Source organism: Kitasatospora sp. NPDC114501 (genome assembly GCF_055633695.1).
Map to the genome: position 1 here is coordinate 1 of NZ_JBVKDS010000010.1, position 55744 is coordinate 55744.

Annotated in this window: 47 protein-coding genes, 1 tRNA gene and 1 rRNA gene (1 of these 49 cut by a window edge); 22 read left to right on the top strand and 27 right to left on the bottom strand. The window is 73.8% G+C overall.

Annotation, left to right across the window (positions count from 1 at the left end):
* Positions 1–173: 173 nt before the first annotated feature.
* Positions 174–290, top strand: a 5S ribosomal RNA gene (gene rrf / locus ACZ7RU_RS19585).
* A 64-nt stretch (positions 291–354) separates the two neighbouring features.
* Here rrf and ACZ7RU_RS19590 read toward each other — a convergent pair.
* Positions 355–816, bottom strand: a complete 462-nt coding sequence (locus ACZ7RU_RS19590; RefSeq protein WP_470342187.1) for a GNAT family N-acetyltransferase — start codon at positions 814–816, stop codon at positions 355–357.
* Between the two features lie 112 nt (positions 817–928).
* Positions 929–1720: a VOC family protein gene (locus ACZ7RU_RS19595; protein ID WP_470342188.1), complete on the bottom strand. Its 792-nt coding sequence runs from the start codon at positions 1718–1720 to the stop codon at positions 929–931.
* Positions 1721–1914: 194 nt separating this feature from the next.
* Between ACZ7RU_RS19595 and recD2 the strand changes: the two genes are divergently transcribed.
* From recD2 to ACZ7RU_RS19610, 3 genes are all read left to right on the top strand, one after another.
* A complete protein-coding gene (recD2, locus tag ACZ7RU_RS19600) occupies positions 1915–4152 on the top strand; it encodes an SF1B family DNA helicase RecD2 (protein WP_470342189.1) in 2238 nt (745 codons plus the stop codon).
* 225 nt (positions 4153–4377) lie between these two features.
* Positions 4378–5667 carry a citrate synthase gene (locus ACZ7RU_RS19605; protein WP_387757796.1) on the top strand — a complete coding sequence of 430 codons (1290 nt, stop codon included), beginning with the start codon at positions 4378–4380 and terminating at the stop codon, positions 5665–5667.
* Positions 5668–6227: 560 nt separating this feature from the next.
* Entirely contained in the window at positions 6228–6947 is a 720-nt protein-coding gene (locus tag ACZ7RU_RS19610) for an SDR family NAD(P)-dependent oxidoreductase (protein ID WP_470342190.1), read from the top strand.
* Between the two features lie 87 nt (positions 6948–7034).
* Here ACZ7RU_RS19610 and ACZ7RU_RS19615 read toward each other — a convergent pair whose 3' ends face one another.
* Positions 7035–9308 (bottom strand): heavy metal translocating P-type ATPase, encoded by a 2274-nt coding sequence (locus tag ACZ7RU_RS19615; RefSeq protein ID WP_470342191.1) that lies wholly within the window; start codon positions 9306–9308, stop codon positions 7035–7037.
* 67 nt (positions 9309–9375) lie between these two features.
* A complete protein-coding gene (locus ACZ7RU_RS19620) occupies positions 9376–9594 on the bottom strand; it encodes a heavy-metal-associated domain-containing protein (RefSeq protein WP_470342192.1) in 219 nt (72 codons plus the stop codon).
* Between the two features lie 176 nt (positions 9595–9770).
* Here ACZ7RU_RS19620 and ACZ7RU_RS19625 point away from each other — a divergent pair, with 176 nt between their 5' ends.
* Positions 9771–10943 (top strand): PP2C family protein-serine/threonine phosphatase, encoded by a 1173-nt coding sequence (locus ACZ7RU_RS19625; RefSeq protein ID WP_470342193.1) that lies wholly within the window; start codon positions 9771–9773, stop codon positions 10941–10943.
* 311 nt (positions 10944–11254) lie between these two features.
* On the opposite strand, the gene dhaL is transcribed toward ACZ7RU_RS19625, so the two are convergent.
* Complete coding sequence (dhaL, locus tag ACZ7RU_RS19630) at positions 11255–11881, bottom strand: dihydroxyacetone kinase subunit DhaL (protein ID WP_470342194.1); 627 nt, start codon at positions 11879–11881, stop codon at positions 11255–11257.
* A gap of 12 nt (positions 11882–11893) precedes the next feature.
* Positions 11894–12889: a dihydroxyacetone kinase subunit DhaK gene (dhaK, locus tag ACZ7RU_RS19635; RefSeq protein WP_470342195.1), complete on the bottom strand. Its 996-nt coding sequence runs from the start codon at positions 12887–12889 to the stop codon at positions 11894–11896.
* A gap of 137 nt (positions 12890–13026) precedes the next feature.
* On the opposite strand from dhaK, the gene dhaM reads away from it, so the two are divergent.
* Complete coding sequence (dhaM, locus tag ACZ7RU_RS19640) at positions 13027–13419, top strand: dihydroxyacetone kinase phosphoryl donor subunit DhaM (RefSeq protein ID WP_470342196.1); 393 nt, start codon at positions 13027–13029, stop codon at positions 13417–13419.
* 30 nt (positions 13420–13449) lie between these two features.
* Here the strand turns inward: dhaM and ACZ7RU_RS19645 are convergent, their stop codons facing one another.
* On the bottom strand, positions 13450–15162 hold the full coding sequence (locus tag ACZ7RU_RS19645; RefSeq protein ID WP_470342197.1) for a bifunctional 3'-5' exonuclease/DNA polymerase: 1713 nt from the start codon (positions 15160–15162) through the stop codon (positions 13450–13452).
* A 225-nt stretch (positions 15163–15387) separates the two neighbouring features.
* On the opposite strand from ACZ7RU_RS19645, the gene ACZ7RU_RS19650 reads away from it, so the two are divergent.
* Positions 15388–17412 (top strand): M3 family metallopeptidase, encoded by a 2025-nt coding sequence (locus ACZ7RU_RS19650; RefSeq protein WP_470342198.1) that lies wholly within the window; start codon positions 15388–15390, stop codon positions 17410–17412.
* A gap of 54 nt (positions 17413–17466) precedes the next feature.
* Here the strand turns inward: ACZ7RU_RS19650 and ACZ7RU_RS19655 are convergent, their stop codons facing one another.
* Together ACZ7RU_RS19655 and ACZ7RU_RS19660 are read right to left on the bottom strand one after the other, a co-directional pair.
* The gene (locus ACZ7RU_RS19655; protein WP_470342199.1) at positions 17467–18927 is read right to left on the bottom strand and encodes a cellulase family glycosylhydrolase; all 1461 of its coding nucleotides are present in this window, start codon (positions 18925–18927) and stop codon (positions 17467–17469) included.
* Positions 18928–19059: 132 nt separating this feature from the next.
* The gene (locus tag ACZ7RU_RS19660; RefSeq protein WP_470342200.1) at positions 19060–19683 is read right to left on the bottom strand and encodes a TetR/AcrR family transcriptional regulator; all 624 of its coding nucleotides are present in this window, start codon (positions 19681–19683) and stop codon (positions 19060–19062) included.
* A 145-nt stretch (positions 19684–19828) separates the two neighbouring features.
* On the opposite strand from ACZ7RU_RS19660, the gene ACZ7RU_RS19665 reads away from it, so the two are divergent.
* Positions 19829–21055 (top strand): acyl-CoA dehydrogenase family protein, encoded by a 1227-nt coding sequence (locus ACZ7RU_RS19665; protein WP_470342201.1) that lies wholly within the window; start codon positions 19829–19831, stop codon positions 21053–21055.
* 184 nt (positions 21056–21239) lie between these two features.
* Here the strand turns inward: ACZ7RU_RS19665 and ACZ7RU_RS19670 are convergent, their stop codons facing one another.
* A complete protein-coding gene (locus tag ACZ7RU_RS19670; RefSeq protein WP_470342202.1) occupies positions 21240–22049 on the bottom strand; it encodes an enoyl-CoA hydratase/isomerase family protein in 810 nt (269 codons plus the stop codon).
* A gap of 35 nt (positions 22050–22084) precedes the next feature.
* A complete protein-coding gene (locus ACZ7RU_RS19675) occupies positions 22085–22768 on the bottom strand; it encodes a TetR family transcriptional regulator (protein ID WP_470342203.1) in 684 nt (227 codons plus the stop codon).
* 153 nt (positions 22769–22921) lie between these two features.
* Here ACZ7RU_RS19675 and ACZ7RU_RS19680 point away from each other — a divergent pair, with 153 nt between their 5' ends.
* Positions 22922–24424: an MFS transporter gene (locus ACZ7RU_RS19680; RefSeq protein WP_470342204.1), complete on the top strand. Its 1503-nt coding sequence runs from the start codon at positions 22922–22924 to the stop codon at positions 24422–24424.
* A 78-nt stretch (positions 24425–24502) separates the two neighbouring features.
* On the opposite strand, the gene ACZ7RU_RS19685 is transcribed toward ACZ7RU_RS19680, so the two are convergent.
* A complete protein-coding gene (locus ACZ7RU_RS19685; protein WP_470342205.1) occupies positions 24503–25051 on the bottom strand; it encodes a GNAT family N-acetyltransferase in 549 nt (182 codons plus the stop codon).
* Between the two features lie 75 nt (positions 25052–25126).
* Between ACZ7RU_RS19685 and ACZ7RU_RS19690 the strand changes: the two genes are divergently transcribed.
* Complete coding sequence (locus ACZ7RU_RS19690; protein ID WP_470342206.1) at positions 25127–25735, top strand: TetR/AcrR family transcriptional regulator; 609 nt, start codon at positions 25127–25129, stop codon at positions 25733–25735.
* A gap of 185 nt (positions 25736–25920) precedes the next feature.
* On the opposite strand, the gene ACZ7RU_RS19695 is transcribed toward ACZ7RU_RS19690, so the two are convergent.
* Positions 25921–25996, bottom strand: a tRNA-Arg gene (locus tag ACZ7RU_RS19695).
* A 666-nt stretch (positions 25997–26662) separates the two neighbouring features.
* Here ACZ7RU_RS19695 and ACZ7RU_RS19700 point away from each other — a divergent pair.
* From ACZ7RU_RS19700 to ACZ7RU_RS19720, 5 genes are all read left to right on the top strand, one after another.
* Positions 26663–27235 carry a single-stranded DNA-binding protein gene (locus ACZ7RU_RS19700; RefSeq protein ID WP_470342207.1) on the top strand — a complete coding sequence of 191 codons (573 nt, stop codon included), beginning with the start codon at positions 26663–26665 and terminating at the stop codon, positions 27233–27235.
* A 354-nt stretch (positions 27236–27589) separates the two neighbouring features.
* Positions 27590–29023 (top strand): Cys-Gln thioester bond-forming surface protein, encoded by a 1434-nt coding sequence (locus ACZ7RU_RS19705; RefSeq protein ID WP_470342208.1) that lies wholly within the window; start codon positions 27590–27592, stop codon positions 29021–29023.
* 264 nt (positions 29024–29287) lie between these two features.
* Positions 29288–30952, top strand: coding sequence for an energy-dependent translational throttle protein EttA (gene ettA / locus ACZ7RU_RS19710; RefSeq protein ID WP_470342209.1), 1665 nt, complete (start codon positions 29288–29290; stop codon positions 30950–30952).
* Positions 30953–31079: 127 nt separating this feature from the next.
* Entirely contained in the window at positions 31080–31523 is a 444-nt protein-coding gene (locus ACZ7RU_RS19715) for an acyl-CoA thioesterase (RefSeq protein WP_470342210.1), read from the top strand.
* Between the two features lie 29 nt (positions 31524–31552).
* Positions 31553–32245, top strand: coding sequence for a DUF8010 domain-containing protein (locus ACZ7RU_RS19720; RefSeq protein WP_470342211.1), 693 nt, complete (start codon positions 31553–31555; stop codon positions 32243–32245).
* A 24-nt stretch (positions 32246–32269) separates the two neighbouring features.
* On the opposite strand, the gene ACZ7RU_RS19725 is transcribed toward ACZ7RU_RS19720, so the two are convergent.
* The 10 genes from ACZ7RU_RS19725 to ACZ7RU_RS19770 all read right to left on the bottom strand — a co-directional run bounded on the left by ACZ7RU_RS19725 (position 32270) and on the right by ACZ7RU_RS19770 (position 45826).
* Positions 32270–32674 carry a globin gene (locus ACZ7RU_RS19725; RefSeq protein ID WP_470342212.1) on the bottom strand — a complete coding sequence of 135 codons (405 nt, stop codon included), beginning with the start codon at positions 32672–32674 and terminating at the stop codon, positions 32270–32272.
* Between the two features lie 96 nt (positions 32675–32770).
* Entirely contained in the window at positions 32771–33910 is a 1140-nt protein-coding gene (locus ACZ7RU_RS19730; RefSeq protein WP_470342213.1) for an ABC transporter permease, read from the bottom strand.
* Complete coding sequence (locus tag ACZ7RU_RS19735) at positions 33907–34824, bottom strand: ABC transporter ATP-binding protein (protein ID WP_470342214.1); 918 nt, start codon at positions 34822–34824, stop codon at positions 33907–33909. The genes ACZ7RU_RS19730 and ACZ7RU_RS19735 overlap by 4 nt, the downstream gene beginning before the upstream one ends.
* A gap of 198 nt (positions 34825–35022) precedes the next feature.
* A complete protein-coding gene (locus tag ACZ7RU_RS19740; protein ID WP_470342215.1) occupies positions 35023–36303 on the bottom strand; it encodes an FHA domain-containing protein in 1281 nt (426 codons plus the stop codon).
* 73 nt (positions 36304–36376) lie between these two features.
* A complete protein-coding gene (locus ACZ7RU_RS19745; protein ID WP_470342216.1) occupies positions 36377–37732 on the bottom strand; it encodes a vWA domain-containing protein in 1356 nt (451 codons plus the stop codon).
* A gap of 119 nt (positions 37733–37851) precedes the next feature.
* Positions 37852–39171, bottom strand: a complete 1320-nt coding sequence (locus ACZ7RU_RS19750; RefSeq protein ID WP_470342217.1) for a protein phosphatase 2C domain-containing protein — start codon at positions 39169–39171, stop codon at positions 37852–37854.
* 3 nt (positions 39172–39174) lie between these two features.
* The gene (locus tag ACZ7RU_RS19755) at positions 39175–41883 is read right to left on the bottom strand and encodes a serine/threonine-protein kinase (RefSeq protein ID WP_470342218.1); all 2709 of its coding nucleotides are present in this window, start codon (positions 41881–41883) and stop codon (positions 39175–39177) included.
* 5 nt (positions 41884–41888) lie between these two features.
* Positions 41889–43256 (bottom strand): hypothetical protein, encoded by a 1368-nt coding sequence (locus ACZ7RU_RS19760; RefSeq protein ID WP_470342219.1) that lies wholly within the window; start codon positions 43254–43256, stop codon positions 41889–41891.
* 268 nt (positions 43257–43524) lie between these two features.
* The gene (locus ACZ7RU_RS19765; RefSeq protein ID WP_470342220.1) at positions 43525–44478 is read right to left on the bottom strand and encodes a glutamate ABC transporter substrate-binding protein; all 954 of its coding nucleotides are present in this window, start codon (positions 44476–44478) and stop codon (positions 43525–43527) included.
* 22 nt (positions 44479–44500) lie between these two features.
* Positions 44501–45826 (bottom strand): hypothetical protein, encoded by a 1326-nt coding sequence (locus ACZ7RU_RS19770; protein WP_470342221.1) that lies wholly within the window; start codon positions 45824–45826, stop codon positions 44501–44503.
* Between the two features lie 504 nt (positions 45827–46330).
* On the opposite strand from ACZ7RU_RS19770, the gene ACZ7RU_RS19775 reads away from it, so the two are divergent.
* A complete protein-coding gene (locus ACZ7RU_RS19775; RefSeq protein WP_387757848.1) occupies positions 46331–46906 on the top strand; it encodes a nucleosidase in 576 nt (191 codons plus the stop codon).
* 85 nt (positions 46907–46991) lie between these two features.
* On the opposite strand, the gene ACZ7RU_RS19780 is transcribed toward ACZ7RU_RS19775, so the two are convergent.
* Complete coding sequence (locus ACZ7RU_RS19780) at positions 46992–47924, bottom strand: sigma-70 family RNA polymerase sigma factor (RefSeq protein ID WP_470342222.1); 933 nt, start codon at positions 47922–47924, stop codon at positions 46992–46994.
* A gap of 103 nt (positions 47925–48027) precedes the next feature.
* On the opposite strand from ACZ7RU_RS19780, the gene ACZ7RU_RS19785 reads away from it, so the two are divergent.
* Together ACZ7RU_RS19785 and ACZ7RU_RS19790 are read left to right on the top strand one after the other, a co-directional pair.
* Positions 48028–48810, top strand: coding sequence for an SDR family oxidoreductase (locus ACZ7RU_RS19785; protein WP_470342223.1), 783 nt, complete (start codon positions 48028–48030; stop codon positions 48808–48810).
* Positions 48811–48845: 35 nt separating this feature from the next.
* A complete protein-coding gene (locus ACZ7RU_RS19790; protein WP_470342224.1) occupies positions 48846–49370 on the top strand; it encodes a hypothetical protein in 525 nt (174 codons plus the stop codon).
* Between the two features lie 12 nt (positions 49371–49382).
* On the opposite strand, the gene ACZ7RU_RS19795 is transcribed toward ACZ7RU_RS19790, so the two are convergent.
* Entirely contained in the window at positions 49383–49979 is a 597-nt protein-coding gene (locus tag ACZ7RU_RS19795; RefSeq protein ID WP_470342225.1) for a cysteine hydrolase family protein, read from the bottom strand.
* Positions 49980–50080: 101 nt separating this feature from the next.
* On the opposite strand from ACZ7RU_RS19795, the gene ACZ7RU_RS19800 reads away from it, so the two are divergent.
* Positions 50081–51043: a GlxA family transcriptional regulator gene (locus ACZ7RU_RS19800; RefSeq protein ID WP_470342226.1), complete on the top strand. Its 963-nt coding sequence runs from the start codon at positions 50081–50083 to the stop codon at positions 51041–51043.
* Positions 51044–51149: 106 nt separating this feature from the next.
* On the top strand, positions 51150–51932 hold the full coding sequence (locus ACZ7RU_RS19805; RefSeq protein ID WP_470342227.1) for an alpha/beta fold hydrolase: 783 nt from the start codon (positions 51150–51152) through the stop codon (positions 51930–51932).
* A 107-nt stretch (positions 51933–52039) separates the two neighbouring features.
* Here the strand turns inward: ACZ7RU_RS19805 and ACZ7RU_RS19810 are convergent, their stop codons facing one another.
* Together ACZ7RU_RS19810 and ACZ7RU_RS19815 are read right to left on the bottom strand one after the other, a co-directional pair.
* A complete protein-coding gene (locus ACZ7RU_RS19810; RefSeq protein ID WP_470342228.1) occupies positions 52040–53593 on the bottom strand; it encodes an AMP-binding protein in 1554 nt (517 codons plus the stop codon).
* Positions 53594–53782: 189 nt separating this feature from the next.
* Positions 53783–54298: a hypothetical protein gene (locus ACZ7RU_RS19815; RefSeq protein WP_470342229.1), complete on the bottom strand. Its 516-nt coding sequence runs from the start codon at positions 54296–54298 to the stop codon at positions 53783–53785.
* A 136-nt stretch (positions 54299–54434) separates the two neighbouring features.
* Here ACZ7RU_RS19815 and ACZ7RU_RS19820 point away from each other — a divergent pair, with 136 nt between their 5' ends.
* Together ACZ7RU_RS19820 and ACZ7RU_RS19825 are read left to right on the top strand one after the other, a co-directional pair.
* A complete protein-coding gene (locus tag ACZ7RU_RS19820) occupies positions 54435–55142 on the top strand; it encodes an alpha/beta fold hydrolase (RefSeq protein WP_470342230.1) in 708 nt (235 codons plus the stop codon).
* 180 nt (positions 55143–55322) lie between these two features.
* A protein-coding gene (locus ACZ7RU_RS19825; RefSeq protein ID WP_470342231.1) for a ribosome-inactivating family protein crosses the window boundary here: on the top strand, positions 55323–55744 show its start. Its footprint extends 490 nt past the window's final position; 422 of the gene's 912 nt are visible here — the first part of the coding sequence; it begins with the start codon at positions 55323–55325; its stop codon lies beyond the right edge, outside the window.

Sequence of the window (55744 nt, forward strand, 5' to 3'; positions counted from 1 at the left end):
GGCTCCCAGTAGACGACTGGGTTGATAGGCCGGATATGGAAGCCCTGTGAGGGGTGGAGTTGACCGGTACTAATAGGCCGAGGGCTTGTCCTCAGTTGCTCGCGTCCACTGTGTTGTTCTGAAACAACGACCCGCCCGATTCTTCGGGTGTGCGGTTGACAGTTTCATAGTGTTTCGGTGGTCATAGCGTGAGGGAAACGCCCGGTTACATTCCGAACCCGGAAGCTAAGCCTTACAGCGCCGATGGTACTGCAGGGGGGACCCTGTGGGAGAGTAGGACGCCGCCGAACAATCATTGCTGAAGAACCCCCATCCGGTTTCCGGATGGGGGTTCTTCGCGTTTCCGGGGCGATGTCAGAGCTTGAGCTTGAACCCGACGTGCGAGGCCGCGAAGCCGAGCCGCTCGTAGAAGCGGTGGGCGTCCGTACGCGTCGCGTCGGAGGTGAGCTGGACGAGGTCGGCGCCGAGTTCGCGGGAGCGTTCGACGGCCCACTCGATCAGTTCGGTGCCCAGTCCGCTGCCGCGTTCGTCGGCGTGGATGCGGACGCCTTCGATGATCGTGCGGGTGGCGCCGGCCCGGGAGAGGCCCGGGACGACGGTGAGCTGTAGGGTGCCGACGGTGCGGCCGGCCCGGTCGGCGACGATCAGGTGCTGGTGGGGGTCGCCGTCGATCCGGGCGAAGGCGGCGCGGTAGGGCGAGAGGTCGTCGGGGCGCTCGCGGGTGGCGCCCAGCGGGTCGTCGGCGAGCATGGCCACGATCGCCGGAAGGTCGTCGGGGGTGGCCCGTCGGATCGTCAGAACAGCCGTTTCAGTCATGATCAGAGACTAGAAGCAGGACTTACGGCCACCAACCCCTGTCTACGCCCGTAGCACCCCTTCAGAGCCCTTCTGAAGGGGCGTGGGACCCACTGGGACTCCGTACGGCCCGTCACTCCCCGGGCTCGGCGCTGGTGATGACGGCGAAGACCGCGCCGTGCGGGTCGACCAGCTGGGCCAGGCGGCCGACGCCGTGCACGTCCGTGGCCGGAATCCGTACGGTCGCGCCGAGGGTGGCGGCGATGGCGAGGCTCGCGTCGGTGTTGGGGACCTCGAAGTAGGGGAGCCAGTGCGAGCCGGTGCCGCGCGCGGTCTGCTCGGGGCCGAGCTGCGTGATGCCGCCGTGGGCGTCGTCGGTGCCGCCGCCGGCCGGGGTGAGGACGGTGTACCTCCCCTCGCCGAGCGGGACGTCCTGCTCCTGCCAGTCGAAGACGGCGCGGTAGAAGGACTTGGCGGCTTCGGCGTCGATGCTGTGGCACTCGGCCCAGCAGAGGCTGCCCTCCTCGGTGACGAGGTCCAGACCGCGGTTGTCGTGCGGCTGCCAGACCGCGAAGTCGGCGCCGGTCGGGTCGGTGTAGCCGGCCATCCGGCCCGCGGTGAAGACGTCGAAGGGGGCGAAGCGGACGCGGCCGCCGGCCTGTTCGACCAGGGCGGTGGTGCGGTCGGCGTCCTCGGTGGCGAAGTAGAGCGTCCAGCCGGGAGGGCTGCCGTCCTCGGCGAGCGGGCCGAGCGCGGCGACCGTTCGGCCGTCGAGCTGGAAGAAGCCGTAGCCGCCGGCCTCGGGACCGGCCGAGTCGAAAGTCCACCCGAACAGCGCGGTGTAGAAGTCGACGGACGCGTGGATGTCGGGGCTGCTCAGGTCGAGCCAGACGGGGGAGCCGGGGCGGAAGTCGGTGTTGAGCACGGCGGCACTGCTCCTCGGACGGGGCCCGGGCGGGCGCGGTCGACGGCGGGCCCCCCTCGGTCCCCTCCCAGCCTGGCACCCCGGCCGGAGAGGTGCACGGCAGCGCTGCGCGCCCGGAGGGGGCGGGCCTGTCGGGCCGGGGCGGTACGGTGCGTAGCGGAATCGATCCACCCGTACCGGTCGAAGGGGGTCCGGTGAGCAAGCAGGCGGCGCAGTCCGGGCAGCAGGTGCCGCGCCAGCTGGCGCAGGTCGAGGGCGTGCTGGAGCGGATCACCTACGCCAATGAGGAGACCGGGTACACGGTGGCCCGGGTGGACACCGGCCGGGGCGGGAACGACCTGCTGACGGTGGTGGGCGCGCTGCTGGGGGCGCAGGTCGGGGAGTCGCTGCGGCTGCACGGGCGGTGGGGCTCGCACCCGCAGTACGGGCGGCAGTTCACGGTGGAGAACTACACCACGGTGCTGCCCGCCACGATCCAGGGGATCCAGCGCTACCTGGGCTCGGGGCTGATCAAGGGGATCGGGCCGCGGTTCGCCGAGCGGATCGTGGAGCGCTTCGGGGTGGACACCCTGGAGGTGATCGAGAACGAGCCGGGCCGGCTGATCGAGGTGCCGGGCCTGGGACCGAAGCGGACGAAGAAGATCGCGGCGGCCTGGGAGGAGCAGAAGGCGATCAAGGAGGTGATGGTCTTCCTCCAGGGGGTCGGGGTGTCCACCTCGCTGGCTGTGCGAATCTACAAGCAGTACGGCGACGGCTCGATCGGGGTGGTGCGGAACGAGCCCTACCGGCTGGCCTCGGACGTGTGGGGCATCGGCTTCCTGACGGCGGACCGGATCGCCCAGGCGGTGGGCATCCCGCACGACAGTCCGGAGCGGGTGAAGGCCGGTCTGCAGTACGCCCTGTCGCAGAGCACCGATCAGGGGCACTGCTTCCTGCCGGAGGAGCGGCTGATCGCGGACGGCGTGAAGCTGCTCCAGGTGGACGTCGGGCTGGTGATCGACTGCCTGGCGGAGCTGGTGGCGGCCGAGGGAGTGGTGCGCGAGGCGGTCCCGGGGGAGGGCGGCGAGCCGGTCACCGCGGTGTACCTGGTGCCGTTCCACCGGGCGGAGATCTCGCTGGCCAACCAGCTGCGGCGGCTGCTGGGTTCGGACGCGGACCGGATGCCGTGGTTCGGCAACGTGGACTGGCCGGTGGCGCTGGACTGGCTGGCGAAGCGGACCGGGGCGGAGCTGGCCCCGGAGCAGGAGCAGTCGGTGCGGCTGGCGTTGACCGAGAAGGTCGCGGTGCTGACGGGCGGGCCGGGCTGCGGCAAGTCGTTCACGGTGAAGTCGATCGTGACGCTGGCGCTGGCGAAGCGGGCGAAGGTGGTGCTGGCGGCGCCGACCGGCCGGGCGGCGAAGCGGCTGGCGGAGCTGACCGGGGTGGAGGCCTCGACGGTGCACCGGCTGCTGGAGCTGAAGCCGGGCGGGGACGCCGCGTACGACCGGGACCGGCCGCTGGACGCCGACCTGGTGGTGGTCGACGAGGCCTCGATGCTGGACCTGATCCTGGCGAACAAGCTGGTCAAGGCGGTGCCGCCGGGCGCTCACCTGCTGTTCGTGGGGGACGTGGACCAGCTGCCCTCGGTGGGCGCCGGAGAGGTGCTGCGGGACCTGCTGGCCGAAGGCGGGCCGATCCCGTCGGTGCGGCTGACCAGGATCTTCCGGCAGGCGCAGCAGTCCGGCGTGGTGACCAACGCGCACCGGATCAACGAGGGCAGGCCGCCGCTGACGGAGGGGCTGGCCGACTTCTTCCTGTTCGCCGAGGACGACGCGGAGCGGGCGGCCGGGCTGACGGTGGACGTGGTGGCGCGCCGGATCCCGCAGAAGTTCGGCTTCGACCCGCGCCGGGACGTGCAGGTGCTGGCGCCGATGCACCGCGGTCCGGCCGGCGCGGGGACGCTGAACACCCTGCTCCAGGCGGCGGTGACGCCGGCCCGGGAGGGGCTGGCCGAACGCCGGTTCGGCGGTCGGACGTTCCGGGTGGGGGACAAGGTCACCCAGGTCCGCAACAACTACGACAAGGGGCGGAACGGCGTCTTCAACGGCACAGTGGGAGTGGTGACCGCCCTCAGCGTGGACGACCAGCGGCTGACGGTGCTCACCGACGAGGACGAGGAGGTGGCGTACGACTTCGACGAGCTGGACGAGCTGGCCCACGCGTACGCGGTGACGATCCACCGCTCGCAGGGGAGTGAGTACCCGGTGGTGGTGATTCCGGTCACCATGTCCGCTTGGACGATGCTCCAGCGAAACCTGCTCTACACCGCTGTGACCAGGGCTCGGAAACTGGTGGTGCTGGTGGGGTCACGCAAGGCGATCGGACAGGCCGTTCGGGCCGTCAGCGCAGGTCGCAGGCATACCGCACTCGACTACCGGCTCGCAGCTGGATGATTATCCAACGGGATGGTTGCCTCTAATGTTCTCTTGACGTGAAGAGATTTACGGCAGAGCCTAGGGTGGTGCCGATCTTGTCCGGTTCGTACCGGCTGCGGCGGCAGGTTTTGTAGGGGCGGGCCCTTTCGGGCCACCCCGGGTGCGCGGCTGTCCTCCGGATGGGGGATCGTGGAGACAGTCAGGGCACCTTGGAAGAGGATTCATTTCGTCGGTGAGGAAGACGTGAGCGACAACTCGGTAGTACTGCGGTACCAGGACGGCGAGTACGAATACCCCGTCGTCGAGAGCACTGCGGGCAACTCCGGCTTCGACATCTCGAAGCTGCTCCCGCAGACCGGCCTGGTCACCCTGGACAACGGCTTCGGTAACACCGCCGCGTACAAGTCCGCGATCACCTTCGTGGACGGCGACAACGGCATCCTGCGGTACCGCGGCTACCCGATCGAGCAGCTCGCCTCCGATGGCGGCTTCATCGAGACCGCGTACCTCCTGATCAACGGCGAGCTGCCGAACGCGGACCAGCTGGCGGAGTTCAACCGCGAGATCACCCAGCACACCCTGCTGCACGAGGACGTCAAGCGCTTCTTCCAGGGCTTCCCGCGGGACGCCCACCCGATGGCGATGCTGTCCTCGGTCGTCGGCGCGCTGTCCACGTTCTACCCGGAGAGCCACAACCCGTTCGACGCGGCCCAGCGCCACCTGTCGACCGTCCGCCTGCTCGCCAAGCTGCCGACGATCGCCGCGTACGCGTACAAGAAGGCGATGGGCCAGCCCTTCGTCTACCCGCGCAACGACCTCAGCTACGTCGAGAACCTCCTGCGGATGACCTTCGCCGTCCCCGCCGAGGACTACGAGCTGAACCCGGTCGTCGTCAACGCGCTGGACAAGCTGCTCATCCTGCACGCGGACCACGAGCAGAACTGCTCGACCTCCACCGTGCGCCTGGTCGGCTCCAGCCACGCCAACCTGTTCGCCTCGATCTCGGCCGGCATCTCGGCCCTGTGGGGCCCGCTGCACGGCGGCGCCAACCAGGCCGTGCTGGAGATGCTGGAGAGCATCCAGAAGGACGGCGGCGACGTCGACTCCTTCATCACGAAGGTGAAGAACAAGGAAGCCGGCGTCAAGCTGATGGGCTTCGGCCACCGGGTCTACAAGGCGTTCGACCCGCGTGCCGCCCAGGTCAAGCTGCTCGCCCACGAGGTCCTCGGCCAGCTCGGCAAGAGCGACGAGCTGCTGGAGATCGCGCTCAAGCTGGAGGAGCACGCCCTCAAGGACGACTTCTTCATCTCGCGCAAGCTGTACCCGAACGTGGACTTCTACACCGGCCTGATCTACCGCGCCATGGGCTTCCCGACCAGCATGTTCACCGTGCTGTTCGCGCTCGGCCGGCTGCCGGGCTGGATCGCCCACTGGCACGAGATGATCAACGACCCGACGAGCCGGATCGGCCGTCCGCGCCAGATCTACACGGGTACCGCGATCCGCGACTACGTCCCGCTGGACGCCCGCTGACCGGAGCGGAGCCGACCACCGGCCCGCGCGGAAGCTGAGAGGGGCCCGACCGCTGCTGAGCGGCCGGGCCCCTTCGCGTCCCGGTGGCGCGCCCGAGGGCCCGCGTGCGGGACGGAACCGTACGGCGCACGACTCCGGGGCCGGCCGCAGCCGGGGACGGCCGCTCAAAGCGTCCCAGGCCCGCCAGAACCCCGGCGTCGTGCGCGAAGGCCGTCGAGGTCGACGACCGTTCCCGGGGCCCGCCGGAGCCCCGTCGGCGGCAGCCCGACGGAAGCGCGGGGACACGTTGCCGTTCAGCGTGTCCCCGCCCGTCGGAAAAACTGCCGCACTACCAACCTAAGACGTATCAGGGTGCGAGAAGTTACGCCCGGGGGGTGTGAGCTGCCTCTCGCCACGCTCCGTGTGCGCTTCGTATCGCGCTCATATCACACCTTCACGCGCGCGGGACGTCACCCTCCCCGCAGTCACGGCAACCGAGCGTGATAGGAATCGTGGCATTCCGGTACGGACCGTCGCGCACATTCGCCGCGCGACGGCGGAACTGGGGAGGGAGTGCGCAGATGGCCAGGAACGTCGTCGTCACCGGCGGTGGCACGGGAATCGGGTACGAGGTCACGCGGCGGTTCGTCGAGGCCGGCGACCGCGTGGTGATCGTGGGCCGCCGCCGGGCGGTCCTGGAGAAGGCCGCGGCCGATCACGGGCCGAACGTGACCCCGCTGGTGTGCGACCTCGCCGACCCGGACGCCGTCGAGGCCGCGCTCGCCGAACTGCCCGAGCGGATCGACGTCCTGGTGAACAACGCCGGCAGCCGGGAGACGGTGGCGGGCGGCGGGCCGCACGCCCTGCTGGCGCGCTGGCGCGGGGACTTCGAGCGCAACGTGCTGACCGTGGTGATGCTCACCGAGTCGGTCCGTGACCGGCTCACCCCGGGCTCCGGCCGGGTGGTCACCATCAGCTCCATCGCCGCCCTGCGCGGGGCCGGCTCGTACGGCGCGGCGAAGGCCTCGCTGCACGCCTGGAACCACTTCCTGGCCGCCCAGTTGGGCACCTCGGGCATCACCGCCAACATCGTCGCGCCGGGTACCGTCGCGGGCACCGAGTTCTTCGGGCCGCGGCTGGACGAGGCCGAGGTCGCCCGCCGGGCCGCCCGCACCCTGCTCGGGCGGATCGGCGAGACCGGCGAGGTCGCGGCGGCGGTGCAGTTCCTGGCGTCGCCCGAGGCCGGGTTCATCACCGGCGAGATCCTGCACTGCAACGGTGGGGAGCTGCTGGGGCGTTGAGACGCCCCGGAACGCCCCGCGACGCCCTGGAGGGCCCCGGAAGGTCTCGGACCGGTTTCGCGGTCCGGGGCCTTCACGCGTACCGGCTCAGGTGGGCCGGAAGCGGCGCAGCCGCAGGCTGTTGGTGACCACGAAGAGCGAGGAGAAGGCCATCGCGGCCCCCGCGATCACCGGGTTGAGCAGGCCGGCGGCGGCCAGCGGGATCGCCGCCGCGTTGTAGCCGAAGGCCCAGAACAGGTTGCTCTTGATGGTGCTCAGCGTCTTGCGGGAGAGCCGGATGGCGTCGGCGGCCGCACGGAGGTCGCCGCGGACCAGGGTGAGGTCGCCGGCCTCGATCGCGGCGTCGGTGCCGGTGCCCATCGCCAGGCCCAGGTCGGCCTGGGCGAGCGCGGCCGCGTCGTTGACGCCGTCGCCCACCATCGCCACGACCCTGCCCTCGGCCTGCAACCGCTTGACGGTGGAGACCTTGTCCTCGGGGAGCACCCCGGCGAGCACGTGCTCCGGCGCGATGCCGACCTCGGCGGCGACCGCCTCGGCCACCGCCCGGTTGTCGCCGGTCAGCAGCACCGGGGTCAGGCCCAGGGCGCGCAGCTTGCCGACGGCCTCGGCGCTGGTCGGCCTGACCGCGTCGGCGACCTCCAGCACGGCCCGGGCCTCGCCGTCCCAGCCGACCGTGATCGCGGTGCGGCCGGCCGCCTCGGCCGTCGCCCTGGCGCGGGCCAGGGAGGGCGACAGGTGCTGCGCGCGGTCGGCGAGCAGGGCCGGGTGGCCGGCGACGACCGTGCGGCCCGCCACGACCCCCTCCACGCCCCGTCCGGGCGCGCTGCGGAAGTCCGTGACGGCGGGCAGTTCGCCGTCGCCCTCGGCCTCGGCGGCCGCCTCGGCGATCGCCCGGGCGATCGGGTGCTCGGAGGCGTGCTCGACGGCGCCGGCCAGGCGCAGCGCCTCGGCCCTGTCCACCCCCTCGGCGGTGTGCACGGCGACCAGGGTCATCCGGCCGGTGGTGACGGTGCCGGTCTTGTCCAGGACGACGGTGTCCACCGTCCGGGTGGTCGCCAGCACCTCGGGGCCCTTGATCAGGACGCCGAGCTGGGCGCCGCGGCCGGTGCCGACCAGCAGGGCGGTCGGGGTGGCCAGCCCGAGGGCGCACGGGCAGGCGATGATCAGCACGGCGACGGCGGCGGTGAAGGCCTCGGTGGGGCTGTCGGTGGCCAGCAGCCAGGCCACCAGGGTGGCCAGGGCGATCAGCACGACGGCCGGGACGAAGACGGCGGAGATCCGGTCGGCCAGCCGCTGGGCGGCGGCCTTGCCGTTCTGGGCCTCCTCGACCAGCCTGGCCATCCGGGCGAGTCGGGTGTCGGCGCCGATCCGGGTGGCCTCGACCACCAGCCGTCCGCCCGCGTTGACGGTGGCGCCGGTGACGGTGTCGCCGGCGGTGACCTCGACCGGGACGGACTCGCCGGTCAGCATCGAGGCGTCCACGGCGGAGGCTCCCTCGACCACGACGCCGTCGGTGGCGATCTTCTCGCCGGGGCGGACCACGAAGCGGGTGCCGACGGTCAGCCGGTCCACCGGCAGCCGGACCTCCCGGCCTCCCTGGAGGACGGCGACCTCCTTGGCGGCGAGGTCGAGCAGGGCGTGCAGCGCGGCCCCGGCCCGGCGCTTGGAGCGGGCCTCCAGGTGGCGGCCGAGCAGGATCAGCACGGTGACGGCGGCGGCGGTCTCCAGGTAGAGCGTGGCGGAGGCGTCGGTGTCGCCGACGGACGGCGAGAAGTCGTGGCGCATGCCGGGCAGGCCGGCGCGGCCCAGGAAGAGCGCCCAGCAGGACCAGCCGAAGGCGGCCAGGGTGCCGAGCGAGACCAGGGTGTCCATGGTGGCGGCGCCGTGCCGCAGGTTGGTCCAGGCGGCGCGGTGGAAGGGCAGGCCGCCGTACACCACGACCGGGCCGGTGAGTGCGAAGGCCAGCCACTGCCAGTTCGTGAACTGGAGGGCGGGGACCATCGACAGCAGGACCACCGGGACGCTGAGGGCGGCGCTGGTCAGCAGCCGGTCGCGTCGGGGGTCGCGCAGGGGGCCGGGGGGTTCCGGCCGGGCGGGCCGCTCGGGCTCGGGGGCGGCCGGGGGCGGGGGGAGCCGGGCGGTGTAGCCGGTGCGTTCGACGGTGGCGACCAGGTCCTCGACCGTGGTGCCGGGGCCGAAGTCGACCCGGGCCTTCTCGGTGGCGAAGTTGACGGTGGCCTCGACGCCGTCCATCCGGTTGAGCTTCTTCTCGATCCGGGCCGCGCAGGACGCGCAGGTCATCCCGCCGATCGACAGCTCGACCCGGTCCCGGGCCCCGAGGCCCGGCGCGGACGTGCTCATGCGTTCAGCTCCTCGGTGCGGGCGGACGGCGGGGGACACCGTGGCGGCCCCCGCCGTCCCGGGTGGTTCAGGCGCTGCGGCCGACCAGCTCGTAACCGGCCTCGTCGATCGCGGCGCGCACCTGCTCGTCGTCCAACGGGGCGGCGGAGGAGATCGTCACGGTGCCGGCCGTGGCGTCGGCGGCGACCTCGGTGACCCCGGCCAGGGCGGAGACCTCCTCGTTGATCGCCTTCTCGCAGTGGCCGCAGCTCATGCCGGACACGGTGTAGGTGATGGTGCTGGACATCGGAGGCCTCCGGGAGGTCTGGGCGGCCCGGGTGTTCGCCCGGGTGCGGTGCTGGCAACGACTCTTTCCCCACCATACCCCTGCGGGGTATTTCGGGGGGCGGTGGGGCGGGTCGCCCGCATCGGGGGCCCGGGGCCGATAGGGCCTCCGCCGTGATCGTCCCTTATGTTCGGTATGTGTTTCCGCTCCGCCGCGCCCAGTCACCCTCGGCTCCCACGGCAGCCGGACTGCCGCCGGACCGGCAGCGCGGCGCGCTGCTCGCCGCCGACCTCCAGGACGTGCCGTTCTGGTGGCGCGCCACCCCGGCGCTGGTCGCCGTCCTGCTGGTCGGACTCGCGGACTTCTTCTCCGGCAAGGACCGCTACCTGGCCCCGCTGATGACCGTGGTGCCGACCATCGCGGCGCTGACCCTGAAGCCCGGCGAGCTGCTCCTGGTCTGCTCGCTCGGGCTGCTCGCGGTGTTCGGGCTCAGCCACCACGACCAGGTCGACAACATCAACGACGCCCGCTTCCTGTACGGGGCGATGGTCAGCTACGTCGTCCTGACGCTGTTCTCGGCCTGGGTCGCCAAGATCCGGATGCGGCGCGCGGCGGCCTTCGCGGCCGTCAGCTCCGTCGCCGAGGCCGCCCAGCGGGCCCTGCTGCAACTGCCGGGGCCGGCCGTCGGGCCGCTGCTGCTCGCGGTGCGGTACGTGTCGGCGGCGGACGCCTCACGGATCGGCGGCGACCTGTACTCCGTCCTGGAGACGCCGCACGGCACCAGGGTCGCGGTCGGGGACGTCCGGGGCAAGGGACTGGGGGCGGTGCAGACCGCGGCCGTGGTGCTCGGCGCGTTCCGCGAGGCGGCGTACGACGAGGCCGGGCTGCGGGGCGTCGCGGCGCGGATCGAGGCCAGCGTCGAACGCCACGTGCCCGACGGAGAGTTCACCACGGCGCTGTTCGCGGAGTTCCGGACGCCGGGGACGATGGAACTGCTCCAGTACGGGCACGTGCCGCCGATCCGGGTGGACGGCGAAGGCCGGGCGCACGTGCTGCACGCGCCCGACCCGTGGGTGCCGCTGGGGCTCGGCCGGCTGGCGGCGGGGGAGCCGACCACCTGGGGGCAGCCGTTCGGGGCGGACGACGTGCTGGTGCTCTGCACGGACGGGGTGATCGAGGCGCGGCACCGCACGAGTGGGGAGTTCTACCCGCTGGCGGAGCGGGTCGGGCCGCTGGTGCGGGGCGCCGCGCGCTCGGCGGGGGAGCTGGAGGCGGCGGTGGGGCGGGTGTACGCGGACCTGCTGGAGCACACGGGCGGGGAGTTGCGGGACGACGCGTTGCTGTTGCTGATCGCGTGGACGGACGGGTGAAGGGGCCCTGCGGGGCGTGCTGGGTGGGGGGTGGCTCTCGGGAGGGTGGGGGCGGGGCGGCTCCGGGGGTGGCCGCTCCGGGGGCTGGATGATTTTCAGACTGCCGACTCTGGGGGGTGGGGCTGGTCGCCGTTGGCAGTCTGAAAATCACCCGCAACGCCCCTCTCCGGGCCACCCCCTGCGCCGCCCCTTCCGCGGCACGTCCCTCTCGCTGGGTGGGGGGAGGGGAGCGTCCCTCTCGCTGGGTGGGGAGGTGGGTGGGGTGTCCCTTTCGCCGGGGTGGGTGGGGTGGTTGCTCTGGGTGATGGGGCTCAGGTGGTGGTGACGTCGGCGAGGGTGCGGAACAGGAGGGCGGTGGAGGTGGCGCCCGGGTCCTGGTGGCCGATGCTGCGTTCGCCGAGGTAGGAGGCGCGGCCCTTGCGGGCCTGGAGCGGGACGGTGTCGCGCGCGCCCTGTTCGGCGGCGTCGGCGGCCGCGGCCGCCGACGCGGGGAGGTCCGCGCCGCCGGCGGCGGCCGCGCGGAAGGCGGCGACGGCCGGGGTCCAGGCGTCCACGATGGTCTTGTCGCCGGGTTCGGCCTTGCCGAGCAGGCGGACGGCGTCCAGGCCGGCCGACAGGGCCTCGGCGACGGCGGCCGGGGCGGCCGGCCCGGGGAGGGCGGCGCCGACGGCGCGGAAGGCCTTGCCGTAGAGCGGGCCGGAGGCGCCGCCGACCTTGGAGATGAGCGTGGTGCCGGTCTTGGTGAGGACGGCGCCGGGGCCGTCCGGATCGAGGCCGTCCAGCGCGGTCAGGGCGGCGGTGAAGCCGCGGCGGAGGTTGCTGCCGTGGTCGCCGTCGCCGATCGCGGAGTCCAGCTCGGTGAGCCGGGCCTGCTCCTTCTCGACGGCCGCGGCGATCGCGCGGATCCAGGCCTCGGCCAGCGGGGTGTCGAAGTCCATCGCGAATCCTCCTCAGGCCCGCTTGAGGGCCGGGGTGTCGGCCGGGGCGTCCCACAGTTCCACCAGCTGGGCGTCGGCCTTGGTGAGGGTCAGCGAGAAGCCCGCCATGTCGAGGCTGGTGACGTAGTTGCCGACCAGGCTGCGGGCGACCGTGATGCCGTGCTCGGCGAGCCGGGCGGCGACCTCGCCGTAGACCACGTACAGCTCCAGCAGCGGGGTCCCGCCGAGGCCGTTGAGCAGGGCGATCACCTCGTCCCCGGGGGTCAGGTGGTGGTCGGTCAGGATGGTCTCGACCACCTCGGCGGCCAGTTCGCGGGCCGGGCGGAGCTTCTCGCGCCGGCGGCCGGGCTCGCCGTGGATGCCGACGCCGACCTCGATCTCGTCCTCGGGCAGGTCGAAGCCGGGCTTGCCGGCGGCCGGGACGGTGGCTGCGGTGAGCGCGACGGCGAAGGAGCGGGAGGCGGCGTTGACCCGCTCGCCCAGGGCGGCCACCTCGTCCAGCGGGGCGCCGCGCTCGGCCAGCGCGCCGGCGGTCTTCTCGACCAGCACGGTCGCGCCGGTGCCCCGGCGTCCGGCCGTCCAGGTGGAGTCCTCGACCGCGACGTCGTCGTTGACCAGGACGGTGCGGACCTCCAGGCCCTCCTCGGCGGCGAGTTCGGCGGCGAGCTCGAAGTTCATCACGTCGCCGGTGTAGTTCTTCACGACGAAGACCACGCCGGCGCCGTTCTCCACGGCCTTCGCGGCGGCCAGCATCTGGTCCGGGACGGGCGAGGTGAACACCTCGCCGGGGCAGGCGGCGTCGAGCATGCCGGGGCCGACGAAGCCGCCGTGCAGCGGCTCGTGGCCGGAGCCGCCGCCGGAGATCAGCGCGACCTTGGGTGCGGCCGGGCGGACGGCCCGGGTGATCACCCGGTTGGGGACGTCCACCGTCAGCTCCGGATGGGCGGCGGCGACACCGGCCAGCGCGTCCTCCAGGACGCCCTCCGGGGTGTTGATCAGCTTCTTCAACGCTCTTCGCTCCCTCTACGGCGGCGGACGCTGCTGACCCGACGCTACGCCAGACGGGGGTGGTGGGCACGGGGTGCGACACGCGGTGGTCCGATCACTCTCCCGGAGCAGTCGGTTCCGGCCGTAGGGTCGGCCGCATGAGTGGGAACGTGGGCATTGTTCTGGTCTCGCACAGCGCCCGGCTGGCGGAGGGGCTGCGCGAGCTGCTCGGCGAACTCGCCTCGGACGGCGTGCGGGTGGTCGTCGCGGGCGGCACCGAGGACGGCGGGCTCGGCACCAGCTACGAGCTGATCGCCGGGGCGATCGCGCGGGCCGACGCGGGGGCGGGCGTGGTCGTGCTGCCGGACCTCGGCAGCTCGGTGCTCACCGCCGTCACGGTGCTGGAGGACGAGCCGCGGCCGGGCGTGCAGCTGGTGGACGCGCCGTTCGTGGAGGGCGCGGTGGCCGCCGCCGTCACCGCCTCGACCGGGGCCGGGCTGGCCGAGGTGGTCGCGGCGGCCGAGGACGCGCGCGGGTTCAGGAAACTCTGACCGTCCGGTGCCGGCTCGCTCGGCGCCCGCTCACTTGGCGTCCGCGTAGCAGTCCACCACCGCCGTGCTGAGCGGGAAGCGCACCGGGGTGTCGCCGAACACCAGCCGGCGGGCCTCGTCGCCCGCCTCGGCGACGGCGGCGGCCACCTCGTCGGCGAGGTTCGCCGGGGTGTGCACGATCACCTCGTCGTGCTGGAAGAACACCAGGTGCGGGCGGTCCGCCGGGCCGGCCGCCGGCAGGTCGTTCAGCCGACGGCGCAGCGCGGCGAGCAGGGCCAGCGCCCAGTCGGCGGCGCTGGCCTGGATGACGAAGTTGCGGGTGAAGCGGCCGCGGGCCCGGGCGGTGCGGCCGCCGGCCTCGCCCGCGGTGTCGCCCTCGGTGAGGTCGAGGAAGTCGGCCGAGGCCGGCGGGCAGACCCGGCCGAGCCGGGAGGCGACCACGCCGCCGTCCTCGCCGGTGCGGGCGGCGGCCTCCACGTAGCCCATCGCGGCCGGGTAGCGGCGGTGCAGGGTGTTCAGCAGCGGGCCGATGTCGCCGCTGGTCTGCCCGTACATGGCGCCGAGCAGGCCGAGCTTGGCCTTGTCGCGGTCGCCCTGGAAGGCGTGGGCGGCGAGCGCCTCGTACAGGTCGCCGCCGGCGGCGGTGCGGGCCAGTCCGGCGTCCTGGGAGAGCGCGGCGAGCACCCGGGGCTCCAGCTGGGCGGCGTCGGCGACCACCAGCAGCCAGCCCGGGTCGGCGACCACGGCGCGGCGCAGGATGCGCGGGATCTGCAGGGCGCCGCCGCCGCGGCTGGCCCAGCGGCCGGACACCACGCCGCCGACCACGTACTCGGGCCGGAACCGGCCGCCGCGGGCCCAGGCGTCCTGCCAGGCCCAGCCGTGCGCGACGTGGATCCGGGACAGCTCCTTGTAGCGGACCAGCAGCTGGGCGGCCGGGTGGCCGATGCCCTTGAGCTCCCAGGAGCGGGTGGAGCCGAGCTGGATGCCCGCCTCGGCGAAGGCGCGCAGCACCTGGGTGTGCGAGTCGGGGTTGAACGGCTTGGCGCCGAGGGCCTGGTGGAGGTCGGCGGCGAGTTCGGCGAGGACGCGGGGCTGGGCACCGGGGACGGCCGGGCGGGGGCCGAGCAGCTCGGTCAGCAGCCGGTCGTGGACGTCGGCCCGCCAGGGCAGGCCGTCGTGCGCCGTCTCCGCGGCCACCAGGGCCCCGGCCGACTCGGCGGCGACCAGCAGCCGGAACCGCTGCCGGGCGCCCGGGTCGGCGATGGCGGCGATCCGGCGCTGCTGTTCGGCGTGGACGGCGACCACGGCCGCCAGCGGGTCGGCGCCGGGCGGCAGTTGCAGCCGGTCGGGGGCGAACAGGGTGTCCTGGCCGTCGTCCGCGTCGGCCGGGCCCGGCTCGGGCAGGTCCTCCGGGACGGGCAGGCCGCGCAGCCGGGACCAGGCGGCGCCGAGCGAACGCGGCGCGCCGAACCGGCCCTCGTGCGCCAGCAGCAGCGCCTCGACCAGCCGCAGGTCGTGGCAGCGGGCGAGCCGGTCGGGCAGACGCGGCAGCAGCGGGGCGTACCCGGAGTCGGCGGCGGCCCAGACCCAGCGCGGACGGTCGGCGGCCTCCCGGGCGGCGACGGCGGCGGCGAGGTCGCGCACCGCCTCCGGCGGGCCGAGCGGGGCGCCCGCGTCGTCCAGCGGCTGGAGCCGGCCGCCGGGGCCGTGCGGATCGGGCGCGAGGGCGGTCCTGGGTGCCACGGGGGCTGCTCCTCTCCGGCGCGCGGTCGGGCGTGCGGGTACGGGTACGGGTACGGGCGCGGGCCGCGGGCGGGCGCGCCGCGGCCCGTGACCGACGGGTCCGCGGGGTCGACGTTAACGGGTGGGTACGACAACGGGCGGCAGGCAGGCGGCCGCGACGGTACCGGCGGACGGGCCCGCGAAAGCACGTGGGCAGGGCGGGGGACACGGCGTAGGGTTCGCGGAATGACCGAGAACCCGTTCTTCCAGGCCAGTTCGCTGGTCTACGAACTCCCGCCGTTCGCCGAGATCCGCGAGGAGCACTACCTGCCCGCGTACGAGCGGGGGATGGCCGAGCAGCTGGCCGAGATCGCGGCGATCACCGCGGACCGGAGCCTGCCGACCTTCGAGAACACCCTGGTGGCCCTGGAGCGTTCCGGGGAGCTGCTGCGCCGGGTCGACGCGGTGTTCCGCAACCAGTCCGCCTCGGACACCACCGACGTGCTGGACGAGGTGGAGGCGAAGGTGAGCCCGCTGCTCGCCGCCCACCACGACGCGATCCACCTGGACCTCGCGCTGTTCGCCCGGATCGAGGCCCTGTACGAGGACCGCGCCGCTCTCGGCCTGGACCCGGAGTCGCTGCGCCTGCTGGAGCGCCGGTACACCGCCTTCGTGCGCTCCGGCGCCCGGCTGGGCGCGGCCGAGCAGGCCCGGCTGCGCGAGCTGAACGCCGAACTCGCCGCGCTCGGCACCACGTTCCAGCAGAACGTGAACGCCGACAACCGGGCCGCCGCGCTGGTCCTGGACTCCGCCGAGGAGCTGGCCGGGCTGTCCGAGGGCGCGATCGCCGGGGCGGCGGAGAACGCCCGGGTGCTCGGCCACCCGGGCAAGTACGTGCTGAGCGTGCGGAACACCTCCGCCCAGGCCGAGCTGGCCCAGCTGACCGACCGCTCGGTGCGCGAGCGGCTGCTGGCCGCCTCGCTCGGCCGGGGCGTCGAGGTCAACGGCCCGCTGGCGATCCGGATGGTCGAGCTGCGCGCCGAGCGCGCCGCGCTGCTGGGGTACCCGAGCCACGCCGCGTACGTGGTGGCGGACGAGACGGCCGGCACCGTCGAGGCGGTCTCCGCGCTGCTGTCCCGGCTGGTCGGCCCGGCCGTGGCGATGGCCCGCCGGGAGGCCGAGGAGCTGGCCCGGGCGGCCGCCGCCGACGGGATCGGGCAGATCGCCGCGCACGACTGGGCGTACTACTCGGAGAAGGTCCGGCAGAGTTCCTACCAGGTGGACGCGGCGGTGCTGCGCCCGTACTTCGAGCTGGAGCGGGTGCTGCGGGACGGCGTGTTCTTCGCCGCGAACCTGGCGTACGGGGTGACCTTCACCGAGCGGCCCGACCTGACGGCCCACCACCCGGACGCGCGGGTCTTCGAGGTGTTCGAGGAGGACGGCCGCCCGCTGGGCCTGTTCATCGGCGACTTCCACGCCCGGGCGTCCAAGCGCGGCGGTGCCTGGATGGACGCGATGGTGGAGCAGTCCGGGCTGACCGGGAAGCGGCCGGTGGTGCTGAACAACCTCAACATCCCGCGCCCGGCGCCCGGCGAGCCGGCGCTGATGGGCTGGGACGAGGTGCGCACGCTCTTCCACGAGTTCGGGCACGCGCTGCACGGGCTGTTCTCGGACGTGCGCTACCCGCTGTTCTCGGGCACCTCGGTGCCCCGGGACTTCGTCGAGTTCCCCTCGCAGGTCAACGAGATGTGGATGGTCCGGCCGGAGGTGCTGGCCAACTACGCCCGCCACCACGCGACCGGGGAGCCGCTGCCGGCCGGACTGGTCGAGCGGATGACGGCGGCCGAGGGCTTCGGGCAGGGCTTCCGAACGGTGGAGTACCTGGCGGCCTCGCTGCTGGACTGGGCGTGGCACACCGTGCCGCAGGGCGAGCGGATCGCGGACGCCGAGGAGTTCGAGGCGCGGGCGCTGGCCGCGGCCGGGGTCGCGGTGGAGGCGATCCCGCCGCGCTACCGGACGGCGTACTTCCAGCACATCTTCGCCAGCGGCTACAGCGCGGCGTACTACGCGTACATCTGGTCGGAGGTGCTGGACGCCGACACCGTGCGGTGGTTCGAGGAGAACGGCCGCAGCGTGCGGGAGAGCGGCGAGCTGTTCCGGCGCGAGCTGCTGGCGCGCGGGTTCAGCCGGGACCCGCTGGAGTCCTTCCGCGCGGTCGTCGGCCGGGCGCCGGAGACCGGGCCGCTGCTGGCCCGCCGGGGCCTGGCGTGACCGTCGTGCCCGGCTCCCACCGAGCGCACACCCCGCCCGGCGCGCCCTGCGTGCTCATCGTGCGCTGAGCGAGACCGTCACGGTCGTGCCCGGGCGGGCGTGCGGGAGCCGGACGCGTACGGTTCCCGCGCGCCCGCCCGTCGGCTGTTCGACCTCGACCCGGGCGCCGGCGGGGGAGACGGCCACCCGGGCGCCGCGCGGGAACGCGGCCGGGGGGAGCAGGAGTTCGCCGCCACGGCCGGTGCCGTCGGCGCGCCAGCGCACGGTGGTGCCGCCGGCGCCGGAGTCGGTGCGGACCTCCGTGCCAGCAACGGCCACCGGGTACGGGCCGAAGGCGGGCTCGTCGCCGGGGGCGGGGCGGCCGGCCGGGTCGAGCGCGCAGTAGCCGCCGTTGCCCCGGCACCAGTACCACATCGTCCAGCCCTCGGCGAAGCCGTCCATCGCGGCGACCTGACGGCGGACCAGCTCGGTGTTGCCCGGGGTGCGGGAGTTCGGCGGGCCCCACTCGCCGACCAGCACGGGCAGGCGGTGGGCGGCCGGGTAGCCGGCGACCGCGGCGGTGTACCGCTCCACGAAGCCGCCGGCGGGGTCCCAGTCGGCGCCGCCCTCGACCGCGGTGTCGTAGAAGTGCGGCGCGTAGCCGAGCCGGGGCGCCCCGGGGCGCGGGTCGGCGAGGCCGGGCAGGTGGGTGGGCACGCCTTGGCCGACCAGCACGGTCGGCTCGACGAACAGCCAGGAGCGGGAGTCGGCCCGGCGCACGGCGGCGATCAGGCGGCGGTACATGTCGGGGAGCCGGCCCTCCTCCAGGGCGGCGGAGGCGGCGGCCAGCACGGCCGGGTCGCTCGGGTCGCCGTCCACCGGGCCGAACGGCTCGTTGAACAGGTCGTAGCCCAGCAGCGAGCGGTGGCCGCGCAGTTCGCGGGCGAGCCGGGTGTAGAAGTCGGCCTGCCAGGCGCGCAGGTCCGGGTCGTCGTAGAGGTGCCGGAAGGCGGCCTGGACGGCGGGCTGGAAGTAGCCGGCGAACCAGTCGTCCGGGTCCGGGGTGAACGGCAGCCCGTCGTCCCGGGTGGCCCAGACCGGGATGCCGTTGGTGCCGCCGCCGAACTTCGGCCCGTAGACGTCCTGGTGGAAGTCGACCAGGACCAGCAGGCCCAGCCGGTCGGCCCGGTCGAGGAGCCGTTGGAGGCGGTGCAGCTCGGTGGGGTCGAGCCGGCCGCGTTCGGGTTCCAGCCTGGTCCAGGAGACCGGCAGCCGGACCAGGGTGAAGCCCTGGGCGGCGACGGAGTCGAGGTCGGCCGGGGTGGCCTCGGCGTACTTGTCGAGGTTGAAGCCGCGCAGCCGCAGGCGGCGGCCCTGGGCGTCGGTGAGGGCGGTGCGGCCGTCGGCGGCGGTGGCGGTGCCGGTGGGGAAGCGGTCCGGTGGCCCGCCGTGGGCCGAGGCCGGGGCGGCGGGGGCGGCGGTGAGGGTGGCGGTGGCGGCGAGCAGCAGGGCGACGGCGGTGCGGCGCAGGCGCATCGGGGACCTCGCACGGCGGGGGTGGGGTGGGGCCCGATGATGCCCGGACTGCCGTGCGCGGCACAAGAGTTCGGTCGGCGAACGGTTCGGCCGGCGGGCGGTCGGCGGTTCGGCCGACGGCGGGCCGGCGGCTCAGTCGGTGGACGGTTCGGGTGCGGTCGGCAGGACGGCGGTCGGCAGCTCCGCGGCGGCGGCCAGTCGGCCCCAGAGCAGGTCGGCCAGCGCCTGCACCATCCGGGTGCGCGAGCAGGGCCTGGCCTCCAGCCACCAGTCCCCGGCGGCCAGCACCATGCCGGTGATGCCCCGGCCCCAGGCCTCGGCGAGCAGGTCGCGGTCGGCGCCGAGGTCGACCTGGCTCTGCACGGCCCGGGTGATCTCCTCGGCGATCTGCCTGAGCGCGGGGGCGAGCGCGTTGCCCGCGCCGCTCGGGTCGCCCGGCTCCGGGTGGGTGAGCAGCCGGTAGACCTGGGGGCGGGCCTCGATCCCGGCGAGGTAGGTGTCCAGCACGTGCTCGACCCGGTCGCGGCGCTCCAGCGGTTCGGCGAGGGCGGCCCGGACGGCGGCCAGCAGTCCGCCGGTGTGGCGCTCGGTCAGGGCTCTGATCAGGCCGTTCCGGTCGCCGAAGTGGCGGTAGAGGATCGGCTTGGTGATGCCGGCCTCGGCGGCGATGGCGTTCATGCTGGCGCCCGGCCCCTCGCGCTGGATGACCCGGTCGGCGGCGTTGAGCAGTTGCTCGCGGCGGGGCTCTCGGGACATGCGCTGCTCCTCGGGATCGGGTTCGACGGGGTCTGCCTGGGCGTTGACACCGGTTACCAATCAGTAGCAGACTCCGACGATGTTACCCGAGGTAACACCCCGGTCGGCCGCGGGTCGGACGCACACGTCTTCGGAGGCAAGCACCATGAGCAGCACGTTCTCACTGGACCCGGGCGCGGACCAGCTCGCCGTACGCGACTGGCTGCACGGCTTCGCCGCCGACGTGATGCGGCCCGCAGCGGCCGAGTGGGACGAGCGCGAGGAGACCCCCTGGCCGGTCATCCAGGAGGCCGCCAAGCTCGGCATCTACTCGCTGGACTTCTACGCCCAGCAGTACTTCGACCCCTCCGGCGTCGGCATCCCGATCGCCATGGAGGAGCTCTTCTGGGGCGACGCGGGCATCGGACTGTCCATCGTCGGCACCACCCTGGCCGCCGTCGCGGTGCTGGCCAACGGCACCGACGAGCAGATCGGCACCTGGACCCCGCAGATGTTCGGCACCCCCGAGGACGTCAAGGTGGCCGCCTTCTGCTCCTCCGAGCCGGACGCCGGCTCCGACGTCTCGGCGCTGCGCACCCGGGCGGTCTACGACCAGGCCAAGGACGAGTGGGTGCTCGACGGCACCAAGACCTGGGCCACCAACGGCGGGATCGCCGCCGTCCACGTGGTGGTCGCCACCGTCGACCCGGAGCTCGGCGCCAAGGGCCAGGCCTCCTTCGTCGTCCCGCCCGGCACCCCGGGGCTGAGCCAGGGCCAGAAGTTCAAGAAGCACGGCATCCGCGCCTCGCACACCGCCGAGGTGGTGCTGGACGGCGTCCGGGTGCCGGGCAGCTGCCTGCTCGGCGGCAAGGAGAAGTTGGACGAGCGCCTCGCCCGGGCCCGCGAGGGCGTCAAGCGCCCGGGCGGCCGGGGCAACGCGGCGATGGCCACCTTCGAGGCCTCCCGCCCGGCCGTCGGCGCGCAGGCGATCGGCATCGCCCGGGCCGCGTACGAGGTGGCGCTGGACTACGCCAGGACCAGGGAGCAGTTCGGCCGGCCGATCATCGACAACCAGGGCGTGGCCTTCCAGCTCGCCGACATGAGGACCCGGATCGACGCGGCCCGGCTGCTGGTGTGGCGGGCCTCCTGGATGGCGGTCAACAACCAGCCGTTCACCGCGGCCGAGGGCTCGATGTCCAAGCTGTACGCGGGCGAGACGGCCAAGTACGTGACCGCGCAGGCGATGCAGATCCTCGGCGGCAACGGCTTCACCCGGGAGTACCCGGTGGAGCGGATGCACCGGGACAGCGCCATCTACTCGATCTTCGAGGGGACCAGCGAGATCCAGCGGCTGGTGATCGCCCGGGCGATCTCGGGGGTGCCGATCCGCTGACCGCTACCAGGCAGGCCGGAAGGTGAGCCCGGCGGTGAGCGCGCCCACCACCGCGCCGGCGGCCACCGCGGTGTGCGGGAGGCGGGGGGCGGGCGCGGCCGCGGCCTCGGTGGTCATCGGGGCGGGTGCTCCGGGGGCGTGAAGGGGTGGACGGGTTTCGGGCGGACAGGTTTCGGGCGGGCGCTCAGAAGCGGGCGGGGCGGCCCTCCAGGAAGGCGGCCAGGCCCTCGCGGACGTCGGAGCCCTCCCGGGAGCGGAGCAGCCAGGGCGCCAGGACCTCGCCGGCCCGCTCGGCCGGAGCGTCCAGCACGGCCTTGGCCGCGCCGATGGTGTGGGTGGAGCGCCGGGTCAGCAGCCGGGCGAAGTCGAGCGCGGCGGCGTCCAGTTCGGCGTCCGGCAGGACCCGTTCGGCCAGGCCCAGCGGTAGGGCGTCCCGGCCGGTCACCAACTCGCCGGAGAACAGCAGGTACTTGGCCCGGGCCGGGCCGACCAGCCGGGCCAGCCGTACGGTCGGCACGGCCGAGTAGACCACGCCGAGCTTGGCCGGGGTGATCCCGAGCCGGGCGTCCTCGGCGACGAACCGCAGGTCGCAGGCGACGGCCAGTTGGCAGCCGCCGCCGACGCAGGCGCCGTGCACCACGGCGAGGGTCGGGTGCGGGAAGGCGGCCAGCGCCTCCTCGGCGGCGACGTTGGTCGCGTGGTAGGCCTCCGCGCGGTCCGGATCGCCGTACACCTCGGAGAGTTCGGCGATGTCCGCACCCGCGCTGAAGGTGTTGCCGGCGCCGGTGAGCAGCAGGACGCGCACGCCCTCGTGGCCGGCCAGCTGCTTCAGCACCTCGGGCAGCGCCTGCCAGATCGCCAGGGTCACCGCGTTGCGGCGGTGCGGGCGGGCGAACTCCAGGACCGCGACGCCGTCCTCGCCGACGTACGCGTGGAGGCCCTCGGCCTGCGCGGGCAGGGCTGAGCGGTCCCGCGTGAGCAGCGGCTGGTCCATGCGCACCTCCGGTCGGTCGTGGTGCGGCAACTCTCTCAGGCGGCTCGGGTGCAGTAGCCGCCGAGTCCGTGTTCGACCAGGGTGAAGGCGCGGCGGGCCTCCTCCAGTGCGGCGGGCAGGGCGTCGGCGGCGCGTTCGCCGGCGAGCATCCGGCGCTGGTTCTCGCCGGTCAGGGCCAGCTGGGCGGCCAGCAGTTGGGCGGCGGCGATCCTGGCGGTGAGTTCGTCGTGGGCCGGGTCCTGCGCGAGCAGTTCGGCGGTCAGCAGGGTCTGTGCCTTCTGGTCGAAGCCGGCGGAGGCGCGCATCAGCAGCACCGGGGTCTCGTGGATCACCCGGACCACGTCGAGGACGACCTGGTCGTCGCTCAGCCCGGTGGAGGGGTCGAAGCGCTCCAGGGCGGCCAGGAAGTGCTCGCGCAGCGCGCCCACCGCCGACGTGCCCGGGGCGCGCTCGCGCACCACCCGGGCCGGCTCGTCGAGGTGCTGCTCCATCGGGCCCAGGACCAGGTCTTCCTTGGTGGGGAAGTAGTTGAAGACGGTCATCTTGGACACCTCGGCGGCGGCCGCGATCTCGGCCACCGAGACCTCGTTGAAGCCCCGCTCCGCGAACAGTCCGACGGCGGTGCGCCAGAGCCGGATGCCGGTCTGGATCTTCTTGCGCTCGCGAAGCGGAAGCGCGTCGAGGTCGAAGCCGTGGTCCAAGCCGGAGTGGGTCGCCATAGGGGTACTGTACCAGGCTCAAATATTGACTTGGCGGAAACATTGGCTCGGATGAAGGATTGACCGAGTCCAAAAAGCCTGTCATGGTGGTGCCGTTCCCGCCGGACCGCCCCGGTCCGGACCGAACTCCACCGATCCCGGGGGTACTTGACGATGGCACTCGCTGCCCTGATGACACCGGCCCAGCGCAAGCTGGGCATGCTGATCTGCCTGGTCACGATCGTGCTGGCGGTGCTCGACATGAACATCGTGTCGGCGGCCAGCGTGCCGATCGTCCGTGAGCTCGACCCCGTCCACGGCGTCGACCGGCTGCCCTGGCTGGTCAGCGCCTTCGCCCTGGCAGCCACCGCGTTGCTCCCGCTGTACGGCAAGCTCTGCGACCTGTACGGAGCCAAGCGCGTGCTGCTCGGGGCCGTCGGCACCTTCCTGCTCGGCTCGGGGCTGTGCGGGGCCGCCCAGTCGATGGACCAGCTGATCGCCTTCCGGGCCGTCCAGGGCATCGGCGGCGGCGGGCTGATGAGCGTCACCATGGTGGTGATGGCCCACCTCAAGGGCCCGGAGGAGGAGGGCGGCGGCAAGGGCGGGGCGGTCGGCGGCATCGTCGCCGGGCTCGGCATGGCGATCGGCCCGCTGATCGGAGCGCTGTTCACCGACCACCTCAGCTGGCGCTGGATCTTCTACGTCAACCTGCCGCTCGGCCTGCTGGTCGTCGTCGGTGCCGCCCTGGTGCTGAAGCTGCCGGCCTCGGCCGGTCGGCGCGGCCTTGACTTCCTCGGCGCGGCGCTCGCCGCCGCCTTCGCCACCACGCTGCTGCTGGTCACCGAGTGGGGAGGCAAGGACTACGCCTGGACCTCCCCGGAGATCCTCGGGCTCGCCGCCGCCGCCCTGCTGTCGCTCGCCCTCTTCCTGTGGCGCCAGGCCACCGCCGCCGAGCCGGTGCTGCCGCTGTCGCTGTTCCGGATCCGCGCGGTGCGACTGGGCTTCGCGATCCAGGGCCTGGTCGGGGTCGCCATGACCGGCTCGATCATGTACGTGATGATGTACCTGCAGATCGCCCGGGGCGTCGCGCCGACCTCGGCGAGCCTGTACCTGATCCCGATGGCGGCCGGGATGACCGCGGTCGGCCTGCTGGTCGGCAAGCTGACCGCCCGCGGCCACGCGCCGCAGACCTTCCTGGTGACCGGCGCCGGTGTCGCGGCGCTCGCCCTCCTGCTGCTCGGCCTCGGCGGGCCGGCCACCGCGCTCTGGCTGGTGATGGCCGAACTCGCCCTGCTGGGCTGCGGTCTCGGCCAGCTGATCGGCCAGCTGATCATGCTGGTGCAGGACGCGGCGCCCGCCCACCAGCTCGGCGTCGCGACCACCGGGGTGCGCTTCTTCCAGACCCTCGGCAGCGCTCTCGGCGCGGCGGTGTTCGGCACCGTGCTGGCCCGGGTCTACGCGGCGGGCGAGCCCGGGCGGACGCTCGGGGCGGTCCGGACGCTCACCGGCGCGGCCCGCGAGCACGCGCTGGGCAGCTTCACGGACGCGGTGGACGTGGTGTTCCTGTCGGCCGGCGGGGTGCTGGGGCTGGCGCTGCTGCTCGCGCTGCGGCTGCGGACGGCCGGGGGCGCGGCGGAGCAGCGCTCCGAGGAGGAGCGGCCGGTGCTCGCGGCCTGAGCCGCGGCACGGGATGCGGAACGGCGGGGCCCGGTGGACCACAGGGGAGTCCACCGGGCCCCGCCGTTCCGTACGGGTTCAGGCCTGGCCGGTCCACTCGGAGGCCAGGATGGCCCAGATCTCCTTGTCGTAGCGGACCCCGTTGTACGGGTACCACTCGCGCAGCACGCCGTCGCGGGTCATGCCGAGCCGCTCGGCGACCGCCCGGCTGCGGGCGTTGACGGAGGAGCACCACCACTCGGCGCGGTGCATGCCGCGGGTGACGAAGGCGTAGTCGAGCAGCTGCCTGACGGCGCGGGTGATCAGCCCGTGGCCCTCGCCGGCGGGTTCGGTCCAGGCGCCGATCTCGCAGACACCGGTCCGGGCGTCGAAGCTGACGAACATCACGCCGCCGACCGGCGTGCCGTCCAGCCAGATGCCGTAGATCCGCTTCTGGTCGGCGGCCAGGCCGTCGGCGTAGCGCTGGAGGGTGGCGCGGGCGGAGTCCAGGTCGACCGAGAAGGTGGCCCAGGGGATCCACGGGTCGGTGTGGGCGCGGGCGCGGTCGAGGTGGGTCAGGAACTCGGGGGCCTGCCAGGGCTCCAGCGGGCGCAGTTCGGCGTTCTCGGTGAGCGGTACGGCAAACACGGGCGGCCTTTCACGGGGGGTGCTGAGGTTGGCTGGACCATTCATAACAAACGTTTGGTATGTACGATAGCCCCCATGACACCGGCCCGTGGAGACCATGACGCCCGCCGCTCGGAGGTTTCCGAGGGGGTGTGGCGGGTGCTCTCCACCCGGGGCTTCGAGGGGCTGACCCTGCGCGCGGTGGCCGCCGAACTGGGCGCCTCGACCGGGATGTTGACGCACTACTTCCCGAACAAGCGGGCGCTGCTCAGCCATGCCCTGGAGGAGCTGGACCGGCGCTCGCTGGCCCGGCCCCGGCGCACCGCCCCCGCCGACGGCAGCCCGCCGCCGGCCGGGCTGGCCCGGGTGCGGGCGTCGCTGCTGGACGTGTTGCCGCTGGACGGCGAGAGCGCGGCCGACAACCGGATCTGGGTCGGCTCCTGGGACCACGCCCTGGCCGACCCGGAGCTGGCGGCCGCGCACGCGGGCCGCTACGCGCGCTCGCGCACGGCGCTCACGGCGCACGTCGCGGACGCCCAGCGGCTGGGCGAGCTCCCGGCGCAGGCCGACCCGGCCGCGCTCGCGGCGGGCGCGCAGGCCTTCGTGCTGGGTCTGGTGGTGCAGGCGCTGTTCGCCCCGGAGGAGTTCCCGGCGGAGCGGCAGACGGAGTTGCTGGACGCCTATCTGGCCGGGCTGGCGGGTTAGCCGGCGGGAGGCGGTACGAGCGGTACGAGGCGGCGCGAGTCGGAGTGGGCCGGAGCGGGCCGCCCCGGCCGGAATTCGGCTCGTTCCGCGCGAGGCGCGAGGCGGTCGGTGTACGGGACGACCGAGTGGCCCGAATCGGACACGGAAAGTGTCCGTCGGCGCGGCGGCCTGCGGGAATCGCCGGGTGGTGCCCCCAGCAGGATTCGAACCTGCGACCTACCGCTTAGAAGGCGGGTGCTCTATCCGCTGAGCTATGGGGGCGGAACGGGCGGCGCCCTGGCGGGCGCGACCGTGGCCGGGATCGGGCTGACGGGCGCCGGGGCGCGCGCTGTCCGGCCCCGTACCTGAGGGTGGGGGTGGGGGTGGTGGGCCCTCGCCCTGTCGGGGACAGGATAAGGGTGACCGGTTCCCCGGCCGGGTGTGACGACACCGCCGTTGGTGTGTCGGTTCGGTGGAGCGGTCCGATAATCGCAGGTGAAGGTCGCGAGTGCAGCGGTCTGGGAGTGTTCCGCGCCGGACGTTGTGCAGTCGTTACGGGGCTGCCTCCTCACCCGTTATGGATTCGGCACGGAGAATGTGCCGCCGATGGCGCGGGTGGGGGGCCGTAATCGCGGTTGCGCCGGTGGGGTGACGTGCGCGGACGGCCGTCGGGGCGCGTTCCGGGGCGCGTTCGGCGGTGGTTCGGGGGTGGGTTCGGGGATGCGCCGGCGGGGCGGCGAGCAGCGGCTTTGTTGTCATGGCCGCGAAAAAATGGGGCTCGAAGTGCTGGTGGAAGGCCGAAATTCACCCCTGCGAGTGACAAGAGTTGCACAGGCCCGAGTTATCCACAGGATTTCGGATCTCGATGGTCGGGATTTCCTTCGGGGTGCACGCTCAAGGCGCACCGTCGATTCCGTACGGTGCATCGGCGAGAACGGAGAGTGTGCCGTGAGCGAGACGCACGTGACGGTGATCGGCAATGTGGCGACGGAGGTGAGCTACGGCGAAACCAGCGGCGGGGTGCCGATGGCCAACTTCCGGCTCGGCTGCACCGAGCGGCGGTACGACCGGCAGCGCGAGTGCTGGGTGGACGGCGAGACGCAGTGGCTGACGGTGACGGCCTGGCGGGCGCTGGCGGTCAATCTGATCGGCTCGCTGGCCAAGGGCGATCCGGTGCTGGTGAGCGGCCGGCTGCGGGTGCGCGAGTGGATGGAGGGCGAGGTGAGGCGGAGCCGGGCCGAGATCGACGCCCGATCGGTCGGACACGACCTCACCCGTGGTACCACGGCGTTCCGTTGGGCGGCCGGGGTGCGCGGCCAGCCGCCGGGCGGCGCCGGGCCGGCGGCGGTGGACGCGGGGGGCGAGGCGGTGCCGGAGTGGATCGTCAGCGCCGTGGAGGCGCGCAGGGGCTCCGGGGCGGCCGCGGCGGCGGCCCCGGTCTCGCCGGTGACGGTCGCGGGGGAGTCGGCCGAGGTGGCCGGGAAGGCGCGAGGGGGTGACGCCGTGGAGGCTACCTTCTGACAGGTCGGTCACCTTCTCTGTCGACAAATATGTTGATCGAGAAGGCCGTTGCACCCGCATGTGCAATCCGACCGGATAACCGAATACGGCAGCGGGTTTCTGCCCGCCCGTCAGCTTGTGTGGGACTTGCGGGGATTGATAACGATCCAGATACGGAATCGTCCTGATTTCGCATGGGGGTTTCGGGGCCTCCGGGGCTCAATAGGATTCGTCTGGTTCATACCCGCAGCAGCGCCACAGGGGGCATGCGCGGGAACGGCAAGTCGGCGGGCCGCCCACTCGGTGCGGCCTGGCCCGGAGGGATCCCAGATGTTCCAGAGGCAGGGGCGGAGTCTGTCCCGGATAACCACTGTCATGCTCACGACCAGTTTGGCACTGGGCGGTGGCCTGTTCGCGGCCGGTGCGGCGGCTGCGGCCGGCACCCCGAGCTCGGGCGTGACCGCGGAAGTCCAGAACGAGATGCTCGGCGAGAAGATCGAGGTCGACAACCGGACCGTCGACGGCGGGCTGTTCACCCTCAAGACGAGCGCCGGCGAGAAGCTCCGGACGTACTGCATCGACTTCGACAACCCGGTCTACCTGGACAGCAACGCCAAGTACCACGAGGCGGACTGGGCTTCGAGCTCGCTCAACAGCAACGCGAACGCCCCCAAGATCCGCTGGATCCTGGACAACTCGTACCCGCAGGCGAGCCTGGCGTCCCTGGCCACGGCCATCCACGTCGACGGGCTGAGCGAGGCGGACGCCGCCGCCGGCACCCAGGCCGCGATCTGGAAGTTCTCGGACAACAAGAACGCGATCCCGCGCAACGACAAGGCCAAGAAGCTGCGCGAGTACCTCGTCGGCGACGCCAACAAGGGTGTCGCGGCCGAGCCGAAGCCTTCGCTGACCCTCTCGCCGGACTCGGTCTCCGGGAAGTCGGGCGGCAAGCTCGGCCCGTTCCTGCTGAACACCAGCGCCAACGAGGTCAAGCTGACCGTCACCGGCGACGCCGCGGACAAGGTCAAGCTGCTGGACAAGGACAACAAGCCGGTCAACGGAAGCCTGGCCGGCCCGATCGGCAAGGACACCCCGCTGTTCCTGGACGTGCCGGCCGGCACCCCGGACGGCAAGGCCGCCATCAACGCCACCGCCGAGGCCAACGTGCTCGGCGGCCGGGTCTTCATGAGCGACGTGGACTCCCGCGGCCGCCACAGCCAGACCATGATCCTGGCCAGCTCCACCAAGGTGAACGTCGCGGCCGGCGCCAAGGCCACCTGGAAGCAGGGCAAGGGCGCGCTGATCGACAGCACCGCCAAGGAGGAGTGCGCCGCCGGCGGCGTGCGGGTGTCCGTCACCAACACCGGTGACGAGGCCGCCACCGTCACGGTCGGCAAGCAGCAGGTCGCCGTCCAGCCGGGCAAGACCGAGAGCGTCGTCGTCAAGGTCGAGGAGAAGTCCCGCTACGACATCACCGTGTCCGGTCCGAACGGCTACTCCAAGCAGTTCACGGGCACCCTGGACTGCAAGGTCGGCGTGACCCCGACCCCGGCCCCGTCCACCCCGGCCGCGACCGGCAAGCCGTCCGGCACCCCGACCGCGGCGCCGTCGAGCACCCCCAGCAGCGGTGCCGGCCAGCCGGCCCCGGCGACCACCAGCGCCGCCCCGGGCACCGGCGGCCTGGCCCAGACCGGTGCCAATGACTCCACCCCGATCCTCGCCGCCGTCGCCGGTGGCCTGGTCGTGGCCGGTGGCGCCGCCGTCTTCGTCCTGCGCCGCCGCGGCCGCCACGGTCGCAGCACCGCCTGAACCGACTGAACCGCCCGACCGGGCCGGGAGGCGGTGACCTCCCCACGCCCTGAGCACGGCCGACCGGCCCGGCTCCCCGCACCCGCTGCGGGGAGCCGGGCCGGCGCGTTTCCGGCACCGGGGCGGTGAGGACGGGGCCGGGCGGGCGGGGGCGGTGCCGGATACCCCCGCGGGGTCACCTGGGCGATTCGGGGCTCCGGGCCGGGTGCGGCACAATGGAAGGCTGCAAGCCGAATACTCCCGACGACGCCGGAGCGATCTCACGTGGCGGAATACATCTACACGATGCGCAAGGTGCGCAAGGCTCACGGAGACAAGGTCATCCTTGACGACGTGACGCTCAGCTTCCTCCCCGGAGCGAAGATCGGCGTCGTGGGCCCCAACGGCGCCGGTAAGTCCACCGTGCTGAAGATGATGGCCGGCCTGGAGCACCCCTCCAACGGCGACGCCTTCCTCTCGCCGGGCTTCACCGTCGGCATGCTGCTCCAGGAGCCGCCGCTGGACGAGTCCAAGACCGTTCTGGAGAACGTCGAGGACGGCGTCAAGGAGATCAAGGGGAAGCTCAACCGCTTCAACGAGATCGCCGAGCTGATGGCGACCGACTACTCGGACGCCCTGCTGGACGAGATGGGCAAGCTCCAGGAGGACCTGGACCACGCCGAGGCCTGGGACCTGGACGCCCAGCTGGAGCAGGCCATGGACGCCCTGGGCTGCCCGCCCGGCGACTGGCCGGTCACCAAGCTCTCCGGTGGCGAGAAGCGCCGCGTCGCGCTCTGCAAGCTGCTGCTGGAGGCCCCCGACCTGCTGCTGCTCGACGAGCCCACCAACCACCTGGACGCCGAGTCGGTGAACTGGCTGGAGCAGCACCTGGAGAAGTACAAGGGCACCGTCGTGGCCGTCACCCACGACCGGTACTTCCTGGACAACGTCGCCGAGTGGATCCTGGAGCTCGACCGCGGCCGCGCCTACCCGTACGAGGGCAACTACTCCACCTACCTGGAGACCAAGCAGTCGCGTCTCAAGGTCGAGGGCCAGAAGGACGCCAAGCGCGCCAAGCGGCTCAAGGAGGAGCTGGAGTGGGTCCGCTCCAACGCCAAGGGCCGCCAGGCGAAGTCCAAGGCCCGTCTGGCCCGCTACGAGGAGATGGCGGCCGAGGCGGACAAGATGCGGAAGCTGGACTTCGAGGAGATCCAGATCCCGCCGGGCCCGCGTCTGGGCAGCGTCGTCATCGAGGTCGAGAACCTCAACAAGGCCTTCGGTGAGAAGGTCCTGATCGACGACCTGAGCTTCACCCTGCCGCGCAACGGCATCGTCGGCATCATCGGCCCGAACGGCGCCGGCAAGACCACCCTGTTCAAGATGCTCCAGGACCTGGAGACCCCGGACAGCGGCACGGTCAAGGTCGGCGAGACCGTCAAGATCAGCTACGTCGACCAGACCCGCTCCAACATCGACCCGAAGAAGACCCTCTGGGAGGTCGTCTCCGACGGTCTGGACTGGATCAACGTCGGCCAGGTCGAGATGCCGTCCCGCGCCTACGTGTCGGCCTTCGGCTTCAAGGGCCCGGACCAGCAGAAGCCGGCCGGCGTGCTCTCCGGTGGTGAGCGCAACCGCCTGAACCTGGCGCTCACCCTCAAGCAGGGCGGCAACCTGCTGCTCCTCGACGAGCCCACCAACGACCTCGACGTCGAGACGCTCTCCTCGCTGGAGAACGCCCTGCTGGAGTTCCCCGGCTGCGCCGTGGTCATCTCCCACGACCGCTGGTTCCTGGACCGGGTGGCCACCCACATCCTCGCCTACGAGGGCGAGAGCAAGTGGTTCTGGTTCGAGGGCAACTTCGAGTCGTACGAGAAGAACAAGATCGAGCGGCTCGGCGCCGACGCCGCCCGTCCGCACCGGGCCACCTACAAGAAGCTGACCCGAGGCTGACATCCAGCCGTCACCACGGCCCGGCAGACTGCCCTCCGGGGCGGCCTGCCGGGCCGCGGCCCGTCGCCACCGCCCGCCGCACCGGCGGCGCGCGGCGGCGGGCGACCGGACACCGAGGAGAACTCCCGTGGCTCGCCACATCTACGCCTGCCCGCTGCGCTGGTCCGACATGGACGCCTTCGGGCACGTCAACAACGTGGTCTTCCTGCGCTACCTGGAGGAGGCCCGGATCGACTTCATGTTCACCCAGGCCGCCGCGGCCGGTGCCGGGGAGTTCGCGGGCGGCTCGGTGGTGGCCCGCCACGAGATCGACTACAAGCGCCCGCTGGTGCACCGGCCCGAGCCGGTCACCGTCGAGACGTGGGTGACGAAGATCGGCGGCGCCTCGCTGACCGTCTCGTACGAGATCAAGGACGTCGCCGAGGACGGCGACGACATCGTGTACGTCCGGGCGTCCACCGTGGTCGTCCCCTACGACCTGGCCGAGGGCCGGCCGCGCCGGATCTCGCCGGTGGAGCGGGAGTTCCTCGGCCGCTTCATGGACGAAGAACCGGTAGTCGCCACCGTCTGACCCCACCTGACGATTCGGACTGAACCGCTGTGACCATCACCGCCCGTCTCGCCCTGACCGACACCGGGGAGGCCGCCGACCTCTCCGCCTTCCTGCTGCGCCTGCTGCGCTTCGACCGGGCGGCGGCCGTCCGGCTCCAGGCGGTGGGCCCGGGCGAGGGGGACGGTGTGCTGGCGGTCTTCGGACGGCTGCCGCTGGGCGGTTCGGGCGCGCTGGCGATCCGCACCGTGCGGCTGGACGGCCTGGACGAGCCGGTGGACCTGACCGTCTCGGCGGGCCGGCTGCTGGACGGCGTGGACGCCGAGGCGGGCGCCGTCGCGCTGCCCGCGCCGGTGACCGGCCCGGCGTGGGCCGGGCTGCTGCCGCCGCGCACCGGCTGGCGGCCGGTCGGCGCCCCGCCGGTGGCCGAGGTGTACCCCGAACTCATGGCCGGGGTACGGGAGTTCCGCGAGCGCAGCGAGGCCGTCCCGGCGCACCACCGGACCCGCGCGGTGCTGGACGCGCTGGCCGACGAGATCTGGTCCCGTCCGGTCACCGTGCTGCCCGAGCTGCCGCTGCGGGCGCCGCACGCCGCGTACGTGATCGGCTTCCTGAAGCCCGGCGCCCCGCTGACCGTGCACCGGGCGGGCGGCTGGCTGCGGTTGAGCGCCCCGGCGGGATCGGTGGCGGTGCGCACCACGGCCGCGCCGGGTGCGGGGCTGGGGCTCAGCCCGGTCCGGTGACCACGCCGGGGGCCCGGCGAGGGCTCAGCCCGGGGTGTTGATCATCGAGGCGGCGGCGTAGGTCAGGTACTCGAGCAGCTGCTGTTCGTGCTCGGCCGGCAGCTCCAGGCTCGCCACGGCCGCCCGCATGTGGGTGAGCCAGGCGTCGTGCGCGGCCTTGTCGACCTTGAACGGCGCGTGCCGCATCCGCAGTCGCGGGTGGCCGCGCCGTTCGCTGTAGGTGCGCGGGCCGCCCCAGTACTGCATCAGGAAGAGGGCCATCCGCTCCTCGGCCGGCCCGAGGTCCTCCTCGGGGTACATCGGCCGCAGCAACTCGTCCTCGGCGATGCCTTCGTAGAACCGGTGGGCCAGCCGCCGGAAGGTCGGCTCACCGCCGACCTGGTCGTAGAAGGTCTCCTCGCTCAACGTGCCTCGCCGGATCTCTCTCACCCGACCATGGTCGCAGACGCCGACGGGGTCGTACACCGGGACCAAAGGCGTACGACCCCGTCGGGACCGGTCAGTGCGGGTCGGCGGCGAGGAGGGTCAGTCCTCCCAGCGGAACAGCTTCCAGGAGATGCCGGTCAGCACGGCCGCGAAGAGCAGCAGGCCGCCCATGGTCGGCACGGCGTCCATGACGCCGCCGCCGCGGGTGAGCACCGACTGGGCGGAGTCGACCAGGTAGTGCAGCGGCATGACCTTGGAGACGGCCCGCAGCCAGTCCGGGGCGCCGTCCATCGGGAAGAACGAGCCGGACAGGAAGGACATCGGCAGCACGATGATCTGCGAGATGCCGTTGGCGGCCTCCTCGGTCTTGGCGACCGAGCCGGCCAGCAGGCCGATCGACATGAAGGCGAGCGTCGCGCAGGCCACCAGCGGGATGACCAGCCACCAGTTCCCGGTGAGCTTGAGCCCGAAGAAGCTGGTCGCGACCACCAGGAAGACGGCGGTCTGCAGGAACGCGGTCAGCAGCGAGACCAGGATCCGGGAGCTGACCACGGTTCCGGCGCTGATCGGGGCCAGCCGCAGCCGGCGCAGCACCTTGGTCTTGCGCCAGTTGACCAGCGTCAGCGCCGCGCCGAACACCGCGCCGGTGGCGATGGCCCAGCCGAGCAGGCCGGGGGTGAGGAACTGGATCGGCTTGAGCGACTTGTCCTCGACCTGCTGGGAGTCCAGCACGAAGGCCGGCTTCTGGCCGGTGGCCGCCTGGTTGGCACTCTGGACGACCGAGTTGAGGATGCCCTGGAGCGCGCCGGCGCGGACCTGGTCGGCGGCGGTGAAGCGCAGCTCGACCTTGCCGTCCGGGCCCTGCTTGATCAGCGCGTCGTAGTCGCCCTTGCGGACCTTCTCCAGCGTGGCGGCCTCGTCGTCGGTCTTCGTGATGGTGAGGACCTTGTCCAGCCCGGCCCGGTCCTCGCCCTGGATCGAGTCGAACAGCTTCACCGCGCCGACCTGCGCCACCTTGGCGTGCGGGCTGCCGGAGCCCTTGGTCACGGCGCCGAAGAACACCAGGAACACCAGCGGGAACAGCAGGATGAAGAAGGTCGCGGTGCGGTCGCGCTTCATCCCGAGCAGCATGGCGCGGGACAGGCTCCAGAACGCGCTGACCCGCTCCCGCTCGCCGGTGGCCGGGCCGCCGCCGCGCCGGGCGGGGGCCTGCGGCTCGGTGGGGGTGGAGGTGGTCATGCGCGGAACTCCCGTCCGGTCAGCTGGAGGAAGACGTCCTCCAGGGTGGCGCCGCGCACTTCCAGGCCGCGCAGCGCGTTCTGCTCGGCCAGGACGCTGAGCACCGGGGCCGGGAGGCGGGTGGAGACGGAGAGCGACACGGTGTCGTCCTCCAGGGTGGCGATGTCCGCGCCGGCCGCGGCGAGCAGTTCCCGGGCCCGGTCGAGCGGGAGCTGGCCGGAGGCCACGCTGATCCGGACGGTGTCGTCGATCTCGCGGATCAGCGCCGCCGGGGCGCCGGTGTGGAGGATCCTGCCGTGGTCCATGATCGAGACCCGGTCGCAGAGCACCTCGGCCTCGTCCAGGTAGTGCGTGGTCAGCACGACCGTGCGGCCCTCGGCGTTGATGTCCCGCAGGAGGTCCCAGAGGTTGCGTCGGGACTGCGGGTCCAGGCCGGTGGTGGGTTCGTCCAGGAAGACGAGCTCCGGGTCGTGGGCCAGTGCGCAGGCGATCGACAGGCGCTGGGCCTGGCCGCCGGACATCTTGTCGGTGTGGGTCTCGGCCTTGTCGGAGAGGCCGACCCGCTCCAGCATCGCGTCGGCCCGCTTGGGGCCGACCCCGTAGAACGACGCGAAGGTGCGGATGGTCTCCCGGGCCGTCAGTTTACGGAAGAAAGCGGTCGCCTGGAACTGCACGCCGATTCGCGGCAGCAGTTCCGGATTGCGCGGCCAGGGCTCCATGCCCAGCAGCTGGATCCGGCCCTCGTCCGGCTTCCGAACGCCTTCCAGGATCTCCATCGTGGTGGTCTTCCCGGCACCGTTGGGGCCCAGGATCCCGTAGAACTCGCCGGCTTCGACGGTGAAGGACACCCCGTCGACAGCCTGCACATCCCCGTACCGCTGGCGGATGCCGTCAGCGGATATAGCAGCAGTCATGTGCGCTGAGCCTAGGGGTTGTGAAGCCTCCTGCGCACGTCGGAGCCGGCGAATTTGCGCATATTTTGAGGAACGGGGAAACAAAGCCGGGCCGGGCGGATGTCGAATTCCGCCCGGCCCGGCCGGATTTGTCGCTGACGTACCCTCGGAAAATCCTCCGACGGGCTTTCAGCGGACGCTGTTTCAGCCGACGGGGGCTCAGCCCCGGTGCACGGTGATGGTGGTCCAGGCGCCGATGTGGATCCGGTCGCCGTCGTTCAGCGGCACCGCGGTGTGCGGGGTGACCGGCTCCGCGCCGCCGTTCATGGTGGTGCCGTTGGTCGAGTCCTGGTCCACCAGCACCCAGCTGCCGTCCGCCTGTTCGGCGAGCAGCGCGTGCTGGTGCGAGGCGCCCGGGTCCTCCGGCGGGACGGACAGGTCGATCTCCGGCACCGTGCCCCGGTGCTGGCTGCGCCGTCCGATCCGCAGCTGGCCGCGGCCGGTCAGCGGGATCCGGCGCTCGGGGCAGTACGGCGGGAAGAACAGGCCGGCCGCCTCGGGGCCGCTGCGGGCCATCATCTCGGTGAAGTAGTCCCGGTCGGCCGAGACCACGGCGATCCAGGTGGTCCGCACCGGCTCGGCCGCGGCGGGTTCCTGGGGCTGCTGGTGCTGCGGCGGGGCCAGGTGGAAGGAGGTGCCGAAGTCGCCGCCGCGGCTGTTCGGACCGGGGCCGGCCGGCTGGGCGTACACCGGGCCGGAGTCCTCGCGCACCGAGCTGTCGGGGAAGGCGCCCTCCGGCGCGGGTCCCGAGGGCCCGCCGGCGGGCTGGGCGGGCGGGTAGCCGTAGGTGTGCTGGTGCGCCGGGGCCTGCGGCTGCTGCGGTACGGGCGGGGCGACGGCCTGTTGGGCGCCCGGCTGCTGCCCGTACGGCGGCTGCCCGTACGGGGGCTGGCTGGACGGGTCCTGCGGCGGGGTGCCGCCGTACGACGCCGGGATGTTCAGCGGCGGCTGCTGGGCGGGGCCGGGCGGGGTGTGGCCGGGCGAGGAGTGGCCGGCGCCGGGCACCTGGCGGCGCGAGGGCGTGGAGAGCTCGTAGTCGTAGCCGCACTCCTCGCAGAACCGTCCGGTCTGCGGGCTGCGGCAGATCGGGCAGACGGCCAGGCCCGCGGTGAGGCCCTGCGGTCCGGCCTGCGGCGGGACGGCCCCGTGCGGGGGCATGGCGCCGTGCGGCGGCGGGGGCACCGTGCCCGGGGGCGGCAGGGGCGCCCCGGGCGGCGGGACGGCCCCCGGCGGCATCGGCGGCGGGGGCGGGGGCGCGCCGAAGGAGGCGCCGCCGTGCCCCGGGTATCCGGAGTGCGCGCCGGGCGCGGGGTCGGCCCCGGGCGCCCCCGGGTAGCCGCCGTGAGCCCCCGGTGCGGGGGCCGGCGGAGTCATCGGGAAGCCGCAGAAGTCGCACCAGTCCTCGGCCTGCGACTCGTGGCCCCTCGGGCAGATCGGCATCAGGTCCCCCTCGTTTCCGGCCGGCTCGGTGCGGCGTCGCGCCGGGGCGCCGGCCCGGTCACGTCTTCAGCGGTCACTTCTTCACACGTACCGTCTTGGTCGACCGGGTCTCAAGGGTCATCGAGTCGGCCTCGCTCACGTTCTTACGGAACCGAACCGTACCCTCCTTCGGGTCCACCACGTCCACCACCTTCTGGAGCAGCTTGTAGGTGCCCTCGTTCCCGGTCGCGTGGGCGATCCGGACGGCGGCGCCCAGCTTGGCGGTCGCGCGGTCGACGTCCCCGGCCCGGTGGGCCTCCAGGCCCTCCTGGATGGAGGAGGCGAGCTCGGCCTGGCCGGTGTAGTGGGCGACCTGCGGGCTGATCCGGGTGGAGGAGGCCAGGTCGTCGGTCCAGACCGCCTTGACCAGGCCCTGGGTGAGCACCTCGGGGGTGCCGCCGGCGACCTGCTGGGGCAGCACCAGGCTGACCCGGGCGGCCAGCATCTCGTTGCCGACCGAGGCGGCCGGCACCTCGACGCAGACGTGGTAGTCGCGGCTCTCGTCGCCCCAGGAGCCGGTGGGGTAGTCGCCGGCCCGGGGGCCGGCCTCGGTGCGCCGGGAGGTCAGGTCCTCGACCGCGGGGGCCACCTGCTTGACGAACCTGACCGTGGCGTTGGCCGGGGTCCAGATCCGCAGCGCGACGTCGGCGACCTGCTTGCCCATCGCGCCGGCCATCATCGAGCGGAAGTCCTCGGCCAGGCCGGAGGGCTCGGCGACGATGTCGGTGGTGCCGAGCAGCGCCGAGGAGATCCGGCGCAGCTCGTCGATCCGCCAGTCGGTGCCCACACCGCGGCAGTCGGCGGTGAAGTGGCCGGTCACCCGCTCGATGGTGCGGGCCAGGTCCTCGGCCGACTCGTGCTCGTTGTTGCCGTCGGTGAGCAGGAGGGCGTGCCGGATGGCGATGTCGCGGCGGGTGAGGAAGAGCGTGTCGGCCTTGGCCAGCCAGGTGCCCATCGCGGTGCCGCCGGCCGCGGTGAGCCGGCGCAGCGACTCCTTGGCCTGCTCGCGGGTGGCGGCCGAGGCGGTGGCGAGGGTGCCGTCGCCGGGGTAGATGTCGCGGGCCTCGTGGGTGCCGGCGACCACGGCGAAGGCGGTGCCGTCGCGCAGCGCGTCGATGGCGGCGGCGGTGGCCTCGCGGGCGCCGTTGATCTTGCTCTTGGGGTAGTCCATCGAGCCCGAGCAGTCCACCAGGATGACCACGGCCGCCTCGGTGCCGGAGCCCGCCGGGGTGGCGTCGGCGAAGCCGAGCGGCCGGCCGCCGGAGGTGCCGCCGCCGGTCGCGGTGACGGTGACGATGGCGTTGACCTCGCGGGCGCCGTCCGCCAGGTACTCGTTCTGGAAGATCTCCACGTCGAACCTGGGCAGGTTCGGCTTCGCCAGTGTTGCCATGGGGCGGTCGGCTCCCGTCGGGTGAGGGGTGGACGTGCTCAGGACGTGCTCAGGACGGTGGGGCGGCCCGCCGGACGGGCCGGCGGGCCGTGGCGCCGGAGCGTCCGGCGGGTGGTCGGTCAGGCCGTCGGCGGGTGCGGCGGCTGCGGCGGGACGGGCGGTACGGCGGGCGGGGCGGGAGTCCCGGGGACGGTCGGCGGGACGGGCGGGGCCGGGGGCGCGGGCGGGGCCGGGGGCAGCGGGGCGGCGGGGGAGCCGATCACCGGGATGTCCGGCAGGGTCGGCTCGTAGGCGTCGTCGTCCTCCGCGGCCGGCGGACCGGCGGGCCGGGGGACGATCACCGGCAGGTCCAGCGCGGTCGGGCTCTGCTCGGCCTCCGCCACGGCGGCGGCCGGCGGGTCGATCGGCAGCACGGCGACGGTGATGTTGTCGTGGCCGCCGGCCGCGACCGCGAACTTCACCAGGGTCTGCGCCGTGGCGAGCGGCTCGGTGCGGGCGTCCGGGCGCACGTAGTACGCCAGGTCGGTGGCCGCCTCGGCGTAGTTCCACAGCCCGTCGGTGCAGATCAGCACCACCCCGGGGACGTGCGGGGTGAAGTCGAGGGTGTGCGGCACGACCTCCTCGGCGTCGGCGCCGAGCCAGCCGGTGATCGCGTGCGCGCGCGGATCGGCGTAGGCCTCCGCCTCGCCCATCAGCCCGGCCTCGACCATCCGGGCCGCCCAGGAGTCGTCCTGGGTGAGCCGGAACGGTTCGGCGGCGGCGCGGTCGTCCGGGATCCAGTACGCCCGGGTGTCGCCGACCCACCCGATGGTGACCCGTCCGCCCGCGGCTATCGCGCTGACGTAGGTGCAGGCGGGCGCGTTGAGGTCGGGCCGGGTGGGGCCGGCGCCGTCGGTGGCGAGGTCGGCGACCGCCTTGGCGGCGTCGGCGATGGCCTGGCGCATCGCCTGGTTGGTGTCCCGGCCGGCCTCCAGGGCGGTCAGCAGCGATTCGGAGGCGGCGTCCACGGCGGTCTCCGAGGCCTCGTCCGGGCGGTCGGAGGAGGAGACGCCGTCGCACACCACGGCGACCACGACCGGATCGCCGCCGGGCAGCGAGGTCGCGGCGACGGTGAAGGAGTCCTCGTTGCGGTGGTGGCGCACGCCGCGGTCGCTGACCCCGGCGACGCCGCCGAGCGACTTCTCCATGTGGTCGCGCGGGCGCGGCTGGGCGCCGCCGCAGCCCTCGCAGTAGCCGTCCGCGGCGACCTGCGGCTGCCCGCAGTGCACGCAGACCGGACCGCGCGGCGACGGTACGGCCTCGCCGCGCGCGGCGGCCCAGCTGGTCGGCATCGAGCCGGGGGCCGCCCGGCCGTCCCGGCCGGTCCCGCAGGAGCCGCAGTAGGCGTCCTCCGGGTCCATCGGCTCCGAACAGCTCGGGCACTCGGTCTGCTGCGGCATCTGCTACACCCACGTCCTGGGACGGGCACGGTTGGCCCGTTCCACCATCTCGATCCTGGTCTCCGCCCGGTCGGCCAACCGGGCGAGTACCCGGTAGGACTGTTCCAGGGCGAAGCGCAGTTCCCGCTCCTGTGCGGGACGTCCCAGTACCACCAGGTCGGTGGCCCGCCGGCCGGCGGCCGCCTCGGCGCCGACCCAGCCGAGGGCCGCGTCGAGCACCTCGACGGCGAGCTCCTCGCGGCGGCGGGCGTCCAGCCGCAGCGCGGTCAGCTGCGCGGAGCTCGCGCCGAGGTCGGCGGCCAGGTCGTCGGTGGGCCGGCGCTCGCGCAGCCGGGCCCGGACGGCGGCGATCCGGGCGGCGGTGTACTGGCTGGAGGTGGCCGGGACGGTCTCCAGGACGCGGACCGCGCCGGTCCGGTCCTCCTCGGCCAGCCGGACCCGGGCCAGCCCGAAGGCGGCGCTCAGGTAGGCGTGGTCGGTGGCCCACACCAGCCGGTAGAACTCGGCCGCGTCGCCGCCGTCGCCGAGCAGTTCGGCGCAGACGGCGAGGGCCAGCTTGGGGGCGGCCTCGCCGGGGAAGGCGTCGTAGACCGCGTCGAAGGCCTCGGCGGCGACCCGCAGGCGGGAGGCGCGCAGGGCACTGACCCGCCCGCTCGCCTCCGGACGCTCCTGACCCGGCGCCGACGGTCGTCGCTCCCGCGCTCCTTCGTCGCTTCCTCGCTCCTCGCTTTCGGCGCCGGCGCTCCCTTCGGCTCGGGGCGAGCCGCCGACCAGGGCGGTCAGGCCGCGGTACCAGACCACCCGCCAGTCGTCCGGCTGGTCCCGCTCCAGCTCGGCGAGGCGGCTCACGGCCTCGTCGTGGCGGCCGAGTTCGAGCAGGGCGCGCAGCTCGCGCAGCCGGCTCTCCAGCGAGACGGCGGGTGCGGCGGCCAGTGCGGCGAGGGTCTCCTCGGGGTCTGGGGTGACCAGGACGGCCAGGAACCCGGCGTTGGGGTCGCCGGGGTCGACTCGGGGGACGGGCAGCGCGAGGGCGGCGGCGGCCGGGTCCAGCGGGGCCACCCTCAGCTGCCCGGGCTGCTCGGTGGGCAGCACCAACTCGGTGTCCACGACGCGCAGTTCGGGCCCGAACAGGGTGGAGGGCGCGGGCCGGGGCCGGTCGTCCTGGAGGGCCAGGACCTCGCGCAGCACACCGGTGAGCTGGTCGGCCATCTCCTCGGCGGAGGCGAAGCGGCGGGCCGGGTCCGGGTCGGTGGCGCGGACCAGGAAGCGGTAGTACGACTCGTACCGGGCGAAGACCTCGACCTGCTCGGGGCCCGGCAGCGAGTCGCGGTAGGTGCCGCTGTAGCCCTGGAAGTCGAAGGTGAGCACCGCGAGGGTGCGGGCCACGGTGTACAGGTCGGAGGCGACGGAGGGGCCGTCGGTGGCGATCTCCGGTGCCTGGTAGCCGATGGTGCCGTAGATCGGGCCGTCGTCGTCGAGCCGGCGGACCGCGCCCATGTCTATGATCTTGAGCGCGTCGCCGCTCTGTATCACGTTGTCGATCTTGAAGTCGCAGTAGACCAGGCCCCGGCCGTGCAGGTAGCCCAGGGCGGGCAGCGCCTCCAGCGCGTACGCGATCGCCTGCTCGACCGGCAGCGGCTCGCGCCGGCCGTCCTGGGTGCGGCGCTCGTTGGCGATGTCCTTGAGCGACTTCCCGCCGACGTACTCCATCACGATGTAGCCGTCGGTGGAGCCGGTGCGCAGGTCCGGGTGCTCCGCGAAGTTGATGATCCGGACGATGTTCGGGTGGTCCACCTCGGCCAGGAAGCGCCGCTCGGCGACGGCCACCGCGAGCGCGTCCTCGTCGCCGGTGTCCAGCAGGCCCTTGAGCACCACCCACTTGTCGTTGACCCGCCGGTCCACCGCGAGGTAGATCCAGCCGAGCCCGCCGTGCGCCAGGCAGCCCACCACCTCGTACTGCCCGCCGACCAGGTCGCCGCGGCGCAGCTTGGGCGTGAACGAGTACGGCGTGCCGCACTTGGTGCAGAAGCCGTCCGGGCGGCCGGGGCGGCCGTTCTTCTCCCGGCCCACCGGGGCGTCGCACTTGGAGCAGAACCGCTTGCGCTCGGGCACCTCGGGGTCGACCAGCACCGCCCGGGCCGGGTCGGCCGCCTCGACGGTCGGCACGGTGACCAGGCCGGCGCCCAGCCGGCTGCGGGTGCCCGCGCTGACGCCGCCCCGGGTGGAGCGGACCGAGAGCGAGCGGCCGCTGCCGGTACGGGTGGAGCGGTGCGAGCGGGAGCGGCCGGACATCGAGCGGGCCGAGCCGGTGCGGGCCGACATCGAGCGGGCCGAGCCGCTGCGGCCGGAGCCGGGGGAGACCCGGGCGGAGGGGACGTGGGGCTGGGTGGCGCCGGTGTCGCCGGCGGGCGGAGTCAGGCCGCACTCGTCGCAGTAGCCGTCCGGGTCGATGGTGCCGGAGCAGTCGCGCGGGCAGGGCGAACCGGGGCCGGCCGCCGTCGCCGGTGAGCCGGACGTCCCGGACGCCTGGGGTGCTCCGGACGCCTGGGGTGCTCCGGACGCCCCGGACGCGGGGGGCGGCGCGGCGGTCCCGACCGCCCGGGGCGTCGCGCCGGTCCGCCCCGCCGGGGCGAGCCCGCACTCGTCGCAGTAGCCGTCGGCGTCGATCCTGCCGCTGCCGGAGCACTCCGGCCGTTCGCACGTGCCGCCCATCACCCTCAGCCCCCCTGGACCTGTCCGTCGGCCGGCGGCTGGCCGGCCCCCTCCTGAGCCTGCCCGGGCCCGGCCTCGGTGTGGGCCGGCCGCAGCGACTGCTGGAACCGGGCCACCGCGGCGGCCGCCGCCCGCAGGTCGCAGGGCGCGCTCCACAGCAGCCAGCGCGCCTTCTCGTACCGTTCGATCACTTCCGGGTCCTCGGCGACCCGCAGCCGGGCCGCCATCGCCTTGTAGGCGTCCAGGCGGCCGCGCAGCTCGGCCCGGACGGCCAGCGGCTGGGTCACCTCGGTGAGCGACTGCCGGGCCCGGCCCAGCTCCTTGGCGGCGGCGTCCTCCAGCGCGTCCAGCAGCGGCGCCAGCCGGCCCCACTGCCCGGCCTGGCGCAGGTCCAGCGCGGCGACGATCCGCTCGCGCAGCGCCGAGGCGGGCCCGGGCACCGCAGGGACGTCGCTGGACGCTATCTTCGCCAGCACCTCGCCGCGCGCCCGGCGGGCCTCGGCCAGGGTGGCGTCGGCCCGCTGGAGCAGGTCGCCGACGCCCTGGAGGCGCTCCTCGGCCTCGTCGCGCAGCCGCAGCAGGTCCTCCAGCTCCAGCCGGACGCCGTCCAGCGCCCGCCCGGCCCGGTCGAACCGCTCGGTGTCCACCACCCCGGCCGGCCCGGCGAAGGCCGAGCCCTCCGGGACCGTGCCGCGCTGGGCGGGCACCCGGGCCGGGCGCCACAGCGCCAGCGGGTCCCCGCGCACCTCGGCGCGCAGCGCGGCGAGGTCCTTCTCGATCCCGACCAGGTCGTCCGCCAGCGGGTGGCCGCCGGTGCGCACGCCGAGCGAGGCGGCCAGGGTCCGCACCCGGTGGAGCTCGGCCAGCAGCAGGTCGATCCGGGCCGGCAGGGCCGACCAGACCGCGTCGGCGGCGCTGACCACCTCCAGCACGGTGGCGTACCAGGAGTTCATCCGGGCCATCAGCGCGTCCAGGCTGATCCGTTCGACCAGCTTGGCGGGCGCGCCGAGGACCTGTGGGCCGTCCGGTGCCACCCCGCCGGGGACGGTCACCGCGTCACCGGTCAGCAGTTCGCTCAGCTCGGCGAGTTCGGGCGCGCCGGGCTTGGCCTTGCGGGCCCGGACGGCGCGGGCCGAGGCCAGCGCCTCGGAGTAGCGGTCGAACAGCGCCCAGAGCAGGGGCAGGCCCCGGCCGGCCACCGACCAGCGCTCCAGGGTGCGCCCGGACAGCTCGGCGCCGTCCAGCAGCCGCAGGCCCGTGTGGTCCTGGAGGGCGAGCAGCGCCGACTCGACCGCGTCCCGCTCCGCGCCGAGGCGGGCGAGCGCGCGGTCGACCTCCTCCCGGCTCAGTACCGGGCCAGCCGATGCCGCCACCGCGGTGTCCTTCCTTCCTCGCGTGCGATCCGGACGTGCCTGACGTGCGGTCCCACGACAACCCCCGTGTCCACCACCGGTCTCCCCGCGGTGATCGTCCCGAACCCTAGCCGGTGGCCGTTCGGGCGGAGCGGGCGCGGGGCGTCCACGCGCCGTCAACGCCCCCCTGACGGCGCGTGCGCTACCTCTCCCGCGCCGTCCTGCGCGTCGCTCCCCGGGCCGTTCGTGCTGGTCCCCCCGGCCGTGCGCCCCGTGGCCACCGGCCGGTTCAGTGGGTGCCCGGCCAGTAGTACTCGGCCTCGTTGAGCATGTACGGCTTGAGCCAGTGCTCGTACGAACGGGCCCAGTCGCCGCGTGCGTAGTAGTCGGCCAGCACCTGGTTCACCCGGGCGGTCAGGTCGGTGCTGTCCTTCAGCATGGCGACGCCGATCACCTCCGGCTGGGCCTCGCCGTCCACGATCCGCACGGTCTGGTCCTGCGCGGCCTGACCGGCCGCCAGGCCGTTGTCGGTCATGGTGGCGTCGACCTTGCCGAGCTGCATCAGGACCAGGCAGTCCAGCTGGTTCTCCACCGTGACGACCTGCCGGGCGGTGTTCTTCTCCTTGACGATGTTCAGCGCGGTGGACCCGTCGGCGGCGCAGACCCTCCGGTCCCTGACCGCGTCGTCGACGTTCTTCGCCGGCGAGGTCTTCGGCACCAGGACGCGCTGGCTGATGTTGAAGTACGGCTTGGAGAAGGCGACGTCCTCCATCCGCTTGCAGTTGATCGTCATGGTGCGGACGACCAGGTCGACCCGGCCCTTCTTGATGGCCTCGACCCGGTCGGCCGTGGCCACCGGCTTGAGCACCACCTTCTCCGGGTCGCCCATGACGGCCGCGCCGATCGCCCGGGCGAGGTCGATGTCGAAGCCCTCGATCCGGCCGGTGTTCGGGTTGCGGGCGCCCCAGCGGTAGCTGTTCTGGTCCACCCCGATCACCAGGCTGCGCTTGGCCGCCTTGACGGCCTTCACGGCCGGGCCGTCCTCGGTGCTCGGCGGCACGCTCTTGTACACGTCGCAGCCGTCGGCCTGCTCCTGCTGGTCCTGCTGGACGGCGGCCGGCGCGGTCGCCGCCGTCGGCGCGGCGCCGACCGGCCCGCCCCCGGCGAGCACGGCCGCGCCGGCCGCCAGCAGGGCCAGCGCGGCGGCGGGCCTGGTCGTTCTCCTGGAACCCCTGTTGCGCATCGGTCGCTCTCCCCCTTGCCCGTTACCGGTACTCGGCCAGTCGCCGGCCCAGGCCGCGCAGCGCGGCGGCCGCGGCCACCAGGCCGAGCAGCGCGGTGGCGACGGCGGCGGCGCGCAGGTCCCCGCCGGTGCCCTCGGCGGCCTGCGTGAAGCGGTCCTGCTCGATGTCGGCGGCCCGGGCGAGCGCCTTGTCGGTGGCGTCGAAGGCGGCGTCGGCGGTGGCCGCGTCGCCCTTGGCCGTCACGGTGGCCTCCAGCGCGCCCTGGTAGTCGGCGTTCTCGACCTCCTGCGTCCGGGCGGCGTCGTGCCGCCGGCGCCACTCGTCGAACTGCTGCGCGGCGTCCCGGACGCTCGCCACGGCGGCCGACGGCGCCCACCGGGCGGCCTGCGGCAGCGAGCCGTCGGAGCGGTCCGGCGGGAGGCCCTCGGAGCCCGCCAGGTGCTGGGTGGCCGCCGTCCACTGTTCGGCGTACCGGGTGGTCGAGCCGCGGGCGACGAAGTGCAGGTTCTCCGCCAGTCGGGCGGTCAGCACGTCCACCCGGGCGGCGTTGAGCGCCCGCAGCGGGGCCGCGCCCTCGCGCCTGCTCTGCTGGAGCGCCGAATTGGTGGCCAGCCCGGTGACGGTCAGCCACAGGGCGCCGGCCAGGACGGCGGCGGTGGCGCCCAGCAGCCCGATGTTGAAAACCCGGTTGGTGCGGCGGAACAGCGTCAGCTGTACCCAGGCCAGCGCGGTCAGGGTGACCAGCGCCAGGCCGTACGCCGCCCACGGCACCGCCCTGGCCTCGGCGTAGTCGTCGGCCAGCTCGCGGTCCTCGACGGCGGCCAGTTCGGCGGCGGCCGGCAGCAGCACGGTCTGCATCTGCTCGGAGGCGTACCGCAGGTAGGCGCCGCCGAGCGGGATGCCCTGCCGGTTGTCGGCCCGGGCCGTCTCCACCAGGCCGGCGTAGGCCGGGAGTTGCTGGTTCAGCCGGGCGAGCGAGCCCTGCGCGGGGGAGGTCGCCGTGGTCCGGGCGGCGGCCTGGGCGATCAGCTCGGCGGCGGTGGCGACGTCCTGCTCGTAGCGGCTGCGGACCACGTCGGGCTCGGCGCCGGCCAGCAGGAAGCCGCTCGCCGCGGTGGTGGCGGCGTCGGCCAGGTTGCGGTGGATCTCGGCGGCGTCCCGGCTGAGCGGCTGGCTGTACGAGACCACCCGGTCGGCGGCCCGCGCCCTGGTCTCCAACTGCCAGGCGGTGAGCCCGCCGAAGGCGACGGTGAGCACGGCGAGCACCACTCCGGCCAGTCGCAGCCGGCCGGGCGGCGTGCGGGTTGCCTGCGCGAGCCGGGCGCGCACGCCGGTGGCAAGGGCCACCGGGGGGCGCTTCGCGGGCGCCCCTCCGGGTCCGGGCGCCGGGGCAGCGCCGCCGGGCTCCGCGAGCGGGGCCGCTCCGGGGACGGCCGGGGCCCCCGGACCGGCCGTCGTCGGCCCGGCCGTCGCCACGGCCGCGCCGTTGCCTACTGGTGTCGCCACCCGCCTCATCCTCCCCTGGGGCCCGGCCCGTCCCGGGGCCCGACCGATGGCAGCAGTATGGCCGTGACTCCCCCCGGCCACACCCGACTTGCGCCGGACTTGAGCATGTCGTGCACGCTCCCCGGGACGGCTCGTGCCGCTGGTGCGGCTGGTGCCGCCCGTACCGCCGGTACGGGCCGTACCGCTCCTGCCGCGCCTGCCGTTCCTGTCCGTCGCCCCGAGAGGTGGCGAACCGTCCGACGCGGCCCGCACCCTACGCGGTTCCCCCGGCGAGGCGGAGCGCGGGGGTCCGTTCACGGCGGGCAATCCCGGGTGCCGCACCCCCTCGCTCCGTACGATGGGGGTATGCGCCTGCTTGGAACGATCTCGCCCGACCGTCCGCTGCTCGTCGTCGCCGTGCGCGAGGAGGCCGCCCACCTGGACGACCGCCTGCCCGTGCTGCTCACCGGGATCGGGAAGGTCAACGCCGCCGTCGCGCTGGCCACCGTGCTCGCCCAGGGCGAGAAGCCCTCCGAGGTGATCAACCTCGGCACGGCCGGCGCGCTGCGCCCCGGCTGGGAGGGCACCCACCACGTGGTCCAGGTGATCCAGCACGACCTCGACACCGCCGCCCTGCACGCGCTCACCGGGCGCGAGTACGGCGCCCCGCTGGTGATCGGCAAGGGCGACGGACCGGTGCTGGCCACCGGCGACCTCTTCGTCTCCGACACGGACGCCCGCGACCGGCTCGCCGAGCACGCCGACCTGGTGGACATGGAGGGCTACGCCGTCGCCACCGTCGCGCACCGGGCCGGGGTGCCGGTGCGGCTGGTCAAGCACGTCAGCGACGAGGCCGGGGACGGCGCGGGGCACACCTGGAAGGAAGCGGTCGACGGGTGCGCCCGGCACCTCGCGGACTGGGTGGTCGCGCAGGGCTGGTGACGTCCTCTCAGGATGTCGGGCGCTGAGGGCGCCGACGGCGCAACGGGGTGGGGAGGCCGCTGCCTTCCCACCCCGTCCGGACGGGCTACCGGTCCCGGAAGGCCGAGAGGTCCAGGGCCGCCAGCCGGTCCGGGTCGGTGAGCACGTCGATCGCGACGATCGCGCCGTCCACCACGGTGAACGCCATGATCGACAGCGCCCGCCCGTTGTCGCCGATGACCACCGCGCCCGCGGTGCCGTTGACCAGTGCCGGGCGGGCGAACGGCGACAGGGTGCCCCACAGGGCGGCCTGGCCGGCCACCGTGCCGGCGCCGGAGAGCACCACCGTGTGCCGGGCCATCACCGTGCCGCCGTCCGAGCGCAGCACCACGTCCGGGTCGAGGACGGCGAGCAGCGCGTCCAGGTCGCCGTGGCGGGCGGCGGCGAAGAACGCGTCCACGGCCGCCCGCTGCCGGCCGAGGTCCGGGTCGGGTGCGGGAGCCTGCCCCCGCACCTTGCGGCGGGCCCGGCTGGCCAGCTGGCGGGTGGCGGCGGCGGTCTTCTCGATCAGCGGGGCGATCTCCTCGAACGGCACCGCGAACAGGTCGTGCAGCACGAAGGCGACCCGCTCGGCGGGCGACAGCGACTCCATCACCACCATCAGCGCCAGCCCGACCGAGTCCGCGAGCATCACCTCCTGCTCCGGGTCCACCACGCCCTCGCGCCGCAGCAGCGGGTCGGGGATGCGCGGCGGGCCCGGCTCGCCGTCCGGCCCGGCGGGCTCCAGCGGCTCCTCGCGGCGCTGGGCGCGGGCGCGCAGCAGGTTCAGGCAGACCCGCGAGACCACCGTGGTCAGCCAGCCGCCGAGGTTGGCCACCTCGGTGGTGTCGGTGCGGTCGTAGCGCAGCCAGGCCTCCTGGAGGGCGTCCTCGGCCTCGCTGATCGAGCCGAGCATCCGGTACGCGACCGCGCGCAGGTGCGGGCGCTGCTCCTCGAAGAGCAGGGCCCGGGCGGATTTCCCGTCCACCTTCTCGTCCACGTGTCACATTCCTTCGTCGCCGGGGGTCAGGGCAGCAGGAGTCACCCAACAACGGCTGCGGCGGGGAGATCAACTCCCCTCCCGGGACGAATCGGAGACGATCATGACGAAGCACACCGTGCTGGTCACCGGCGGTACCGGCACCCTGGGCCGGCAGGTGGTCCCGCTGCTGCGCGCGGCCGGGCTGCCGGTGCGCGTGCTCAGCCGGCAGGAGCGGCCGGCCGCCGACGGCGTGGCGTACGTGCGCGGCGACCTGCTCGGGGACGCGGCGACGGCGGCCGGGCAGTTGGACGAGGCGCTGGCGGGCGTGGACACCGTGCTGCACCTGGCGGGCGGCCCCAAGGGCGACGATGTCGCCACCCGGCTGCTGGTCGCCGCCGCCCAGCGGGCCGGGGTGCGGCACCTGGTGTACATCTCGGTGATCGGCGCGGACCGGCTGCCGCTCGGCTACTTCCGGGCCAAGCACGCCGCCGAGCGGGCGGTCGCCGACTCGGGCCTGCCGTACACGATCCTGCGGGCCGCGCAGTTCCACGACCTGGCGTTCACGGTGGCCGAGAAGATGGCCAGGCTGCCGCTGGTGCCGGCCCCCGGCGGGGTCCGCTGGCAGCCGGTGGACGTCCGGGAGGTCGCCGCCCGGCTGGTGCGGTTGGCGCTGGACGAGCCGGCCGGGATGGTGCCCGACCTGGCCGGTCCCACGGTGTACGAGATGGGCGAGCTGACCCGCGGCTACCTCGCGGCGCGCGGCCGCACCCGCCGGCAGCTGCCGGTCCGGGTGCCGGGCAAGGTCGGGCGGGCGTACCGGGCGGGGGACAACCTGACCCTGACGGGGGCCGAGCACGGGCGGCGGACCTGGGAGGAGTACCTGGCGGAGCGGCTGGCGGTCTGAGGGACGGGTCCGAGCGGCCCCGTAGGGTGGCCGCCATGTCCCTCCTCGATGCGATCCGCGCCGACTCCGCCGCCGCCGACTTCCTGGCCTGGCCGGGCGAGTTCGACCCCTCCCGCAGCTACCGGCACGTCGAGGAGGTCGTCCTCGCCTCGGGCGCGGCCCTGGAGCCGGTGGCCAAGGACGGCGCGGGCGGCACCTACTTCCTCTGCGGCGAGGGCGGCGAGGAGCGGCCGGTGCTGTACGCCGACTCCGAGGGCGGCGCGGCGCTGCTGGCCGTCGGGGTGCCGGAGCTGGTCCGGCTCCTGCTGGCGGTGCCGTGGTGGCGGGACTGCCCGCGGCTGACGGTCGGGGAGTACCTGGAGGCGGCCGAGGAGTACCTGGAGGACGAGCCCGGCCTGCTCGCCGAGCGGGACGCGGCGGCCGCCGCGCTCGGGCTCGACGTCCCCTCCACGGCCGAGGCCCTGGCGCGGCTGCGGGAGCTCGCGCTGGGCCCCGGGGCCTCGTACGTGCTGCTCGACGCGGAGGAGGGGAACGCGTACCGGCCGCTGCTCAGGCCTTAGCGGCCGGAACGCTCAGGCCTTGGCGGCCTGGAGCACCTGGTCCGTCGTCACCACCTTGGCGAAGCGCATCGCGTGCAGGGTGGTCGCGGTGGCGCGGGCGAGCTCGGCGGCGGGGACGGTGGTGCCGTCGGGGCCGGTCATGTCGAAGGAGTGCATGGCGTCGGTGGGGAAGATCGCGTCGTAGCCGAGGTTGCCGGCCATCCGGGCGGTGGTCTCGTTGCACACGTTGGTGATGATCCCGGTGACCACGAGCTGCCGGGCGCCGCGCTCCTGGAGCCAGGCGTGCAGGTCCGGGGTGCCGTAGAAGGCGCTGTTGACGGTCTTGGTGATGTGCAGCTCGGGGGTGACCTCGGCGACGAAGTCCTTCAGCTCGTACCCCGGGGTGCCCTCGACCAGCGGGCCGCGCGCGGAGGCGTGCTGCACGGTGACGATCGGCCGGCCGGTGGCCTGCCAGGCGGTGATCAGCTCGGCCATCCGCTGCTCGGCCCGCGGGTTGTCGCGGGGGCCCCAGAAGGCGGTGTCCTCGAAGCCCTTCTGGACGTCGATGAGCAGCAGGACGGCGTCGTTGTCGAGGGTGAGCGGGGCGTCGAAGGCGTCGGTGTTCGTCATGTCCTCCATGGTGGTCGGTGGCGCCGGGGAGGTGTGATGGGCAGAGAAGCCACCCATCGATACATTCCTGCCAAGGGTGTTCCTGCTCTAGGTTTCCTGCCATGCGAACGGTGGGTTGCCTGATCTTCGACGGTGTCCGGGCTTTCGACTACGCGGTGATCGGCGAGGTGTGGGCGAACCGGAGTTCCCGGCCCGGCCTGCCCGTCTTCGACCTGCGGATCTGCGGGCCGGAGGGCGCCCGGGTACGGCTGGGCGGCGGGCTGGAACGCGTCCCCGACCACGGGCCGGCGGCGCTGGCCGACTGCGACCTGGTGGTGGTGCCCGGCGTCGAGGACGCGTCCGCGCGGCGGAGCCCCGAGGTCCTGGAGGCCCTGCGGGCCGTCGCCGCCGCCGACGTCCCGATCGCCTCGCTCTGCGCGGGCGCCTTCGTCCTCGGCGAGGCCGGTCTGCTGGACGGCCGGGAGGCCACCACCCACTGGGCGCTGGCCCCCGAACTCGCCCGCCGCTTTCCGGCGGTGACGGTCCGGCCCGAGGTGCTGTTCACCGGTGGCGACGGCCTGTGGACCTCGGCCGGCGTCGCGGCGGGCATCGACCTCTGCCTCCACCTGGTCCGCACCGCCCACGGCCAGCAGGCCGCCGCCACCATCGCCCGCGCGATGGTCACCGCACCCTTCCGGCCGGGCGGCCAGGCCCAGTTCATCCCCACGCCGGTCCCGGACGCCGCCGCCGACGACGACCCGCTGGCCCGCCTGCGCGCCGAGGTCCTGGCCTCCCTCGACACCCCCTGGACGGTCCGCCGGATGGCCGCCGCCGTCCTGATGTCCGAACGCACCTTCGCCCGCCGCTTCACCGCCACCACCGGCACCACCCCGGTGCGCTGGCTCCTCGACCAGCGTGTCCTCGCCGCCCAGCGCCTCCTGGAGGAGAGCGACCTCCCCGTCGACACCGTCGCCACCCACTGTGGCTTCGCCTCCGCCGTCTCCCTGCGCCCGGTCTTCACCGCCCGCGTGGGCGTCGCCCCGCGCGAGTACCGCCGCGCCTTCCGCGGCCGCGACGAGGGCTGACGGCACCAGCGCGCCTTGGACGAATGTCTTGGACAAACGTATTGCACGACCGTCCAAGGCGCGTGTATGGTTGTCCCATCAACCGCTTGACGAGGGGGAACCGCGGATGAACGACGCGAAGCGTGACGAGCTGGCCATCGACGGACGCCGGCTGTCGTACCTGGACTTCGGCGGCCCGGGCCGGACGGTGGTGGCGCTCCACGGGCACCTGTCCGAGGGGGCGGTGTGGCGGCGGCTGGCCGCCGAACTGGCCGGGCAGTGGCGCGTGGTGGCGCCGGACCAGCGTGGGCAGGGGGAGTCGGAGCGGGCCGGGGACTACACGCGGGCGGGGTACCTGGGGGACGTCGAGGCGCTGCTGGACCACCTGGGGCTGGAGAAGGCGGTGCTGCTGGGGCACTCGCTCGGGGGGATCAACGCGTACCAGTTCGCGGCGCGGCACCCCGAGCGGGTCGAGGCGGTGATCGACGTGGAGGCGCCGGTGGTGCTCGGGCTGGAGGGGCCGAACCCGCTGGCCTTCCTGCTGGGGCTGCCGTACGAGGCCCCGAGCCGGGAGGAGCTGGTGGCCGCGCTGGGCCCCGCCGCGCCGTACTTCGCGGACCGGCTGCGGCGGAACGCGGACGGCGGGTGGCGGCTGCCGTTCCACCCGAAGGACATGTACGACTCGGAGGAGCTGGTGCACGGCGACCACTGGGCGGACTGGACGGCGAGCGGCTGCCCCGCGCTGGTGGTGCGCGGCACCGAGGGGGTGGTCCCGGCCGGGCAGGCGGCGGAGATGGCCGCCCGGCGCCCGGGCGCGGCCCTGGTGGAGCTGGCCGGCGACCATCTGCTGCCGGTCACGGCCGCCGATGAACTGGCGCGTACGGTCCGGGAGTTCCTGGCCGCGCTGTGAGGGGAGGGGTGGCGGCCCTCAGCGCCGCCACCCCGTTGGCTTCTCGGCACGGGGGCCGTGGTTCGTTGAGCCAAACCCCACGTTGGGGTGAAGTCGGCCCGTCCGGCTCAGGCCGTGGCGGCCTCGCGGAGACGCTTCTTGTCCGGCTTGCCGACGGGGGTCAGCGGGATCTCGTCCACGAGGTGCAGGGCCTCGGGGGCGTAGATCCGTCCCTTGCGGTCGGTGACGAAGGCGCGGAGGTCGTCCAGTCGTGGCGTCTGTCCCGGGGCGGGGACGACGGCGACGTGGACGTGTTCCGTCTCCTGGTCGTCGCGGACCCCGAAGACCGCGCAGCGGGCGACCGCGGGGTGGGTGACGAGGAGGTCCTCCACCTCGGACGGGTAGACGTGCCCGCCGACCACGATGATCAGGTCCTTGGCCCGGTCGGAGAGGTAGAGGTAGCCGTCCTCGTCGAAGTAGCCGACGTCGCCGGTGTTCAGCCAGCCGTCCCGCAGCACCGCCGCGGTGAGGTCGGGTTGCTTCCAGTACCCGGCCATGACGGCGGAGGAGCGCAGGTGGATCTCGCCCTGCTCGCCGGTCGGCAGGTCGGTGCCGTCGAGCGAGCGGATCGCCACCTCGACGCCCGGGACGGGCCGGCCGACCGGGACGTGGCCGCCCGGTCCGATCCGGTCGTGCTCCTGCGGGGTGAGCAGGGAGATCAGCTGCGCCTCCGACATCCCGTAGACCCCGAACAGGACCGGCCCGAAGACCTTGAGCGCCTCGCGGATCCGGGTCGGCGAGGCCGCGCTGCCCCCGTACAGGACGTGCCGCAGGCTGGACAGGTCGGTGCGGCCGATCGCGGGGTGGTCGAGCAGCTGGTGGAGCAGCGGCGGCAGCAGCCAGAGGTCGGTGATGCGTTCGCGCTCGATGGCGGCCAGGACCGCGCCGGGCTCGAAGGAGCGCTGGAGGACCACGGCGCCGCCGCGCTGGAGGACCAGGTCGGTCATGATCCCGGCGAGGTGGGCGAGCGGGGTGGGGGCGAGGAGACGGGGCACCCCCTCGGCGGGGCTGCTGCCGACCGGGGCGTCGAAGACGCGGCGGTACGGGCCGTGCAGGCTGAGGACGCCCTTGGGGATGCCGGTGGTGCCGCCGGTGTGGCGGATGCCGAGGTCGTCCTCCGGCCCGACCCGGACGTCCGGGGGCTCGGCGGGGCGGTGGGCGGAGGCGGCGACGACGTCCTCGCCGATGGCCGGGACGTCCTCGCCGACCGGCCCGGGGCCGAGGGTGAGGACCGTCGGCACGTCGATCAGCGGGAGCAACTCGGGTGCGGCGGCGTAGCGTTCGGAGTCCACGAGCAGCACGGTGGTGTCCACGCTGGCCGTGATCCCGGCCAGCACCGGGGCGCTCATGCCGTCGTACAGGTTCACCACCCGGGCGCCCGCGAGGCCCGCCGCGTACCGGGCACCGAGGGCCTCGGGGGTGTTGCCGGTCAGCAGGGTCACGGTGGTGCCGCGGGTGACGCCCCGGGCGATCAGCTCGTGGGCGAGGCGGTAGGTGGCGGCGGCGAAGTCGCCGGCGGTGATCCTGGCGCCGTCGGCGGTGACGATGGCCGTCCGGTCGGGGCCGGATGCGAGGGACCGGAGGATCAGCAGGGGGCCGCTGACGAACTCCGCGTCACTCATGGCTACTTCTTCCTTGCAGTTTGCAACCATGGCCACAGGCTAACCCCACCCTCACCGCCGTACGGGGGATGCCCGGCGGGTAATTGGCGTGAACAGATCGTCATCGGCGCGATTGTGACGGTGCATCAGCATGTGATCGCCGACCGCGGCCCCGTTCGAGTGAATCGCGGGGTGCGGTACGGCCCCCGCTCAGAACGCCGCCGGGGGCCGGAGGGCGAGGTCGGTGGCGGCGGCCCAGTGGGCGGCGCCGGCGGTGACGATCACGTAGCCCCGCTGGGAGGGGAGCAGGGGGATCAGGGCGCTGCGGCAGCCGTGGCTGTGGTGCACCTCGACGGGGACGGGGACGCCGTGCAGCAGGACCTCGCCCGGGGTGGGCGGGCCGTTGAGCGGGGCGAGGCGGGTGCGCGGGTCGAGGCGGCCCGAGTCGGCCAGGAAGGTGGAGAGCTGGGACCGCGGGGTGGTGAGGGAGCCGGCCCAGTGGCCGGCCGGGACGGGGCGCGAGGTCTGGACGACGGCGACGGGTTCGCCGTCCAGGTGGTAGTTGAGGTCGAGGTGGCAGAGGAAGCCGTCGGAGGAGAGCCGCCCCAGCAGGAAGGACCATCCGGGCGGAGCGGCGCGGAGCGCGGCGACCTGCTCGCCCCACTCCTCGGCGGTCTCCCGGTGGGTGGGTATGCGGATGCCGCGCGGGCGGGTGTCGTGGAACAAGGGCTTCCCCCAACGAGCGGTAGGTGAATGGTCGTTGGGACGAGTATGCGGGTGCGGCCCGGCGGTTCGGGGGCGGATTGGTCGGTAGGCTCGCGCGCGGTGGAGGGAGTGATCCGTTCCGGACGGGGAGTGATCCATGGCGACGTACGTTCTGATCCACGGCGCGGCCACCGATGCCTGGTGCTGGGAGCCGCTGGCGGCCGGGCTGCGCGGGCGGGGCCACGCGGTGGTCGCGCCGGACCTGCCCTGCGACGACGACGCGGCCGGGCTCGCCGAGTACGCGGACGCGGTGGTGGAAGCGGCTGGTGCTGAGGCGGTCGGTGACCGGGCGGGCCGGCCCGTGGTCGTCGTGCACTCGTTCGGCGGCTTCACCGGCCCGCTGGTGTGCGAGCGGCTGTCGGCGGACCTGCTGGTCATGCTCCAGGCCCAGGTGCCGGCTCCGGGGGAGACGCCGGGGCAGTGGTGGGAGAACACCGGGTACGGGGCGGCCCGCCGCGAGGCCGACCGCCGCAGGGGTGTGGAGGAGGGCGCGGAGGAGGACGAGCGCGCCCTGTTCCTGCACGACACCCCGGCCGCTTTGGCCGGGGAGCTCCTCGCGGAGCACCAGCGGCGGCAGTCGGCGACCCCGCTCGGGACGCCGTGGCCGCTGAAGGCCTGGCCGCAGGTGCCGACCAGGTTCCTGCTGGCCACCGGCGACCGGTTCTTCCCACCCGCGTTCCTGCGGCGGCACGTCGAGGAGCGGCTCGGCTTCCGGCCGGACGAGATGCCCGGCGACCACCTCCCCATGCTCGGCCACCCGGAGGAGCTGGCCGAGCGGCTGGAGGCGTACCGGGCCGGGCGGTAGGCGGCGGGGCCCGGTGGGGTGTGCGCTCGTGATCAAGTGCCCGGACCCTGGCGGCACATGCGGGGGCGACGGCCCGGCCTAGCCTGCGGACGGCGCGTCATGAGTGCTCGGCCGTAAGGAAAGCGCCGGCCGGGCGAACGCGCTGACGACCCGTTCCCTGATCACCGAGGAATCTCCCGCATGCTAACGATGAACGGACCCGGCGCACTGGCGCGGGTGCGCCGACGGCTGGCCGGCATACTGATCGCTCTCACGCTGGCGGTCGGGCTCATGGGCATGACGCCGACCGCGGCGCGCGCCGACACCGGCGAGCGCCTCACCAACATCGACTGGGACATCAGCGACCTGGGCGGCGGCGGCGCTTCGGCGCACCAGCGGTACTGGGACGTGATCTCCCGGCTCCACTCGCTCAGCAGCCACGACTGGTTCAGGACCGACCTGGACGAGACCGTCGTGGCGGACAACGACCAGCTCATCCAGATCAGCCTGCACCGGAGCGGCACCTACCTGGGGGCGATGTACCTCTGGCCGCACAGCCTGTACCTGGCCGGCTTCTACCAGGCCGGGGGCACGCACTGGGTCTTCGACGACGGCCTCGCGGC

What these genes read in the sequence shown, in the direction of transcription:
- ACZ7RU_RS19590 (WP_470342187.1), bottom strand. Translation starts at nt 816, where the DNA reads ATGACTGAAACGGCTGTTCTGACGATCCGACGGGCCACCCCCGACGAC.
- ACZ7RU_RS19610 (WP_470342190.1), top strand. Translation starts at nt 6,228, where the DNA reads ATGGCCAGGAACGTCGTCGTCACCGGCGGTGGCACGGGAATCGGGTAC.
- ACZ7RU_RS19615 (WP_470342191.1), bottom strand. Translation starts at nt 9,308, where the DNA reads ATGAGCACGTCCGCGCCGGGCCTCGGGGCCCGGGACCGGGTCGAGCTG.
- ACZ7RU_RS19620 (WP_470342192.1), bottom strand. Translation starts at nt 9,594, where the DNA reads ATGTCCAGCACCATCACCTACACCGTGTCCGGCATGAGCTGCGGCCAC.
- dhaL (WP_470342194.1), bottom strand. Translation starts at nt 11,881, where the DNA reads ATGGACTTCGACACCCCGCTGGCCGAGGCCTGGATCCGCGCGATCGCC.
- dhaM (WP_470342196.1), top strand. Translation starts at nt 13,027, where the DNA reads ATGAGTGGGAACGTGGGCATTGTTCTGGTCTCGCACAGCGCCCGGCTG.
- ACZ7RU_RS19650 (WP_470342198.1), top strand. Translation starts at nt 15,388, where the DNA reads ATGACCGAGAACCCGTTCTTCCAGGCCAGTTCGCTGGTCTACGAACTC.
- ACZ7RU_RS19655 (WP_470342199.1), bottom strand. Translation starts at nt 18,927, where the DNA reads ATGCGCCTGCGCCGCACCGCCGTCGCCCTGCTGCTCGCCGCCACCGCC.
- ACZ7RU_RS19660 (WP_470342200.1), bottom strand. Translation starts at nt 19,683, where the DNA reads ATGTCCCGAGAGCCCCGCCGCGAGCAACTGCTCAACGCCGCCGACCGG.
- ACZ7RU_RS19665 (WP_470342201.1), top strand. Translation starts at nt 19,829, where the DNA reads ATGAGCAGCACGTTCTCACTGGACCCGGGCGCGGACCAGCTCGCCGTA.
- ACZ7RU_RS19670 (WP_470342202.1), bottom strand. Translation starts at nt 22,049, where the DNA reads ATGGACCAGCCGCTGCTCACGCGGGACCGCTCAGCCCTGCCCGCGCAG.
- ACZ7RU_RS19675 (WP_470342203.1), bottom strand. Translation starts at nt 22,768, where the DNA reads ATGGCGACCCACTCCGGCTTGGACCACGGCTTCGACCTCGACGCGCTT.
- ACZ7RU_RS19680 (WP_470342204.1), top strand. Translation starts at nt 22,922, where the DNA reads ATGGCACTCGCTGCCCTGATGACACCGGCCCAGCGCAAGCTGGGCATG.
- ACZ7RU_RS19690 (WP_470342206.1), top strand. Translation starts at nt 25,127, where the DNA reads ATGACACCGGCCCGTGGAGACCATGACGCCCGCCGCTCGGAGGTTTCC.
- ACZ7RU_RS19705 (WP_470342208.1), top strand. Translation starts at nt 27,590, where the DNA reads ATGCTCACGACCAGTTTGGCACTGGGCGGTGGCCTGTTCGCGGCCGGT.
- ACZ7RU_RS19730 (WP_470342213.1), bottom strand. Translation starts at nt 33,910, where the DNA reads ATGACCACCTCCACCCCCACCGAGCCGCAGGCCCCCGCCCGGCGCGGC.
- ACZ7RU_RS19735 (WP_470342214.1), bottom strand. Translation starts at nt 34,824, where the DNA reads ATGACTGCTGCTATATCCGCTGACGGCATCCGCCAGCGGTACGGGGAT.
- ACZ7RU_RS19740 (WP_470342215.1), bottom strand. Translation starts at nt 36,303, where the DNA reads ATGCCGATCTGCCCGAGGGGCCACGAGTCGCAGGCCGAGGACTGGTGC.
- ACZ7RU_RS19745 (WP_470342216.1), bottom strand. Translation starts at nt 37,732, where the DNA reads ATGGCAACACTGGCGAAGCCGAACCTGCCCAGGTTCGACGTGGAGATC.
- ACZ7RU_RS19750 (WP_470342217.1), bottom strand. Translation starts at nt 39,171, where the DNA reads ATGCCGCAGCAGACCGAGTGCCCGAGCTGTTCGGAGCCGATGGACCCG.
- ACZ7RU_RS19755 (WP_470342218.1), bottom strand. Translation starts at nt 41,883, where the DNA reads ATGGGCGGCACGTGCGAACGGCCGGAGTGCTCCGGCAGCGGCAGGATC.
- ACZ7RU_RS19765 (WP_470342220.1), bottom strand. Translation starts at nt 44,478, where the DNA reads ATGCGCAACAGGGGTTCCAGGAGAACGACCAGGCCCGCCGCCGCGCTG.
- ACZ7RU_RS19775 (WP_387757848.1), top strand. Translation starts at nt 46,331, where the DNA reads ATGCGCCTGCTTGGAACGATCTCGCCCGACCGTCCGCTGCTCGTCGTC.
- ACZ7RU_RS19785 (WP_470342223.1), top strand. Translation starts at nt 48,028, where the DNA reads ATGACGAAGCACACCGTGCTGGTCACCGGCGGTACCGGCACCCTGGGC.
- ACZ7RU_RS19790 (WP_470342224.1), top strand. Translation starts at nt 48,846, where the DNA reads ATGTCCCTCCTCGATGCGATCCGCGCCGACTCCGCCGCCGCCGACTTC.
- ACZ7RU_RS19795 (WP_470342225.1), bottom strand. Translation starts at nt 49,979, where the DNA reads ATGACGAACACCGACGCCTTCGACGCCCCGCTCACCCTCGACAACGAC.
- ACZ7RU_RS19800 (WP_470342226.1), top strand. Translation starts at nt 50,081, where the DNA reads ATGCGAACGGTGGGTTGCCTGATCTTCGACGGTGTCCGGGCTTTCGAC.
- ACZ7RU_RS19805 (WP_470342227.1), top strand. Translation starts at nt 51,150, where the DNA reads ATGAACGACGCGAAGCGTGACGAGCTGGCCATCGACGGACGCCGGCTG.
- ACZ7RU_RS19810 (WP_470342228.1), bottom strand. Translation starts at nt 53,593, where the DNA reads ATGAGTGACGCGGAGTTCGTCAGCGGCCCCCTGCTGATCCTCCGGTCC.
- ACZ7RU_RS19820 (WP_470342230.1), top strand. Translation starts at nt 54,435, where the DNA reads ATGGCGACGTACGTTCTGATCCACGGCGCGGCCACCGATGCCTGGTGC.